The organism is Neobacillus sp. DZ-9, assembly GCF_059587065.1.
Window position 1 is genome coordinate 166,810 of record NZ_JCAIOL010000001.1, and the last position, 57,671, is coordinate 224,480.

At 39.3% G+C, this 57,671-nt stretch carries 49 protein-coding genes, 1 tRNA gene, 1 riboswitch and 1 other annotated feature (1 of these 52 running past the window's edge); of the genes, 46 read left to right on the plus strand and 4 right to left on the minus strand.

The features are described from left to right. Positions 1–157: 157 nt before the first annotated feature. Positions 158–364, minus strand: a complete 207-nt coding sequence (gene sspI / locus AC59HZ_RS00840) for a small acid-soluble spore protein SspI (protein ID WP_496544032.1) — start codon at positions 362–364, stop codon at positions 158–160. A 116-nt stretch (positions 365–480) separates the two neighbouring features. On the opposite strand from sspI, the gene AC59HZ_RS00845 reads away from it, so the two are divergent. The 3 genes from AC59HZ_RS00845 to pheT all read left to right on the plus strand — a co-directional run bounded on the left by AC59HZ_RS00845 (position 481) and on the right by pheT (position 5,262). Beyond that, positions 481–1,230, plus strand: a complete 750-nt coding sequence (locus AC59HZ_RS00845; RefSeq protein ID WP_496544033.1) for a TrmH family RNA methyltransferase — start codon at positions 481–483, stop codon at positions 1,228–1,230. Between the two features lie 60 nt (positions 1,231–1,290). After that, positions 1,291–1,536, plus strand: a binding site (T-box leader). A 258-nt stretch (positions 1,537–1,794) separates the two neighbouring features. Then, on the plus strand, positions 1,795–2,832 hold the full coding sequence (gene pheS / locus AC59HZ_RS00850; RefSeq protein ID WP_496544034.1) for a phenylalanine--tRNA ligase subunit alpha: 1,038 nt from the start codon (positions 1,795–1,797) through the stop codon (positions 2,830–2,832). A 15-nt stretch (positions 2,833–2,847) separates the two neighbouring features. Continuing rightward, positions 2,848–5,262, plus strand: a complete 2,415-nt coding sequence (gene pheT / locus AC59HZ_RS00855) for a phenylalanine--tRNA ligase subunit beta (protein ID WP_496544035.1) — start codon at positions 2,848–2,850, stop codon at positions 5,260–5,262. A gap of 260 nt (positions 5,263–5,522) precedes the next feature. On the opposite strand, the gene AC59HZ_RS00860 is transcribed toward pheT, so the two are convergent. Next, a complete protein-coding gene (locus AC59HZ_RS00860) occupies positions 5,523–5,813 on the minus strand; it encodes a 4a-hydroxytetrahydrobiopterin dehydratase (protein WP_430066730.1) in 291 nt (96 codons plus the stop codon). A gap of 53 nt (positions 5,814–5,866) precedes the next feature. After that, positions 5,867–6,799, minus strand: coding sequence for a ribonuclease HIII (gene rnhC / locus AC59HZ_RS00865; RefSeq protein ID WP_496544036.1), 933 nt, complete (start codon positions 6,797–6,799; stop codon positions 5,867–5,869). A gap of 114 nt (positions 6,800–6,913) precedes the next feature. Between rnhC and zapA the strand changes: the two genes are divergently transcribed. The 27 genes from zapA (at position 6,914) to AC59HZ_RS01000 (ending at position 42,614) form a co-directional block, all read left to right on the plus strand. Next, complete coding sequence (gene zapA / locus AC59HZ_RS00870) at positions 6,914–7,174, plus strand: cell division protein ZapA (RefSeq protein ID WP_496544037.1); 261 nt, start codon at positions 6,914–6,916, stop codon at positions 7,172–7,174. A 5-nt stretch (positions 7,175–7,179) separates the two neighbouring features. Continuing rightward, positions 7,180–7,701, plus strand: a complete 522-nt coding sequence (locus AC59HZ_RS00875) for a CvpA family protein (protein WP_496544038.1) — start codon at positions 7,180–7,182, stop codon at positions 7,699–7,701. A gap of 94 nt (positions 7,702–7,795) precedes the next feature. Continuing rightward, entirely contained in the window at positions 7,796–9,511 is a 1,716-nt protein-coding gene (gene polX / locus AC59HZ_RS00880) for a DNA polymerase/3'-5' exonuclease PolX (protein ID WP_496544039.1), read from the plus strand. A 17-nt stretch (positions 9,512–9,528) separates the two neighbouring features. Then, entirely contained in the window at positions 9,529–11,886 is a 2,358-nt protein-coding gene (locus AC59HZ_RS00885; RefSeq protein ID WP_496544040.1) for an endonuclease MutS2, read from the plus strand. Positions 11,887–11,904: 18 nt separating this feature from the next. Continuing rightward, a complete protein-coding gene (locus tag AC59HZ_RS00890; RefSeq protein ID WP_430066724.1) occupies positions 11,905–12,312 on the plus strand; it encodes a DUF350 domain-containing protein in 408 nt (135 codons plus the stop codon). A gap of 421 nt (positions 12,313–12,733) precedes the next feature. Then, entirely contained in the window at positions 12,734–14,440 is a 1,707-nt protein-coding gene (locus tag AC59HZ_RS00895) for an AMP-binding protein (protein WP_496544630.1), read from the plus strand. Between the two features lie 176 nt (positions 14,441–14,616). Then, on the plus strand, positions 14,617–15,201 hold the full coding sequence (gene fadR / locus AC59HZ_RS00900; protein ID WP_496544041.1) for a fatty acid metabolism transcriptional regulator FadR: 585 nt from the start codon (positions 14,617–14,619) through the stop codon (positions 15,199–15,201). A gap of 21 nt (positions 15,202–15,222) precedes the next feature. Then, on the plus strand, positions 15,223–15,996 hold the full coding sequence (locus AC59HZ_RS00905; protein WP_496544042.1) for an enoyl-CoA hydratase: 774 nt from the start codon (positions 15,223–15,225) through the stop codon (positions 15,994–15,996). A gap of 111 nt (positions 15,997–16,107) precedes the next feature. Beyond that, positions 16,108–16,881, plus strand: a complete 774-nt coding sequence (locus tag AC59HZ_RS00910; protein WP_496544043.1) for an electron transfer flavoprotein subunit beta/FixA family protein — start codon at positions 16,108–16,110, stop codon at positions 16,879–16,881. Between the two features lie 39 nt (positions 16,882–16,920). Next, positions 16,921–17,898: an electron transfer flavoprotein subunit alpha/FixB family protein gene (locus tag AC59HZ_RS00915; RefSeq protein ID WP_496544044.1), complete on the plus strand. Its 978-nt coding sequence runs from the start codon at positions 16,921–16,923 to the stop codon at positions 17,896–17,898. A gap of 121 nt (positions 17,899–18,019) precedes the next feature. Beyond that, positions 18,020–18,334: a thioredoxin gene (gene trxA / locus AC59HZ_RS00920; protein WP_496544045.1), complete on the plus strand. Its 315-nt coding sequence runs from the start codon at positions 18,020–18,022 to the stop codon at positions 18,332–18,334. Between the two features lie 240 nt (positions 18,335–18,574). Beyond that, positions 18,575–19,519 carry a carbohydrate ABC transporter permease gene (locus tag AC59HZ_RS00925; protein WP_496544046.1) on the plus strand — a complete coding sequence of 315 codons (945 nt, stop codon included), beginning with the start codon at positions 18,575–18,577 and terminating at the stop codon, positions 19,517–19,519. 60 nt (positions 19,520–19,579) lie between these two features. Further along, a complete protein-coding gene (locus AC59HZ_RS00930) occupies positions 19,580–20,368 on the plus strand; it encodes a carbohydrate ABC transporter permease (protein WP_496544631.1) in 789 nt (262 codons plus the stop codon). Positions 20,369–20,492: 124 nt separating this feature from the next. Then, positions 20,493–21,836 (plus strand): ABC transporter substrate-binding protein, encoded by a 1,344-nt coding sequence (locus tag AC59HZ_RS00935; protein ID WP_496544047.1) that lies wholly within the window; start codon positions 20,493–20,495, stop codon positions 21,834–21,836. Between the two features lie 167 nt (positions 21,837–22,003). Further along, positions 22,004–23,728 carry a sensor histidine kinase gene (locus tag AC59HZ_RS00940; protein WP_496544048.1) on the plus strand — a complete coding sequence of 575 codons (1,725 nt, stop codon included), beginning with the start codon at positions 22,004–22,006 and terminating at the stop codon, positions 23,726–23,728. Continuing rightward, the gene (locus AC59HZ_RS00945) at positions 23,725–25,311 is read left to right on the plus strand and encodes a response regulator transcription factor (RefSeq protein ID WP_496544049.1); all 1,587 of its coding nucleotides are present in this window, start codon (positions 23,725–23,727) and stop codon (positions 25,309–25,311) included. The genes AC59HZ_RS00940 and AC59HZ_RS00945 overlap by 4 nt, the downstream gene beginning before the upstream one ends. Positions 25,312–25,455: 144 nt before the next feature. Continuing rightward, positions 25,456–29,106 carry a polysaccharide lyase family 8 super-sandwich domain-containing protein gene (locus AC59HZ_RS00950; RefSeq protein ID WP_496544050.1) on the plus strand — a complete coding sequence of 1,217 codons (3,651 nt, stop codon included), beginning with the start codon at positions 25,456–25,458 and terminating at the stop codon, positions 29,104–29,106. A 195-nt stretch (positions 29,107–29,301) separates the two neighbouring features. Continuing rightward, positions 29,302–30,423 (plus strand): glycoside hydrolase family 88 protein, encoded by a 1,122-nt coding sequence (locus tag AC59HZ_RS00955; RefSeq protein WP_496544051.1) that lies wholly within the window; start codon positions 29,302–29,304, stop codon positions 30,421–30,423. Continuing rightward, complete coding sequence (locus AC59HZ_RS00960; protein WP_496544052.1) at positions 30,416–32,437, plus strand: alginate lyase family protein; 2,022 nt, start codon at positions 30,416–30,418, stop codon at positions 32,435–32,437. The genes AC59HZ_RS00955 and AC59HZ_RS00960 overlap by 8 nt, the downstream gene beginning before the upstream one ends. Before the next feature lie 45 nt (positions 32,438–32,482). Next, positions 32,483–33,145 (plus strand): YesL family protein, encoded by a 663-nt coding sequence (locus tag AC59HZ_RS00965; protein WP_496544053.1) that lies wholly within the window; start codon positions 32,483–32,485, stop codon positions 33,143–33,145. After that, positions 33,126–35,708, plus strand: coding sequence for a beta-galactosidase (locus AC59HZ_RS00970; protein ID WP_496544054.1), 2,583 nt, complete (start codon positions 33,126–33,128; stop codon positions 35,706–35,708). Before AC59HZ_RS00965 ends, AC59HZ_RS00970 begins: the two co-directional genes overlap by 20 nt. An 86-nt stretch (positions 35,709–35,794) precedes the next feature. Further along, entirely contained in the window at positions 35,795–36,448 is a 654-nt protein-coding gene (locus AC59HZ_RS00975) for a bifunctional 4-hydroxy-2-oxoglutarate aldolase/2-dehydro-3-deoxy-phosphogluconate aldolase (protein WP_496544055.1), read from the plus strand. Then, positions 36,445–37,458: a PfkB family carbohydrate kinase gene (locus AC59HZ_RS00980; RefSeq protein ID WP_496544056.1), complete on the plus strand. Its 1,014-nt coding sequence runs from the start codon at positions 36,445–36,447 to the stop codon at positions 37,456–37,458. The genes AC59HZ_RS00975 and AC59HZ_RS00980 overlap by 4 nt, the downstream gene beginning before the upstream one ends. Before the next feature lie 42 nt (positions 37,459–37,500). After that, a complete protein-coding gene (kduI, locus tag AC59HZ_RS00985; RefSeq protein WP_496544057.1) occupies positions 37,501–38,331 on the plus strand; it encodes a 5-dehydro-4-deoxy-D-glucuronate isomerase in 831 nt (276 codons plus the stop codon). A 13-nt stretch (positions 38,332–38,344) separates the two neighbouring features. Further along, positions 38,345–39,127, plus strand: a complete 783-nt coding sequence (gene kduD / locus AC59HZ_RS00990) for a 2-dehydro-3-deoxy-D-gluconate 5-dehydrogenase KduD (RefSeq protein ID WP_496544058.1) — start codon at positions 38,345–38,347, stop codon at positions 39,125–39,127. 135 nt (positions 39,128–39,262) lie between these two features. Continuing rightward, entirely contained in the window at positions 39,263–41,035 is a 1,773-nt protein-coding gene (gene uvrC / locus AC59HZ_RS00995; RefSeq protein ID WP_496544059.1) for an excinuclease ABC subunit UvrC, read from the plus strand. Between the two features lie 70 nt (positions 41,036–41,105). Beyond that, positions 41,106–41,283, plus strand: a riboswitch (Lysine riboswitch). A 113-nt stretch (positions 41,284–41,396) separates the two neighbouring features. Further along, positions 41,397–42,614, plus strand: coding sequence for an aspartate kinase (locus tag AC59HZ_RS01000; protein WP_496544060.1), 1,218 nt, complete (start codon positions 41,397–41,399; stop codon positions 42,612–42,614). A 38-nt stretch (positions 42,615–42,652) separates the two neighbouring features. On the opposite strand, the gene AC59HZ_RS01005 is transcribed toward AC59HZ_RS01000, so the two are convergent. Continuing rightward, a complete protein-coding gene (locus AC59HZ_RS01005; protein ID WP_496544061.1) occupies positions 42,653–43,105 on the minus strand; it encodes a YslB family protein in 453 nt (150 codons plus the stop codon). 448 nt (positions 43,106–43,553) lie between these two features. Here AC59HZ_RS01005 and AC59HZ_RS01010 point away from each other — a divergent pair, with 448 nt between their 5' ends. The 16 genes from AC59HZ_RS01010 to clpX form a co-directional block, all read left to right on the plus strand. Beyond that, a complete protein-coding gene (locus AC59HZ_RS01010; RefSeq protein ID WP_496544062.1) occupies positions 43,554–44,162 on the plus strand; it encodes a succinate dehydrogenase cytochrome b558 subunit in 609 nt (202 codons plus the stop codon). Positions 44,163–44,224: 62 nt separating this feature from the next. Then, entirely contained in the window at positions 44,225–45,976 is a 1,752-nt protein-coding gene (gene sdhA / locus AC59HZ_RS01015; protein ID WP_496544063.1) for a succinate dehydrogenase flavoprotein subunit, read from the plus strand. Positions 45,977–45,996: 20 nt separating this feature from the next. Further along, positions 45,997–46,758 (plus strand): succinate dehydrogenase iron-sulfur subunit, encoded by a 762-nt coding sequence (gene sdhB / locus AC59HZ_RS01020; RefSeq protein ID WP_430066713.1) that lies wholly within the window; start codon positions 45,997–45,999, stop codon positions 46,756–46,758. A 120-nt stretch (positions 46,759–46,878) separates the two neighbouring features. Next, positions 46,879–47,457, plus strand: a complete 579-nt coding sequence (srtD, locus tag AC59HZ_RS01025; protein ID WP_496544064.1) for a class D sortase, LPxTATN-specific — start codon at positions 46,879–46,881, stop codon at positions 47,455–47,457. Positions 47,458–47,553: 96 nt separating this feature from the next. Continuing rightward, complete coding sequence (locus AC59HZ_RS01030) at positions 47,554–48,018, plus strand: acyl-CoA thioesterase (RefSeq protein WP_496544065.1); 465 nt, start codon at positions 47,554–47,556, stop codon at positions 48,016–48,018. A gap of 119 nt (positions 48,019–48,137) precedes the next feature. Continuing rightward, a complete protein-coding gene (gene gerE / locus AC59HZ_RS01035) occupies positions 48,138–48,362 on the plus strand; it encodes a spore germination transcription factor GerE (RefSeq protein ID WP_026572264.1) in 225 nt (74 codons plus the stop codon). A 185-nt stretch (positions 48,363–48,547) separates the two neighbouring features. Further along, entirely contained in the window at positions 48,548–48,997 is a 450-nt protein-coding gene (locus AC59HZ_RS01040) for a MarR family winged helix-turn-helix transcriptional regulator (RefSeq protein WP_496544066.1), read from the plus strand. 14 nt (positions 48,998–49,011) lie between these two features. After that, entirely contained in the window at positions 49,012–49,806 is a 795-nt protein-coding gene (gene racE / locus AC59HZ_RS01045; protein WP_430066709.1) for a glutamate racemase, read from the plus strand. A 133-nt stretch (positions 49,807–49,939) separates the two neighbouring features. Continuing rightward, entirely contained in the window at positions 49,940–50,995 is a 1,056-nt protein-coding gene (locus tag AC59HZ_RS01050; RefSeq protein WP_496544067.1) for a GerMN domain-containing protein, read from the plus strand. A 102-nt stretch (positions 50,996–51,097) separates the two neighbouring features. Then, positions 51,098–51,853: a ribonuclease PH gene (rph, locus tag AC59HZ_RS01055; RefSeq protein WP_496544068.1), complete on the plus strand. Its 756-nt coding sequence runs from the start codon at positions 51,098–51,100 to the stop codon at positions 51,851–51,853. Positions 51,854–51,942: 89 nt separating this feature from the next. After that, positions 51,943–52,554 carry an XTP/dITP diphosphatase gene (locus AC59HZ_RS01060; protein ID WP_496544069.1) on the plus strand — a complete coding sequence of 204 codons (612 nt, stop codon included), beginning with the start codon at positions 51,943–51,945 and terminating at the stop codon, positions 52,552–52,554. Continuing rightward, a complete protein-coding gene (locus AC59HZ_RS01065) occupies positions 52,551–53,072 on the plus strand; it encodes a metallophosphoesterase family protein (RefSeq protein ID WP_496544070.1) in 522 nt (173 codons plus the stop codon). Before AC59HZ_RS01060 ends, AC59HZ_RS01065 begins: the two co-directional genes overlap by 4 nt. 641 nt (positions 53,073–53,713) lie before the next feature. After that, positions 53,714–53,790 (plus strand) — tRNA-Arg (locus AC59HZ_RS01070). Positions 53,791–53,889: 99 nt separating this feature from the next. Further along, positions 53,890–54,915, plus strand: a complete 1,026-nt coding sequence (locus AC59HZ_RS01075) for a tetratricopeptide repeat protein (protein ID WP_496544071.1) — start codon at positions 53,890–53,892, stop codon at positions 54,913–54,915. Between the two features lie 169 nt (positions 54,916–55,084). Further along, positions 55,085–56,362 (plus strand): trigger factor, encoded by a 1,278-nt coding sequence (gene tig / locus AC59HZ_RS01080; protein ID WP_496544072.1) that lies wholly within the window; start codon positions 55,085–55,087, stop codon positions 56,360–56,362. Between the two features lie 376 nt (positions 56,363–56,738). Next, positions 56,739–57,671 carry the 5' portion of an ATP-dependent protease ATP-binding subunit ClpX gene (clpX, locus tag AC59HZ_RS01085; protein WP_496544073.1) on the plus strand. It continues 327 nt past the right edge of the window, so only the first 933 of its 1,260 coding nucleotides appear in the window; the start codon lies at positions 56,739–56,741; its stop codon lies off the right edge, out of view.

The window sequence follows — 57,671 nt, forward strand, 5'->3', positions numbered from 1 at the left end:
TTGAGTAAAAATTGCTGTTGCTCCCCGGCTGGGTTTGCCGGGGATTTTTAGATTCGCAAATAAAACTAGATTTTCCGCAAATAAACAGGTAGGTGGCTCAAAAATACCGAAAAAAAGCCGCCGACCGCACTCGATCAACAGCTCTAACAAAAAACTATCAGTTCAACCCGCTTTCCAGGGTAGCGAGCATCTCTTTTTTCTCTTCTTCTGATGAATTTTTCCAAATAACTTCAAACAAAACTCCTAATCCTGGCAGCATTTTTTCTTCGCCATTTTGAATTGCATCTACTATTGTATCTTCTAACTCTGCTTGTGAATTACCAGAAACATTGTGAATAACAGCATTTCGTAAATTTAAGTTCATAACTGCACACTCCTTTTTAATCCTGAATTACTTTCTTATCATTTCTATAATTTGGTTTTATTATGTATCTTAATTAGGCTATAATGAGAAAATCAATAAAGTAAGGAGAACCAGTTTTGAAACACATTGAATCTGTCAATAATCCTAAGGTAAAACAATGGAAAAAGCTATTAACAAAAAAAGAACGGGATAAGTCTGGGACATTTATAGTTGAAGGCTTTCATTTGGTAGAGGAAGCTTTGAAGAAAGGTGAACAGGTTTTAGAATTAATTATCTCTGATAAAATAGACCTGCCGCCGCGCTGGGACACCGGCAGTACACCAGTCACGCTCGTTACCGATGAAATCTCAAATTCGCTATCGGAGACGGAAGCACCCCAGGGGATATATGCAGTCTGCCGCCAGCTTAATCAAGAAGCTTTAGATGCAAAAACTTACCTGCTCATTGATGCCGTTCAAGATCCGGGCAATCTCGGCACCATGATTCGTACCGCCGATGCGGCGGGAATTGATGCGGTAATCGTTGGCCGTGGCAGTGTCGATATGTTTAATTCAAAAGTCTTAAGGTCGGCACAGGGGAGCCATTTTCACTTGCCAATCATTAGAGGGGAACTGCATGAATGGACCAATAAGCTAAAAGAAAAAAATATTCCTGTTTATGGGACAGCACTTGAAGGTGCTTCTGCATATACTGATACTTCAACTGGAGAATCCTTTGCCCTGATAGTTGGGAATGAAGGCAGTGGTGTAAACAAAGAGCTGCTCGAAAAAACCACAGCGAACCTTTATATTCCGATTTTCGGAAAAAGCGAATCACTAAACGTGGCCGTTGCCACCGGTATTCTTTTATACTATTTAAAAAAATAACCGGAAACTTGTTTGAAATGGTTGAATTTTAGTATATAATATTTAACAATGTTGATAATTTTAAAGACAATGACGGAGAAAAGTATCTTGCCTGTTGTCCATTTAGGAAGAAAGTGCCGCGACTGAAAGCACTTTTATGGAAAAGACAAGAGAAGTTCACCTCCCGAGTCGGCATCGGGACCATTTCAGTAACGAAATGTAAAGATGCATCGGCATATGCCGTTATCCGAATGAAGCGAACACTAGTGTGTTTTACATATGGTGTTTACAAGGGTGGTACCGCGAATTCTAAACCTCGTCCCTTTCCAGGGATGGGGTTTTTTTATTTGGTTTGTGTTAAAGGCCATTGTTGATTTTTAACACTGTTGATTGGAGTGGAAGGCACGAAGACTCATGCGGGAGTACGGGGCAGGGGAGACCCCGAAGGCGCTATAGCGCCGTGGAGGCTCCCCGGCACGCCCGAAGGTGCGCGAAGTGCCTGGAGCGCAAATCAACAACCAAGTTTAACAGAGTCAAAAAAGCTCATTCGACCCATTATCATAAAGAATTTAAGGAGGAATCTACATGCAAGAACGTTTAAAGGAATTGCAGGAAGAGGCTATTCAGAAAATTGAACAGTCTGCAAGCTTAAAAGAATTGAATGACATCCGCGTTGCGTATTTAGGCAAAAAAGGGCCAATTACTGAAGTGCTGCGCGGCATGGGCAAACTTTCAGCAGAGGAGCGCCCGGTTATGGGAGCACTAGCTAATGAAGTTCGCGAAGCAATCGCTGTTAAAATCGAAGCAAAACAAAAAGGCTTAGAAGAAGCGGCTGTCTTAGAAAAATTAGCATCTGAAAGCATTGATGTAACCCTGCCAGGACGTCCAGTGAGGGTTGGGAACCACCACCCGCTCACTAGAATTATTGAAGAAATTGAAGATTTATTTATAGGAATGGGCTATCAGGTAGCGGAAGGTCCTGAAGTTGAGCAGGATTATTATAACTTCGAAGCTTTGAATTTACCGAAAGGCCACCCAGCCCGCGATATGCAGGATTCCTTCTATATTACTGAAGAAATCTTACTTCGCACCCATACATCACCGGTTCAAGCACGGACAATGGAAAAACATCATGGCAAAGGGCCAATCAAAATCATTTGTCCTGGTAAAGTGTATCGCCGTGATAATGATGATGCGACACACTCCCACCAATTCATGCAAATTGAAGGTCTAGTTGTTGGTGAGAACATTCGCATGAGTGACCTTAAAGGAACGTTAGAAGTGTTCGCGAAAAAAATGTTCGGTGAAGACCGCGAAATCCGCCTACGACCAAGCTTCTTCCCATTCACAGAGCCATCTGTTGAAATGGATATTTCTTGTAAAATTTGCGGCGGCAGCGGCTGTAATGTTTGTAAGCGAACAGGTTGGATTGAAATTCTTGGTGCAGGAATGGTTCATCCTAACGTTCTTGAAATGGCCGGCTATGACTCTAAAAAATACACTGGCTTTGCTTTCGGGATGGGACCAGAGCGGATTGCGATGCTGAAATACGGTGTCGATGATATTAGACATTTCTACACTAACGACGTACGATTCTTAAAGCAATTTTCTAAACACGAGTAGAAGGAGGATGACGACATGTTCGTTTCATATAAATGGCTTCAGGATTATGTAGATTTAACTGGAGTTTCGGCAGATGAATTAGCTGAAAAGATTACTAAAAGCGGGATTGAAGTTGAAGGCGTAGAAGTCCTTAACGACGGAATTAAAGGTGTTGTTGTTGGTCACGTTGTAGAGCGTGAACAGCACCCCAATGCCGACAAATTAAGCAAATGTCTTGTGGATGTTGGTGACGGTGAACCTGTCCAAATTATTTGCGGAGCACCAAATGTTGCCCAAGGACAAAAAGTTGCAGTGGCAAAAGTGGGTGCAGTTTTACCGGGCAATTTTAAAATTAAAAAGGCGAAGCTTCGCGGCGAAGAATCAAATGGGATGATTTGCTCTCTTACAGAACTTGGCATGGAAGGAAAGGTTGTACCAAAGGAATATTCTGAAGGAATCTTTGTTTTTCCAGCAGATGCTGAGGTTGGTACAGATGCCCTTGCTCTATTAAACCGAGACGATGAAGTACTTGAGCTAAGCTTGACGCCAAACCGTGCTGATGCGTTAAGTATGCTTGGGGTTGCCTATGAAGTGGCTGCAATTTTAGGTAGAGATGTAAAGCTTCCAGAAACTGATCTGCTGGCTTCAACTGAAAAAGCATCTGATTATGTCAAGGTTGTTGTTGATGCTAAAGAAGACAATCCTTTATATGTTGCTAAAATGATTAAAAATGTAAAAATCGGCCCATCACCGCTGTGGCTGCAAACTCGATTAATGTCAGCAGGAATCCGTCCGCACAACAACGTGGTCGATATTACCAACTATATTTTATTAGAATACGGTCAGCCGTTACATGCGTTTGATTATGACCGTTTAGAATCGAAAGAAATTCTCGTGCGCCGTGCTGTTGATGGCGAAAAATTTGTCACTCTTGACGATGTTGAACGGACTTTAACAACTGACCATTTGGTGATTACAAATGGCGCGGAGCCGGTTGCTCTTGCTGGTGTAATGGGTGGAGCCAATTCAGAGGTTACTTCTGACACAACAACAGTGTTATTAGAAGCAGCCTACTTCAACGGGGCTGCAGTAAGAAAAGCATCAAAAGACCATGGTTTAAGAAGTGAAGCAAGCGCTCGTTTTGAAAAAGGTGTTGATCCTAACCGCGTGCGTGCAGCAGGCGACCGTGCTGCGTATTTAATGGCAAAGTATGCTGGCGGTGAAGTTTTAGAAGGAACTTCCGAAGTCGATACACTTACAGTAGAACCAGCAGTTGTATCAATTACGCTTGAAAAAATCAACCGTGTTCTTGGAACAGAACTTGTAATGAAGGATATAGAGGAAATCTTCGGCCGTCTGCAATTCTCTGTAAGCGTTGAGGGAGATACGATTACCGTTACAGCACCTACACGCCGCGGTGATATTAAAATTGAGGAAGACCTTGTTGAAGAAGTTGCTCGTTTATATGGTTACGACAACATTCCTAAAACGTTGCCAATCGGCTCTTCCACCCCTGGCCGCTTGTCTGTTTACCAGATGAAACGCCGTGTCGTACGCCAATATCTTGAAGGATCAGGCTTATATCAGGCGGTTACGTATTCTTTAACTAGCGAGGAAAAAGCTACACAATTTGCGATGGAAAAGCGTGACACGATTCGCTTAGCGATGCCAATGAGTGAGGAACGCAGCATCCTTCGTCTAAGCATCTTGCCTCAATTATTGGAAGTAGTAAAATACAATAGCGCTCGTCAAAACGACAGCTTAGCAGTATATGAAACTGGCGCAGTATTCTTATCGAATGGTGCTGACGTACTTCCAGTTGAGCAGGAACATTTAGCAGGAGCAATTACAGGGCTTTGGCATTCGCACTCTTGGCAGGGAGAGAAGAAGGCAGTTGACTTCTTCGTTGTAAAGGGAATTTTAGAAGGTATGTTTGCGAAACTTGGTCTACCTGAAAGCGTTGAGTACGTTCAAGCTCAGGTGGAGGGCATGCATCCAGGCCGGACAGCAGAGATTTTGTTGAATGGCGAGAAAATCGGTTTTGTCGGCCAGGTTCATCCAAGCGTGCAAAAAGAGCTTGATTTGAAAGATACCTATGTTTTTGAGCTTTCATTAAAAGCAGTCCTTGAAGCAGATGCGCCAATTTTACAATATGAATCTATCCCACGCTTCCCATCGATCACAAGAGATATTGCCCTTGTGGTAAACAGAGAAACGGTGTCAGGCACCTTAAAGGAAATCATCCTGACGGCAGGTGCGCCATTATTGAAAGAGGTTCAGGTATTTGACTTATATGAAGGCGATAAGATGGAAGCAGGTAAGAAATCTATTGCGTTCTCGATGAAATATGTTGACCCTGAGCGTACGCTGACAGATGAAGAAGTAACAAAGGTACATGAAAGAGTGCTTGGAGCTTTAGAAGAAAAGGCAGGCGCGGTATTAAGAGGTTAATTTAAGTCGTCCAGCTCGAGATTTCGGGCTGGCTTTTTCTTTTTAGGGGAGGGAAATTCCGATTCGCTGATAAATCGTGAAATTCGCCGATAAAATAAAAAAGTGATATTTTAATATGTTTTTTTGCGCCATTTTTGTCTTTTTTAACACCCAAAACTCAATTTAGAAGAATCTTATTGCGAAAAATTATAAAAAAACCTCAAAAAAGACTGCCCCTATCACCAAAATTTCGGGGCAGCCTTCCAGATTAATGGATTCGATTAAATTTTTCCATAAATCTCATCATAATTCTGAGCTAATGCCACATCCAAGTCCGTCAATCCCCCTGCATTCCAGGAAGTTAACCTTAATGTCACCAATTTATAGTCAATCGCAATAAAAGGGTGATGGTTTTTATCTTCAGAAAGCTGGGCGATTTCATTCACGAATGTCACACCTTTTAAAAATTCCTGAAAGCGGTACTTTTTGACAATGAATTTTCCGTCTAATTTCCAGCCAGGTAATGCAGCTACAGATTCATTAATTTCAGTTTCGTCTAGTCTTCTAACCACCTAGATCCCCCCAATTGATTTTTACCTCATATTTTATTCTCCAAAGAAGAAGATTAACGCTTTTTATTAACAATTGCCAACGCTTTCTCGGTATTCGCAAAGTGCAGCTTCACAAACGATGGCAGCATATCACGCCCTTTACTCAATATAAGCTTAGCGGCGGCTACATCCACTTGAGCCCCGGCACCCTTCGGAATCTTAAATCCGGCTGCCTCGCTTAGCTTATCAATATATTGAATGAACGCATATCGAGCAAGAATGCTCGCCGCCGCAACCGCCAAATGAATGCCTTCCGCCTTGGTGCTAAAATAAACGTTTTCCTTCGCCACAGCTTTTTGACCTTTAACATGCTGAAAATAGGTACTACCCTGTACAAATTGGTCGATTAGAATAGCCTCTGGTTTTTCCGGAGAAATCTTAGCCAACACATTTAAAATGGCCTGATTATGTAGAATTGCCTTCATTTTCCCCTGCGACATCCCCTTTTGCTGCACCTGATTATATTTTTCATTTTTCAGCGTCATCAAGCTGAAGGGAACAACATCTTTGATTACCTTTGCAATCTCAATGATTTTTTCGTCGTTTAAATCCTTGGAATCCCTGACACCCAATTCTTTTAATAAAGGAATATGTTCTTTTTTAACATAAGCGGCAACAACGGTAATCGGTCCGAAAAAGTCACCAGTACCTACTTCATCAGAGCCGATGACAGACATCCCCCCAATACCTGCCGGAAGATCTCCTTTTGCAACTGATTTTCCTTTCGTAGAAACCGGAGCCGGATTGACTCCCCATCTACCAGCCTCTTGTTCACTAGCATTCCCTTGGAATAATACTTTTCCAGATTTATAAGCGGTGATCATGCAGGAAGGGGTTTTCGCCGCAAACACACTACCAGGAGGAAGTTTATCAACTAGATGCATGCTATAATAGCTTTTCATTTCCAAAATCTCTTTCATTCCAACATTAATGACTACATTACCCAAATAAAAGCACCACATTTCTATTAAATATATCATTTGCCAATTGGTTTAACTTTTCCACTTATATCTGTTCATGTTATGATATAGTGTAGGATTCTTTGAATGGAGGCATTTGCGTTGTCAAATACAGAAAAAAATCGAACAACCGTAGATATTTACGGACAGCGATACGTTATAGTAGGTACGGAAAGCTCGGGCCACGTAAGATATGTTACATCATTGGTTGATGACAAAATGCGGGAAATCAGCTCCAAGAATCCTTTATTAGATGCAGGCAAGCTTGCTGTTTTAACTGCCGTCAATGCAGTGAATGATTATATTAAAATTAAAGACGAGTTAGAAAGGCTGCAAGCAGAACTACAAAAAGAAAAGGACTAAGAATCATGTTGGATTTAGCTATTTTATTATTTCTTATTATCGGATTTTTTGTTGGCCTAAAAAGAGGCTTTATCATGCAGTTTGTCCATATAGCAGGATTTATTATTGCATACATCGTCGCATATTTATACTATGGTGAGCTAGCACCAAAGCTAACACTTTGGGTTCCGTATCCGAACTTTGGAGAAGGGACGACTTTAAAACTCTTAACCGACTCGAGTAGTGCGGAAACAGCATTTTATCGAGCAATTGCATTTGTGATTATCTTTTTCGCTGTAAAAATACTGATGCAAATCATAGGTTCGATGCTCGACTTTATTGCCCATCTTCCTATTTTAAGGCAGTTAAATATTTGGGCAGGGGGCATATTAGGCTTTTTGGAAATCTATTTAATTATCTTCATTGTATTATATATCGCAGCCTTAATTCCAATGGAACTTTTCCAAAACCCTCTAGACAATTCATTTTTAGCAAACGCGATTGTGAATCACACACCGATTCTTTCACAGCAGATTAAAGGCTTGTAGATTGAATAGACTGCAGCATGAACTTCTCTGTAGCAGAGAAGTTTTTCTTTATGCTGGAAAAAAGGTTAAAATGTACTCAAGGCAGGTGGATTTTATGGAAGTAAACAAAAAAGAAATCATTCGTCTATTAGAATTGATTGCGATTTATATGGAATTAAAAGGCGAAAACACGTTTAAAGTTTCGGCCTTTCGAAAAGCAGCAAATGCCTTAGAAACCGATGAACGCAGCTTAACAGAGATTGAGGACTTTACATCGATATCTGGAATCGGCAAAGGTACAGCGGCTGTGATTGATGAATACATAAAAGAGGGTTCCTCATCTGTTTTAAAAGAGCTTAAAGAAGAAGTTCCAGCCGGACTGATTCCTCTGCTACAGCTTCCGGGTCTTGGCGGGAAAAAGATCGCTAAACTCTATCAAGAGCTTGGAATCGAGGATGTCACAACTCTAAAAGAGGCCTGCGAGGCAGGCAAGGTTCAAGGTCTCGCCGGGTTTGGCAAAAAAACGGAAGAAAAAATCTTAAGTGCCATTGCTAATGTTGGCTCAAGGCCGGAACGGCTTCCACTTGCCTATATGCTCCCTGTGGCCGAGCAAATTGAAGCTAGACTTTCTCAAATGCCAGACATAGATCGATTCTCAAGGGCCGGCAGCCTACGTCGGATGCGAGAAACGATAAAGGACCTTGATTTTATAATCGGAACCCAAAACCCTGAGTCAGTTAGACAACAGTTACTAGAATTGCCTTATATAAAAGAGGTAATTGGCGCAGGGGACACGAAAGTATCAGTAGTATTTGAACTAGAATATGATGTTTCCGCTGATTTTCGTTTGGTGAAACCGGAGGAATTTATCACTACCCTGCACCACTTTACAGGCTCAAAAGACCATAATGTCCGGATGAGGCAGCTCGCAAAAGAGCGTGGCGAAAAAATAAGTGAATACGGTGTGGAAAACGTAGAAACAGGAGAAATCCGCACTTTCTCATCCGAGGAAGAGTTCTTCAAGCATTTTGATCTTCCGTTTATTCCGCCGGAGGTTAGAGAGGATGGCAAGGAAGTCGATACTTTTTCACACAATCAAGAGTTAATCGAGCTTGAAGATATTAAAGGCGATCTTCATATGCATTCCACCTGGAGCGATGGTGCCCATACGATTGAAGAAATGGCAGAAGCCTGTCGGGCCAGAGGCTATCAATATATGGCGATCACGGACCACTCGCAATATTTAAAAGTAGCGAATGGGCTGACGACTGAAAGATTATTAAAGCAAAAAGAAGAAATTAAGAAATTAAATGAAAAGTATGATGATTTTATCATTCTCTCAGGTGTCGAGATGGATATTTTACCTGATGGAACCCTGGACTATGACGATGAACTTCTAGCTGAGATGGATTTTGTCATCGCGTCCATCCATTCAGCTTTTTCCCAGCCGAGGGAAAAAATTATGGAACGACTGAAAACAGCCTTAACCAATGCCCATGTTGATTTGATTGCTCATCCGACTGGCAGAAAAATTGGCCGCCGCGAAGGCTACGATGTTGATATCGATATGCTGATTGAGCTGGCAAAAGAAACAAACACAGCGTTAGAATTAAATGCGAACCCTAACCGGCTTGACCTGGCAGCAGAATACCTAAGAAAAGCCCAGGATGCAGGCGTTAAAATTCTCATCAATACTGATGCCCATATGGTCGATACTTTAAAACATATGGCAATCGGCGTTTCAGCGGCTAAAAAGGGCTGGATAAAAAAATCATCGGTGATCAACGCCCTTGATAAAAATGACCTGCTAGAATTTTTGCATAATAGATAAAAAGGAGGCTCGACCTCATGCAAGATAGAGTTTTAAAAGTATTAGAATTCACCAAGGTGAGGGAGCAGCTGTTAGAACATGCTGCATCTTCACTTGGAAAAGAAAAAATAAAGCATTTAGTACCGTCGACTGATTTTGAAGAAGTAGTTAAGCTTCAGGCGGAAACGGATGAAGCAGCCACTGTATTTCGGATTAAAGGGAATGTTCCGTTATCCGGGATTCATGATATTCGTGCTCATATCAAACGCTCCGTCATTGGCGGCGTTTTAAGCCCGCATGAATTGGTGCAAATCGCCAGCACGATTCACGCCAGTCGGCAAATGAAGCGATTCATCGAGGAAATCGCAGAAGAAAGAACGGAAGTTCCGATTTTACTAGAGCAAGTGGACAGAATCATCCCACTAACGAATCTTGAACAAGCGATTAAATATTCCATCGATGAAAGCGGCGAAGTGCTGGATGGGGCCAGTGAGCTGTTACGGTCTTTACGACATCAACTTCGTTCCAACGAAGCGAGGGTGCGCGAAAAATTAGAAAGCATGATTCGCTCCTCAAGTGCTCAAAAAATGCTGTCCGATGCGATTATCACGATCCGTAATGACCGTTTTGTTATCCCTGTAAAACAGGAATACCGCGGTCACTATGGCGGAATTATCCATGACCAAAGCTCATCAGGACAAACACTGTTTATCGAACCGCAGGTGATTGTTCAGTTAAACAATCAGTTGCAAGACATCCGCGTCAAGGAACAGCTTGAAATTGAACGAATCCTGACAGAGTTATCTGCGAAAACGGCTGAACATGAAAGTGATCTTCAGGTAATCGTAAAGGTTCTAGCTAATTTAGATTTTATATTTGCAAAAGCTAGATACGGGAAAAAAATAAAAGCCACTATGCCCAACATAAATCATGAGGGAAGAATCACATTATTTAAAGCGAGGCATCCGTTAATTCCAATTGACGAAGTAGTGGCGAATGACATCATGCTCGGGAAAGATTTTACGACCATAGTCATTACGGGTCCGAACACCGGTGGTAAAACGGTTACCTTAAAAACACTTGGCTTGTGTTCCTTAATGGCGCAGGCAGGACTGCAGGTCCCCGCGCAGGACGGGTCTGAACTTGCCGTTTTTGACGCTGTTTATGCCGATATTGGCGACGAACAGTCCATAGAGCAGAGTTTAAGTACGTTTTCTTCCCATATGGTGAACATTGTCGATATCTTAAATAAAGTGGATTTTAATAGTCTTGTTTTGTTTGACGAGCTTGGAGCAGGAACTGACCCTCAGGAAGGGGCAGCACTTGCCATCTCCATTCTGGATGAGGTCCATAGAAGAGGGGCAAGGGTCATTGCCACCACCCATTACCCGGAATTAAAAGCCTACGGCTATAACCGTGAAGGTGTTCTCAATGCCAGCGTCGAATTTAATGTCGAGACATTAAGCCCAACCTATAAACTCTTGTTAGGTGTACCGGGAAGAAGTAATGCATTTGAAATTTCTAAGAGACTTGGCCTTAACGACCGGGTAATCCAGGCCGCACGCTCGCATGTCAGTGAGGATACGAACCAAATTGATAAAATGATCGCTTCCTTGGAAGAGAGCAAGCGGAGGGCAGAAATCGAGCAGCAGGAAGCACGCGATTATTTAAAACAGGCGGAAAAGCTTCATCAGGATTTACAAAAGCAAATGATGGAGTTTTATGAGAAAAAAGACTCGATGCTGGAAAAAGCGGCTGAAAAAGCCGAAGAGATTGTGGAAGAAGCCAAAAGTGAAGCAGACAAGGTTATCCGCGACCTTCGAAAAATGAGAACAGAAAAGCATGCCGAAATAAAAGAGCATGAATTAATTGATGCCAAACGCCGTCTCGAAGGAGCGGCACCGGAAATAAAGAAATCTGAAAAACTCATCAATAAGAAAACGAAAAAGGTTTCCTACATGCCTGGGGATGAAGTAAAGGTTCTGACCTTTGATCAAAAGGGCATCCTGGTCGAAAAAGTGACGGACAACGAATGGCAGGTCCAAATTGGCATTTTAAAGATGAAAGTGAAAGAAAAGGACATGGAATATTTGGGGACTCCGAAACAAGTGGAAACACGTCCGATGGCTATTGTTAAAGGCAGGGACTCTCAGGTTAAACTAGAATTGGACCTGCGTGGTGAAAGATATGAGGATGCCCTTCTGAAGGTAGAGAAATACATTGATGATGCCCTCCTGGCAAGTTACCCCCGCGTATCCATTATCCATGGGAAGGGAACGGGAGCATTAAGGCAGGGTGTTCAAGAATACTTAAGGAACCATCGTTCTGTTAAGAAAATCCGCTTTGGAGAAGCCGGAGAAGGCGGGTCAGGAGTCACCGTCGTTGAATTTAAATAATGTCCGGGGAGAATGGCAATGGACCAGTTTTGGGAAAACGAGTATATTCAAATAGCTGCTTATTATAGTGTAGTCATTTTGTGTATGATTGTCTTTTTAGCCATTTTTGAGGCTGTAACGAAATACAAAAATTGGGAAGAAATCAAAAAGGGGAATATCGCGGTGGCTATGGCTACGGGAGGGAAAATATTTGGCGTTGCCAATATTTTTCGCCACTCGATAGAACACCAATCTTCCGTTCTGACAATGGTTGGCTGGGGGATTTATGGCTTTGTTTTGCTATTAGCCGGGTATTTTATCTTTGAATTTTTAACACCCAAATTTAAAATTGACGACGAAATCCAAAATGATAACCGGGCGGTTGGTTTGATTTCCATGATCATTTCAATTGGATTGTCATATGTGATTGGTGCAGGAATTTCGTAAGGGGAGAATGAACAGTGGAGACATTAGCTAAGGTACTTCTCGGATTATGCGGCTTGTTTTTGCTAATCGGTGTTATCTATCTTGTTTTCTTTTAGGAAAAACTTTTTAAACTTGGTTGTTGATTTGCGCTCCAGGCGCTTCGCGCACCTTAGGGCGTGCCGGGGAGCCTCCTCGGCGCTTTAGCGCCTGCGGGGTCTCCCCTGCCCCGTACTCCCGCAGGAGTCTTCGCGCCTTCCGCTCCAATCAACAATGGTAAAATATCAACAAAAGCATTAACACAGACTTAGAAAAAATCATCGCTGAACAAGCTTCAGCGATGATTTTTTTGGCCTGCCTTCAATTGTTAATTGTGAAATACTGTATTATAATAGAATAAGAAATGAGAATATTTTTAATTATTTTATCAATAAGGAGGGTTATTATTGTGGAGTCCAAACCATGGCTGGCTCTTTATCCAAAGGAAATTCCTGCCACTATTGAATACTCCTCAGAATCCGTACAAACATATTTAGTCAATGCTGCCGAGCACTATCCGGACAAGATTGCCGTTCATTTTATGGGGAAAGATTTGACCTATAAACAGCTGTATGAGGATGCGTTGAAATTTGCCGGTTACCTCCAGGAGAAACTTGGCATTACAAAAAGTGACCGCGTTGCTATCATGCTGCCCAATACTCCACAGGCAGTCATTTGTTATTTTGGTATATTAATGGCTGGCGGAATCGTCGTTCAAACCAACCCGCTATACACCGAACGAGAACTTGAATATCAAATGAAAGATTCCGGTGCTAAAGCCATCATCACACTAGACATCCTCTATCCTCGTGTTTCTAAAGTAATGCCGCAAACGGATTTGCAGCATATTATTGTAACCGCCATCAAAGATTATCTCCCATTTCCAAAAAATCTCGTCTATCCGTACATCCAGAAAAAACAATATGGAATTGTCGTCATTGTAAAGCATGAAGGAAGCAGCCATTTGCTTACGGAAATTTTAAGAATGAAGCCTAAAAAACTAATCAGTTATGAGGTCAAAGTAGAAGAGGACTTGGCTTTACTGCAATATACAGGCGGGACCACTGGTTCCCCGAAAGGAGTCATGCTGACCCACAAAAATTTAATTACAAATACAAGCATGAGCGAGAAGTGGATTTACAAGTGCAAACCTGGGGAAGAAAGTGTGCTCGCCATCGTACCGTTTTTCCATGTCTATGGAATGACCGTATGTATGCTATTATCCATCAAAATGGGTTGTAAATTGATCTTACTTCCTAAATTTGATGCACTGACAACGTTAAAAACGATTCAAAAACAGCGGCCAACTCTTTTTCCGGGAGCTCCAACCATTTACATTGGTTTATTAAACCATCCTGATTTAAAAAAATATGATTTATCATCTATTACAGCTTGCATCAGCGGCTCAGCTCCACTTCCGCTTGAAGTGCAGGAAAACTTCGAAAAGGTTTCAGGAGGAAAGCTGGTTGAAGGCTATGGTTTGTCAGAGGCATCCCCGGTTACCCACTCCAACTTCTTGTGGGACGTTGAGAGAGTAAAAGGCAGCATAGGTGTCCCTTATCCTGATACGGAGGCAAAAATTCTTTCCACGGATACCGGAGAACCGGTGCAAGTAAGGGAAATTGGCGAAATCGTCATTAGAGGGCCGCAAATCATGAAAGGCTACTGGAATCGTCCTGAGGAAACAGCCGAAGTCTTGAAAGATGGCTGGCTCTATACAGGCGACCTTGGCTATATGGATGAACAAGGCTATTTTTATGTTGTAGACCGCAAAAAAGATATGATTATTGCAGGCGGTTATAATATTTATCCGCGTGAGATCGAAGAAGTGTTGTATGAGCACCCTGATGTACTAGAAGCGGTTGCTGCGGGGATTTCTGACCCATATCGCGGGGAAACCGTTAAGGCTTATATTGTTTTAAAAGAAGGTTCAAAGGTTACCCAGGAGGAAATGAACCAATTCGCCAGGAAATTTTTAGCAGCCTATAAAGCACCTCGCGTGTATGAATTTAGAAAAGAATTGCCAAAATCGGCTGTTGGAAAAATTTTAAGAAGAATGCTGGTAGAGGAAGAGAAACAAAAAATAGAAGAAGAAAGTAAAAAACAAGCTTAGTAGTATTTTTTTTTGAAAGTTAAGGCTTGTCTAAAAAATAATATCAAGAAGTCTATTCAGTAGTTCTTGACAGAAGTACATATAAAAATTATTATTAAAATATGAATGATGATTCATTCATATTTTTCTTTTTACATACTTAGAGTATATCAGTTTTCTTCAAAGGGGGGATAGCATTGAATAAAAGCAAGCCAAAGTATATGCAAATCATTGATGCAGCAGTCATCGCCATTGCTGAAAATGGCTACCACCAAACGCAGGTATCAAAAATTGCGAAACAGGCAGGAGTGGCTGACGGCACCATTTATCTCTATTTCAAAAACAAGGAAGACATCCTTATCTCTCTCTTTGAAGAAAAAATGGGTTATTTCGTTGAAAAAATAGAAGAAAAAATAGCAGGAAAAAAATCTGCGGCAGAGAAATTATTAATGATGGTTGAAACTCATTTCCAAGCATTATCTGAGGATCATCACTGGGCAATCGTAACCCAATTGGAATTACGTCAATCCAATAAAGAACTCCGTTTACGAATAAATGATGTTCTTAAAGGCTATTTGCAGGTGATCGATAAAATCCTTATTGAAGGAAAAGAAACTGGAGAGTTTTCAAGTGATCTCGATTTTCGACTTGCCCGGCAAATGATTTTCGGTACGATTGATGAAACCGTTACATCCTGGGTGATGAATGAGGAAAGGTATGATTTGAAGGAATTAGCAGCCCCAGTCCATCGTCTTTTGATTAATGGCTGCGGAGTTCGATAGTATAAGTTTGGAGGGGAATTGATGGAATATTTAAAATGGTCTCATGAGGACAGCATTGCTACTATTACTTTGGAGCGTCCACCGGCAAATGCCCTTTCATCAGGTCTATTAAGGGAACTATCTGCCGTACTGGATGAAATCGAACCAAACCGTGAAATTAGAGTTGTGGTCATTCATGGGGAAGGACGCTTCTTCTCAGCAGGTGCTGATATTAAAGAATTTACCACAGTAACTTCTTCCGAGGACTTTTCTAAACTGGGACAGTTTGGACAAGATTTGTTTGATCGGATGGAAAAATTCCCAAAACCGATTATTGCGGCGATTCACGGTGCAGCCCTTGGCGGAGGTTTAGAACTTGCAATGGCTTGCCATATTCGTTACGTCAGTGAAACGGCTAAACTTGGTCTTCCTGAACTGCAATTAGGATTAATTCCAGGGTTCGCAGGCACACAACGTCTGCCCAAATATGTAGGTGTGGCAAGAGCAGCCGAAATGCTGTTCACTTCTGAGCCTATCACTGGATTAGAAGCAGTCCAATATGGCTTAGCAAACCGTGCCTTTCCAGAGAATGAGGTTTTGGAGCAGGCGAATAAATTGGCTGAAAAAATTGCCAAGAAGAGCCCAGGTTCCATTAAAGCAAGTATCGAGCTTTTAAACTATGCTAAAACAGAAGAATTCTATCAAGGAACAAAAAGAGAAGCTGAACTTTTTGGCAAAGTGTTTGTCTCCAATGACGCTAAAGAAGGCATTCAAGCCTTCATTGAAAAAAGAGAACCTCATTTTAAGGGTGAATAGGCTTCCATTAACTGGGCTTGACCAATTACGAAGCTTTTAATAAAATTTTTTTGAAGACAATTTTCTCAATCTTTCAAACTGAGCGAATGCTCGAAATTTAGGAGGGTAACCATGAATATTTATGTATTAATGAAAAGAACCTTTGATACTGAAGAAAAAATTACAATCTCCGGCGGAAAAATCAACGAGGATGGCGCTGAATTTATCATCAACCCTTATGATGAATACGCGATTGAAGAAGCAATCCAAGTTCGCGATGCGAATGGCGGAGAAGTAACGGTTATCTCTGTAGGCACTGAAGAAACAGAAAAGCAATTGCGCACTGCACTTGCAATGGGTGCTGATAAAGCCGTCCTTATTAATACAGAAGACGATGTTGAAAACGGCGATCAATATACTACGGCAAAAATTCTTGCTGAATACTTAAAAGATAAAAATGCTGATTTAATCCTAGGAGGAAATGTGGCAATTGACGGCGGTTCTGGTCAAGTAGGTCCTCGAGTTGCTGAACTTTTAAACATTCCTTACGTAACAACGATTACAAAGCTTGAAATCGATGGCACAGATGTAACCGTTACCCGTGACGTTGAAGGGGATTCAGAAGTTATCGAAACAAGTCTTCCGCTATTAGTTACAGCTCAGCAAGGTCTTAATGAGCCTCGCTATCCTTCTTTACCAGGAATCATGAAAGCAAAGAAAAAGCCGCTTGATGAATTAGAATTGGATGACCTTGATCTTGAAGAAGATGATGTGGAAGCAAAAACAAAAACAATCGAAATCTACCTGCCAGCGAAAAAAGAAGCAGGAAAGGTTTTATCCGGCGATTTGAATGATCAGGTTAAAGAACTGGTTCACCTACTTCATACTGAAGCAAAAGTAATTTAATCGAAATTTCATAAAAATTGTTTGCAGGAGGGAAATGGAATGTCTAGAAAAGTATTGGTATTAGGGGAAGCTCGTGACGGTTCATTACGTAACGTATCTTTCGAAGCTATTGCTGCCGCAAAAACGGTTGCAGAGGGCGGAGAAGTTGTTGGAGTTTTAGTTGGCGAAGCTGTAAGCGCTTTAGGGGCGGAATTAGTACAATATGGTGCTGACCGTGTCGTGGTTGTCGAAGACGCAAAATTAAAGCAATATACTTCTGATGGTTATGCACAAGCCCTATTAGCGGTTATTGACCAAGAAAAGCCAGAAGGGTTGGTTTTCGGTCATACAGCACTTGGAAAAGACCTTTCTCCAAGAATCGCTGGAAAACTTCAATCTGGACTTATCTCGGATGCTACAGCTATTGAAGTGGCTGGAGGCAATGTTGTATTTACAAGACCAATTTATTCAGGTAAAGCATTTGAAAAGAAAATTGTAACCGACGGCTTAATTTTTGCAACCGTTCGTCCAAATAACATCGCACCTTTAGCAAAGGATGAGAGCAGAAATGGTGAAGTTGCTTCCCTATCTGTTGAAATTAAAGACCTTCGTGCGATTATCAAAGAAGTGGTACGAAAAGCTAGCGAGGGTGTTGACCTAAGTGAAGCTAAAGTCGTTATTTCAGGTGGACGCGGTGTTAAGAGTGAAGAAGGCTTTGCTCCGCTTAAAGAATTAGCGCAAGTTTTAGGAGGAGCAGTAGGAGCTTCCCGCGGTGCATGTGATGCCGAATATTGCGATTACTCCTTACAAATCGGCCAAACTGGTAAGGTTGTAACTCCTGACCTTTACATCGCTTGCGGAATTTCTGGTGCGATTCAGCACTTAGCTGGTATGTCTAACTCTAAAGTAATCGTAGCGATCAACAAAGATCCTGAAGCAAATATCTTTAAGGTAGCTGATTACGGAATCGTTGGCGACTTATTCGAAGTAGTTCCATTATTAACAGAAGAGTTTAAAAAGCTTAAAGTTCATTCATAATAATAAGGCGAGCGGAATGTTCCGCTCGTTTTTATTAGCGAGTCAGATTATTAGCTAGAGTAAACAAACGATGTTATACTTTCGGTAGTGTTTCATTATTCATTAGGAGGGCAATATAAAAATGGCTATTTCACATTTAACAGATCAAAATTTCACGTCTGAAACAGGTTCAGGTCTTGTACTTGTAGATTTCTGGGCACCATGGTGCGGACCTTGCAAAATGATCGCCCCAGTATTGGAAGAACTTGATTTAGATATGGGCGATAAAGTAAAAATCACAAAGCTTGATGTAGATGAGAATCCACAAACAGCTGCTAATTTTGGCGTAATGAGTATTCCAACCTTATTAGTATTCAAAGATGGTGAAGTTGTCGATAAAGTAGTCGGCTTCCAGCCAAAAGATGCATTAGCAAGCGTATTAGGAAAGCACGTTTAAGATTGAATGGAATCGTTCAAGTACAATAGACCCAGATATCAGACATTCAAAAATGTCTGATATCTGGGTTTTTTTATGTCCATTTTTGAAGGAACTACTAGTTAGAGGAATGTATGGGTTCAATAACATTTCATCTTAAATGAAAGTAAAAATATTGCACATTATAGTCAGAATCGTTAATTAATCAAAAAACACAATCCTATATAGTGGATTTATAAATAAAAAAAGGAGGTATCGTTCGTGGAAAATAAAGTCATCAAAACGAGTGTTCCGGTGAATTATGTACACAAAAAGGCATTTTGGACAAACAGGAGAAAAGAAGGTTTATTTGGATGGTTATTTCTATTGCCAGAAGTCATTGGAATCTTGTTACTTTATTTATTTCCTCTTATATTTTCGCTTGTCCTTAGCTTTTCTGAATGGAATTTGGTCGGGGGCTTAAAAGCTATCCATTTTGCCGGGTTTGATAATTTTCTTAAATTAATTGAAGATGAAAAAGTTATTACAGCTTTAAAAAATAATTTCATATTTACTATTTTCACTGTGCCGATTGGAATGTTCCTTGCCATTATACTTGCTGTCATTATTCATACGAAAGTTTACATGTCAAGTTATTTTAAAATCGCGTTTTTTATTCCTTATATTTCATCCATTATTGCTATTGGTGCTGTATGGAGTGCACTATTCCACCCATCCCTCGGCCCGATTAATCAATTTTTAACTGGTATAGGAATTGAAAATCCGCCAATGTGGTTAGCAAGTCCAAAGACTTCTTTAATTTCAATTATTATTATTACGATTTGGGCGGGAATCGGTTATCAAATTATCATTTATCTTTCTTCATTATCAAGTATCCCTGAAGAATTATATGAAGCAGCAAGTATTGATGGTGCATCACAACTTCAGCAATTCTTTAAAATTACGCTTCCATTGCTTGGACCAACAAATGTCTTTTTATTTATCACATTATTGATCGGTTCATTTAAGGTGTTTGATTTAATTGCCTTTTTAACGCAAGGTGGGCCAAATAACTCTTCAACCGTTATTGTATTCCGTATTTATGAAGAAGGTTTTCAACAATTCAATATGGGATATGCATCTGCAATTTCATGGTTATTGTTTATCATTGTAGGGGTAATTACATTAATTAGCTGGAAACTGCAAAAACGGTTTGTACATTCTTGATGGAGGTGAATTCAATTGAAAAAAAAGCCTGAGATTAGTAAGATCTTATTCACAATTGGTATGTTTGTATTATCAATCTTTTTCCTCATTCCATTAATATGGATGATGTCGGCTGCATTTAAATTTGAAAAAGATGTAATGGTATTTCCTATTCAGTGGATTCCTAAAGATTGGAATATTGTTGAAAACTTTAAAGCAGTTTGGATGGCAGATATTCCTTTTTATAAGTTTTATTTTAACTCTATAAAACTAGCTACCATCCAAACTTTATCGACCTTAATTTTTTCTTCCATGGCCGCTTTCGCCTTTAGTAAACTTCAGTTTAAAGGTAGAGACTTCGTTTTTGCACTTGTTCTTAGTTTCATGATTATACCTGAACAAGCTACATTGGTACCTAGGTTTATTTTAATTAAATGGCTTGGATTATATAATACGCATGAAGGACTAATCTTGATGGGGTTATTCTCCATTTACTTTACTTTTTTAATGAGACAATACATGCTTGGGATATCCAATGAATATATTGAGGCCGCAAAATTAGACGGAGCAGGCTACTTTAAAATTTATTGGAGTATTATTTTACCATTATGTAAGCCGATTTTGGCAACTGCAGGGATTATCAAGTTTATCTGGATTTGGAATGATTATCAGGGGCCACTCATTTTTTTACTGAACAAAGATCTTTATCCAATAACACTTGGTCTGCAATTATTTAAAGACGACTACGCGGATAACTTTGCGGTCTTAATGATGGCTTCAATGTCAGCAGTTATTCCACTTGTCATTGTCTTTATTATTTTGCAAAAGCAAGTTATAAAAGGAATTGCACTGGGCGGTGTAAAAGGCTGATTATATAGACTTGTTAAACTAGTAAAAAATGTGCACAAATAGTATCAAATTGTGCACAACTAGTAAAATGATTAAGAAGTATAATTTGAAATGTAAGCGGTTAATAAAAAAGAGGGGGATTCATATGAGTTTAAAGAAAAAAGCAGCTTTAGCAGTTAGTACAGTTTTTCTCGCAACGTCAATATTGTCTGCATGTTCGAGCAGCACTGAATCTAACGTTGATTCGAAGTCTAAGGGTCAAGAGGAAAAAGTAACAATTAAGTATTATAACTGGGACAACGAGGTGATGCAGGCTTCTACTGACAAATATATAGCGCAGTTTGAAAAGGAAAATCCGAATATAAAAGTTGAACATGTATCACTTGTTCCAGGAAACTCTCTTGAAACTTTAAAGAAGCTTGACGTATTAATGGCATCCGGTGAACCAATTGATTTATTTATGACCCCACACATTGATGCAATTTATCAACGAGCTGCACAAGACGTAGTTGAGCCGCTTGATGACTTATATAAAGAAAATAAATTAAATCCTGAGGAAGAATATTTTGTTAATCCTAAGTACAAAGGAAAATATTATGGGATTTTAACAAATGTCTCAACAAATTTTGTTCTTCTAAATAAAGATGCATTAGATAAGGCAGGTCTTGAAGTCCCGAAGGCTGGTTGGACATGGGATGAATTTGCTGAATATGCTAAAAAATTAACTAAGGGTGAAGGTACTGAAAAACAATATGGTGCATACTTCCATAACTGGGGATTATATGCGAATCCAATTGCCCAGGTACAATTTAAGCATCCATTTATGACTGAGGATGGGAAAACGAATTTTACTGATCCTTCCTATGGGTATTTCTTTAACCTCAGACGTCAGATGGAGAAACAAGATAAATCGATTAAGCCATATGCTGATGTTATTGGAGCAAAACTCAATTACCGGACAGAGTTCTTTAATGGCGATGCTGCCATGTTATTATCAGGCTCTTGGATGATTCCTGATACAGGTAACATCCAACAGTTCCCACACGAGTTTAAAACGGCTTTTGCACCAGTACCAGTATACAAAAAAGGTGACAAGCAAGATGTTTATATGGGTGGTAACTATTTAGCTATCGGTAAAAATTCAAAACATAAAGAAGCAGCCTTTAAATTTGCTCGTTTTATTTCAACAAACTTAACTGATGCAAGAACTGAGCTGTCTGGTTGGAAAAAGGGAGACGCAAAGCCACTTGTTGAAAAATGGATTTCCGGTAAAGAAAAATATTACGATGTAGATTCTCTAATGTACACATTATATGGCAGTGAAACTAAGGCATTGCCAGCTTCAAAAGTATCAATCACATATGCTGCACAATTGGATAAAATTTTAGGTGATGGATTTAGTCAGTTCATTCTTGAAGGCAAATCGGCTAAAGATGTTCAAAAGTGGATGGCTGAAGAAGCAAATAAAGTAATAGATGAAAATAAATAATAAGAATTTTACCAAAAGGCACACCAATGGGAGTGCCTTTTGTTTTCAATTTACCGGTAAATAATTTAATAGGTTAATAGCCGGTCCTGCCAAATCAAAAAATATTTTGTAGTATAATTAAAAATGAAAGCGATTAAATCTTAGTTTATAAAAAGGCGGCAAGATATATGAGAAAATTAAGTTATTATCAAAAAATACAGGCCTCATTTATTATATTAATCTTGCTTCCACTAATGGTAATTTCCATGTTGTCATACAAAAGCACGAAAGATATGGTTAAAGAAAAAATCGCACTCTCAAATCGTTCAGTATTAAATTTGCTTTCGAAAGACATTTCAAAAACAGTAGATGATTTAAATTATGTTACTCATTTTTACGTAGAAAACGATGATACTATTCAAACTCTTAACGATGTTAAAGATACCACTCAAATAAAAAGTTATCGAGATTATGAAAACTATCAAAGGGTGATCGCATCTTTTGATTTTATTTCAATTAAAATGTTAAGCACCGAGATTCATATGTTTTTAGTCAATAACCAAGGTTTTATCATCCCTTACTCAGATAGTATATCAGGTAAAACAACGTCTATTAATGTTTTAAATCGTCATTGGAAATTGTTGCAGCCTCAAATTGATCGTAATCAAACGAATCATTTACAATCGTTGGGAATAGTTAGTGATCCGAAAGATGGAAACTCCTATTACTATTTTAGTCGTGTTATTAAGCACCCTAAAACGGGAGAACCTTTGGCTGTATTAAATATTGGCATTTCCAAAAAATACTTTGAAACATTATTTGAATCTGCCAAGACAGGCAAACTTGCTCTATATGATGAGAATGGGAGGATAATAGCCGGGGATTCTACAGTTGCATTTGAGGGTGAAAAAAAAATAAACGGAGAAATACGCGATGAAGTTATCATCCCCATTTCAAAATGGAAACTTATTCATAAAACAACGAAAGAGGAAATCACTGGACAGATCTCAAAAACATTTTTAGTCAGTGCCATTATAGTTATCGTTTTCTTTTTCATCTTTTTGTTTATTTCTCTTTTAATAGCTAAAAGACTACATCGTCCGATACAAAGGCTTTCCTTTGTTGCAACTAAGTTTGGTAAAGGAGAGCGCGACGTACGCTTCTTACCTGTAGGCCGAGATGAGATAAATGAATTGGGTAGAACCATTAATAACATGTTAGATGAAATAAATAATTTAATTGAAAAAATTGAAAGGGAACAAGAGGAAAAACGAGAAATTGAACTGCGTGCATTATTTGCACAAATTAGACCTCATTTTTTGCTCAACACATTGAATTCAATAAAATGTAGTTTATTTATTAATAATGATTTAGCACATGCTGAAAAAATAAATTCTCTTATGAGTTTACTAAGATCTTATATGAAAATAAATGAACTTTCCACAATTGATAGTGAATGTAAACTATTAATTCATTATATTGAAATCATGAAAATGAGGACAGATGTAAATGTAGAACTTAAGCTTGAAATTGAGGAAAGGGTAAATAATATTGCATTACCAAAATTATTACTTCAACCCTTTATAGAAAATGCCATTGTTCATGGATTTTCTGAAAAAACAACTGGAGAAATAACCATCCGTGCTAATAAAATGGATCAATGGGTCTTTATAATGATAAGTGATAATGGAAAAGGGATGAGTGAAAATCAACTGTTGGAGTTAAACCGAATGTTAAAGATTGACTTTGAAGAAACATCCTATAATCGAGTTGGTTTAATGAATATTGCTAAGAGATTAAAGCTTTATTATGGTTCCAATACAGATATTGAACTTCAACAAAATGAAAATGGAGGCATAACGATAGTTATTCAAATTCCGTTTGATACAATAAGGAAGGTGAAAAATAGTTGATTAACATAATGCTGGTTGATGATGATGTACCAATGATTAAATATCTGCGCCAATTAATCAATTGGGAAGAGCATGGATTAAATGTTGTAGGCACATCCTATTCAAGTATAAAAGCCTTAGAGCTGTTTAAACAATATAAACCTGATTTGGTTATTTCAGATATTGGATTACCACAAATGAATGGCCTTGAACTAGCTTCGGAATTCAAACAAATCAAACCAGATGTAAGAATGATTTTTTTAACCTGTCATGAGGATTTCCATTATGCACAAAAAGCCATTCAGCTAAATGCCGAAAGTTATTTGATTAAGGATGAATTAACGAAAGAGCAGCTCGAAGAAAGTTTAAAAAATTCGATTAAAAAAATTACAGAAACTTCTGTTAGCTTAGAAGGTTTATCCTATAAGGAAATACTCAACCGGAATATTGAAATACTGAAACATTCGTTATTCGACCGTCTAATTAAAAGAGATAAGCCAGATATGATAATCCAGTTTGCAAAAAAACTTGATATTGGCTGGCAGTATCCTTCATTTATTTTAGGAACGGGTCACTTGTCCTTATCTACATTTATGGAAAAATATTCCTATCAAGATCTATCCATAATTAAATACGGATTTTATAATATTGCTTGTGATATTGCTAAAAAATATCATGGAATTACATTTTTTAATGAGGAAGAATCTATTGTTTTTGTTTACAACTATCGTCAAAATATAAAATTTGATCATCATCAGTACATTCAATCTTTATTAATGGAAATACAAGAGAAGATTTTTAAATTTTTAGGTCTGGAGATTTCTTTTATCTTTGCCCGTCAATCCTGTGATATAAAGAATGTTGGCTTTGTTTTCCAACACATGATTTACAATCGATATCGTTTTTTTTATAATACTGTACCGATTTTGAATTGGGATATGCAATCCAACCAAAGCGCTTTTTGTCCAATCAGCCGGCTTCTTGACAAAGAGATGAATGAACTAGTTATCGCTGTAAAAGAAAAAGATAGTAACAGAGTAAAAGAGATTCTATCATTTATCACTCTAACCGCAGTTGAAATGAAACTTGACCCTGAAGAATTGAAAAAGGTTATTGCACGTAGAATCCGTTTAATTGAATTACAGTATATTGAAACGGGAAATGAAGAGTTTTATTCGTTTCTTGAGGAATGCACTAGACTAAGTGATGCAGTAAAACTTGTAGAAAACAAGCTTAACCAGCTTATTCAATGGAATGGAAAAATGGACGGAGCAAGCATTAGAGAGCCCAAGTTACAAGAGATTGATCAGTACATCGTTCAGAATCTTTCTGAAAATGTAACATCTACAGATGTAGCCACTCATTTATTTATGAATCCAAGTTACTTCTCCCGTTATTTTAAGCGGTTGACGGGGGAAAATTTTACCGATTATGTTCATCGTTTTAAAATCGGTGTCGCTGCAAAAATCCTAGAGCAAACGGGAGAATCAGTTGAAGAGGTTGCAATAAAATGCGGCTATTCAGATCGAACCTATTTTTCGAAAGTATTTAAAAAATATACGAAAATGACACCGAGAGAGTACCGATCCAAGGTGGGTTATTAGTTGGGATGATTATTTAAATTTCGAATGGAAAAGGATAATAGATTAAAAAGTAAAAATATTCCCTAAAATTCAAAGAATATTACACCTTCCCCTTTGTTATTTAATAGTAAACTATTCTTAATTTTGAACTGAGGGGGAAAAAAGGTGCAAAAAGCAATGAGTATTTGTTTTACAATTTTCTTTATTCTAAGTTCAGTTCTTCCTGTAAATAAAGTTGCAGCTGAAGAAAGACAAATAATAAATTTAATACAAAATGGCAGGTTTGAGATAACAACTAGTAATAGTAACTGGACAAATAAGATGGGCCCTGAAAATTGGAGTGTTTGGATTCCGAGTGGTAATCCAGTTTTATCGATTGATTCTGACGTATATCATGAGGGGGGAAAGTCTATCTCTATCAATGCTTCTGAGACAAGCAGAGCGGATGTTCTACAAGATGTTGCTGTCAAATCTGGCCAAAACTATCAATTATCATTTTGGGTCAAAACAGAAAATATTGAAGCCTCTTGGGGAGGACTGTTTGTCCGAACACAGTACATGGATAGTAATGGTAAAAAAGTTAGTGATGGACCATCCACTGAAAAAACAATAGGATCACATGACTGGAGCTTAAAAGAATTAAATTTAGCTATCCCAGAAAGTGCAAGTAAATTACGAATCGAGCTATTTTTTGAAACAGCAAAAGGTAAAGCCTGGTTTGATGATGTAACATTAAAGGAATCTGTGAAAACGGTTACTGATTTTAAGTTGCAGGAAAATGCCATAACGTTAGGAATAGGGGAAACGATGACCTTGACTCCGATATTTACACCTGCCGATGTGACGGACAAAACCGTTTTTTTGACATCTTCAAACCCTGATATTGCAGTGATTAACGAAACTGGACTTGTTACAGGAGTAACCCCAGGAGTTACAACTATTAAGGCAACATCAAAAGATGGTGGATTTACAGCAGAGTGTCTAGTAAGCGTAGATTCGGCTGAGGCTGTTGAATCCTATGAAGAACTCCGAGTCAATTGGTTCAATAAACTAACGGGCAACGAACTATATAATCCTAACAATCAGGATGAGGCCACCTATATTGGTAGTTTAGTAGAAAAAATTACAAACGATGATAGAACAGGTTTATGGGATTCGATGAATAAGTCAGAGAATCGCACGTCTTTGTGGAATGATATCGCAAGTACAACTGATTCAGCTAAAATTACTACTTCCTACCAACGATTAAAAGATATGGCTCTTGCGTATTCTATCGAAGGTTCAACATTGTATGGTAATCAAACGTTAAAGGCAGACATTGTTAGTGGATTAGATTGGTTGTATACCTATCGTTACAATGAAAATAAAAATGAGTATGGAAATTGGTGGGATTGGGAAATTGGAACTCCTCAAGCGTTGAACGATATAGTTGTGTTAATGTTTGACGAAATATCTTCCACTCAAATTAATAAGTATATAAGAGCAATTGATAGGTTTGTTCCGGATCCTACGAAACGAGTTTCTCTTAGTGATCCAAACTTCCGTGAAACAGGTGCTAACCTTTTGGATAAGGCTCTTGTTGTTTCACTCCGTGGCGTAATTGAAAAAAATAGTGCGAAAGTATTGCAGGGGCGTGATTCAATTAGTAAAGAATATCTTTACGTTAATAGTGGGGATGGTGTCTTCAAGGACGGATCTCTTATTCAACACTTTAATATTGCCTATACAGGGGGATATGGAGCAACCTGGCTCGGCCGTACAGCTGATATGTTGTATTTGTTAAAAGATTCTCCATGGGAGGTCAAAGACACGACCGTTAATAATGTGTTTAACTGGGTAACCGATTCATTTGAACCAGTTATTTATAAAGGTGCGATGATGGACATGGTGACGGGCAGAGGTATTTCTCGGCAGAGCACGAATGAGCATGTAACTGGCAGGGCAACCATTTTAAGTTTACTTCGTTTGGCTGACGCAGCTCCTCCAGACAGGGCAATAGCTATCAAGCGAATGATCAAAGAATGGATTCAATCAGATACCACATTTACAAATTATGCGAATGGTTTATCAATTTATCAAATCAATCTTGTGAATTCTTTAATGAGTGACCCTACGATTGAGCCTATGGGAGAGTTAGTAAAGAATCAAGTCTTTGCAAGCATGGATCGGGTCGTTCATCTTCGGCCTGGATTTGGTTTTGGAATCAGTATGTTTTCTGATAGAATTTCAGGTTTTGAGTATGGTAATGGAGAAAATAAAAAAGGATGGTACACAGGAGCTGGGGCTACTTATTTATATAACAATGACCTAAAGCAATTTAGCAATGATTTTTGGCCAACCGTAGACAGTTATCGTTTACCGGGTACAACAACCGATCAATCAAAAGGAACGTTGAAGGATTGGGCAAGTTACTATAACCCAAGAACATGGGTTGGGGGTTCTAATCTTAATGGAATTTATGGTACTGCTGGAATGGATTTCTCCCTTGAAAAACTGACTGGTAGTTCACTGCATGGGAAAAAATCCTGGTTTATGTTCGATGATGAGATTGTTGCCTTAGGTGCTGATATTTCGAGCTCAGATGAGTCAAAAGTAGAAACGATTATTGAAAATCGACAATTGAATGATAATGGTGACAATAAGCTGATTATTAACGGGGAAGAAAAGCTAAATCAACTTGGTGATTCCGAAACATTAAACAATGTTAAATGGGCTCACTTAGAGGGAAATGTTCAAAGCTCAGATATAGGCTATTATTTTCCTGAATCAACTAGTCTGAATGGATTACGTGAAGCGAGAACAGGGACTTGGAACGAGATTAATAATGGTGGATCCTCTCAGTCTATTACAAGAAACTATTTAAGTTTAGCGTTTGATCATGGGAAAATGCCTATAAATGCTTCTTATTCGTATGTTCTTCTCCCGAATAAAGATGTCACCCAGACAGAAAGATATAGTAGTAATCCCAATATAAGTGTCCTTGCAAATACATCAGCGGTTCAGGCAGTAAGAGAAAAGACACTTGGGATCACAGCGGCAAACTTTTTTAAAGCAGAAACCGTAGACTTTATTACCGTGCAAAGCCCTGCATCTGTTATGGTTCAAGAGGATAGTAAAGGATTGACTCTATCAGTATCTGATCCAACACAAAAACAGGATAAAGTGATCCTGGAATTAAACAAAACAGGCCTAGATATTGATAAAAAGGATGAAACCATTACAGTTCTACAAACATCTCCAACACTAAAGATTGAAGTTAATGTTGCCGGTTCGATAGGGAAAACACATTCTATCAAATTCATAGATAAGACATCCCCTACCGTTATAGCACCAGAATTATTAGAATTATATCGTACGGATTCTATCAATCCGGAATTTGAGATTTCTGATTCCTTTAGCGGTGTCTTAAGTAAAGAATTCAAGTTAGATGGAGTGGTGATAAGTAATCCAATAAAAATACAGCCTTTTTCACTATCTATAGGAGATCATACTATTGAGGTTACCGCAACCGATATGGCTGGAAACTTTACAAACAAAACCTATAATCTTAAGGTTAAAATGGACATTGATCATTTAGATGAGGCTATTAACTATGGAAGGGAAATGGAATGGATTACTGATGAAGGAATAGCTGCTAGTCTGCTCTCAATGATTTACAAAATCCAGAATGGAAAGATTGAAGACAAACAAACACGGAATGGTTTAAATGCATTAGAAAATCTAGTTCAAGCACAATCCGGAAAAAAGATTAATACACCCTTTGCAAAATTGTTGCTTGAAGATTTAACTAATTTACTATTAGAACATCACAATTAATAATAACTGTAGGAGGGAGATCCGAAATTTTTATTTTGGTCTCTCTCCTTCTTTTTTTGCAAAAAACTACTTAAATATTTTTATAGGTAAAAAAAGTGCACATTTTTCTGTAAATATCACATATTCCACAGCTTTGTTTCCCATTACACTTAATACAAAAAGTTAGATTTAACTAATTGTTAGGAGAATGTATTCATGTGGAAATTTGCGATTGAAGACGCAGTGGAAAAAACTAGGGATAATATAGGTCGTTTCGGTAAGTTATTCCCACATGTCAGCATGAATGGTAAATATGAATTGAACGATAATGACGACTGGACCGATGGTTTTTGGTCAGGCTTGTTATGGCTGTGTTATGAATATTCTAATGATCCTATTTTTAAAAAAAAGGCTAAACAAACGGTTGATAGTTTTCAAAACCGCCTAAATAAAAATATAGTTCTCGATCATCACGACATTGGATTTTTGTATTCGCTTTCTTCTAAAGCCCAGTGGGTCATCGAAAAAAACGAGGCTGCAAGAGAACTAACACTGCAGGCTGCGGATAAGTTGCTTGGACGCTGGCGTGAGAAAGGTCAGTATCTACAAGCGTGGGGCCAAAAAGATCATGAACAAGAAGGCGGAAGAATTATTATTGATTGTCTGCTTAATCTTCCGATTTTATATTGGGCAACTGAACAAACGGGTGATCCCAAGTATCGGAATATTGCGATTGCTCAGGCTGATAAAAGCAGGCGCTATCTTGTTCGCGGGGATGATAGCTCTTATCATACATTTTTCTTTAACCAAGAAACAGGTGAACCTATTGGCGGGGCAACCCATCAAGGATATACAAATGGGTCGACATGGACTCGAGGTCAAGCGTGGGGAATCTATGGATTTGCCCTTTCCTATCACTATACAAAAAAATCGGCATATTTAGAAACTGCAAAAAGAATGGCGAAATATTTTATTAAACATTTACCAGATGACTATGTCTCCTATTGGGACTTTAATGCACCAGTAGATGTAAATACGCCACGTGACAGCTCAGCAACTGCAATTGCGGCTTGTGGAATACTTGAAATAATCAGCCAGTTAAATGAAGACGACTGGGAACGAACATATTTTGAAGATATAGTCCAAAAAATGATGCAATCACTTGTAGAAAATTATTCAACAAACAATGAAAACAATGAGGAAGGGCTCCTAAAGCATGGGTCCTATCATGTACTTGGTAATCTGGCAATCGATGATTATATGATTTGGGGAGATTACTATTATCTTGAGGCTTTAATGCGTTTAGAGAAAAATCATAAAGGATACTGGTATGAATAATCATAGATTCAAGCCTACTTTATATTTTCCCGATCATGAAAAGGAACTTATTGTAAAGTTGGCAAAAAGGCATTATCGCGAAGACGTCGAACGGGTGTGGGCTGTAGCTGAACAAGTAGTCAATCAAGTATTTGTATTCCAAGAAGCATGGGATATGGAACGGACAAATATACCTGTTTCATTCCAAGGGAAAATCGATTGGTCATATATTCCATTAGAAGACCCAGAGTGGACGTATATGCTAAACAGACATCGTTTTTTTATCCCACTTGGCCAGGCATACATGTTAACAGGGGATGAACGGTATGCTGAAAGCTTTTGCGAACAGCTTTCGGACTGGATTGATTCCAATCCTAAACAATCAAATACGGCATTGCTGACATGGCGAACAATAGATGCCGGTATACGAAGCAGCAACTGGATCAAAGCCTATGATTATTTTAAAAATAGTCCCCATTTTACAACGGAGATTTTTGAAAAAATGCTGTGTTCTTTATATGAACATGCCCAATTATTAGCCAGTGATTTTTCGAATTGGAAAGCGATTAGTAACTGGGGGGTTATTGAGAACAAAGCTTTATTTGAATTATCCATTTTTTTACACAAAATTAACCAGGCCAGCGTTTGGCAAACTTTGAGTTTAGAGCGATTATTGAAAACTGCCCGCCTTCAAATAATGAACGATGGAATGCATTGGGAACAGTCACCGATGTATCATAACGAAGTTCTTTTATGTTATTTAAGAACGGTTCAACTAAGTCAAAACTATGGGATTGAAATCGATCCATTAATAATAGAAGCAACAAGAAAAATGGCCTATGCCGATGTATTTATGGCGAAACCTAATCATCATCAGCCAATGAAGGGGGATAGTGACAGCTTCGACCTGAGGGATATCATTACTCAGGCGGCTATCCTTTTAAGGGATCCCATCTTAAAGTTTAGAGGTTACTCAACAATCGATTTTGAGAACTTATGGGAAGTTGGTTTAGAGGGTTTTGACATTTACCATAAGCTTCCTGCAGAGAAACCAAAGGAGCTGTCCGTTGGGTTTGAGGATTCAGGGAACTATTTTATGCGTTCAGGATGGGAAAATGAAGCTCTTTATCTATATTTTCATTGTGGCCAGTTAGGTGGCGGCCATGGACACGCGGATCTTTTTCATATCGATGTTCATGCCTATGGAAAAGAATTTTTAACAGACCTCGGCAGATATAATTATAGCGATAGTTATCCGTTAAGAAGGGAATTAAAAAGCGCAAAGGCTCATAATACCTCCCTCGTGGATGGAGTAGAATTTACGGAATGTATAGATACATGGGGCTTTGGCAGGATTGCTGCCCCGCTAATGACGAAGTGGACCAGCCATGAACAGTTTGATTATGTTGAAGGCAGTCATGACGGTTACCTGCATTTAGACGACCCGGTTTATACCCGCAGAAGAATTATCTTTGTAAAGCCGTATTACTGGCTGCTTGTGGATGAGTTTGACTGTAAAGGTGAACATATCTTTTCGCAGAGCTTTCATTTTTCACCTGGTGAAATTGAGTTAAATGAATCCACTAAAAGCTGCTTTACAAAAAATGAGAATGAAGCAAATCTCTATCTCATTCCTATTAACTCAACTATTTTTACTGCTGTCATCAAGGAGGGGAATATCTCCTATGAATACAATCGGTTTGAAAAAAACATAAGTGTTCACTATAAAGCCAAATCAACTGGCCCAACAGCTTTGATGCAGGTAATATATCCACAGAAACCAGCCGAAAAAGATATCCCAACTGTGGAAGCAGTTGCAGTTTATGATTTATTCGGCGAGATAGTTGATCAAAAAGATGCACAAGCAATTAAAATTTATTTGCCTCTTCTGAAAGAGGAACATATAATCATCGTTTGTCATAAAAAGCCTTCCCTGCACCGAATGTCTTATTGTATTGATGGGACTCAGATTTTTGGAGAGATTGTTATCATCAAAAGAAAAGGTACAGAAGAAGAAGTGATTGTTATTAAATAGTACTAGCATGAGAGACTGATTTAACGGAAAAGGATAGGAATGGTGATGATGGAAACAAAGGGAATGCTTTCGGGGATTTATCGAATTTCAGAGAAAGTCATGCTGATTGCTTATACAAACATTTTATGGATCATGTTTTCACTTCTCGGCTTAGTTTTAGTGGGTCTCATGCCGGCAACGGTGGCCATGTTTGCGGTCATGCGTAAACTTGTGATCGAGGAGGAACAGGTACCAATCTTTCGTTTGTTTTGGAAGAAGTATAAGGAAGAATTTAGGAAAGCTAATCTATACGGTTACTTGTTATTATTTGTTGGCGCAGTTTTTGGACTGGATGTCATGTTATTTCAATCTTTAGATGGTTTGCCATATATGCTATTGTCAATCCTATCTGCCGGACTATTGCTTGTTTTTTTGGTCGTTGTCCTTTATTTCCTTCCCTTGTATGTCCATTATGATTTAACATTTTTTTTATATATTAAAACAGCATTCTTATTGGCCGTTACACATCCCATTCAAACGGTCATAATGATCGCTTCCGGTATCGGAATACTTTTCATCTTATTGCTGCTTCCTGGCTCTTTATTTTTCTTTAGTGGAAGCATGTATTGTTTTATTGTAATGAAAACAGTTTTCAAAGTATTTGGTCATGTAGAGGGACAAAAAGAACTATTAGAAGGGGAGAGCCGGTATGGCGAGTATTCAATTTGATAAAAATAGCTGGATTATTGATGGAAATCGAGTTTTCATCAAGTCGGCAGCCGTTCATTATTTCCGCCTGCCACGAGCTGAGTGGGATGAACTGCTAGATAAAATAGAAAATGCAGGCTGTAATTGTATTGAAACCTATATCCCTTGGAATTGGCATGAAGAGGCTGAAGGAGTATGGGACTTTGCAAACGATAAAGATTTAGAAGCTTTCTTAAAGAATTGTGCAGAAAGAAACTTATATGTAATTCTCCGGCCAGGACCATATATTTGTGCGGAATGGGATTTCGGTGGTTTTCCTTGGTGGCTAAGTACCAAGGAAAACATGAAATACCGCTGTTATCATGAACCATTTTTACACTATGTGGATCGGTATTTTGACGAATTAGTGCCTCGGGTTCTACCTTATTTAATAACGAATTCGGGTACAGTCATCATGGTGCAGGTTGAAAATGAATTTCAAGCACTTGGAAAACCGGATAAAAAGTATATGGAATATTTACGAGACGGACTCATTACAAGAGGAATTAATGTTCCATTAGTAACTTGTTATGGCGGTGTTGAAGGAGCAGTTGAGTTCCGGAACTTTTGGTCTCATGCAGAGGAACATGCAAAAATACTAGATGAAAGGTTCGAAGGACAGCCAAAAGGAGTTCTTGAATTTTGGGTTGGATGGTTTGAACAATGGGGCGGACCAAAAGCTAATCAAAAAACAGCCGGGATGTTAGAAAAAGCGTTATATGAATTGTTGCGGGAAGGTTTCACAGCCATTAATTATTATATGTTTTTTGGCGGAACGAATTTTGACCATTGGGGCGGACGTACGATTGGGGAACATACATTTATGATTACCTCGTATGATTATGATGCACCTCTAACGGAGTACTTGCAAGAGACGCCAAAGTATCATGCAATAAAACGAGTTCACAGCTTTATTGATTGGGTTGAACCGATATTAACTAATCCAGTGGCAATCGAAAAGTGTTACGTACTGCCTGAAGGCTTGCAAGGCAAAACATTGCAGAGTAAAGCTGGAAGTATTACGTTTCTTACCAATTCGAAATCGGAGCGTGTTATTCACAAACTTTATAACCCAGTGGGCCAATATCAACTCATTATTACAATTGAGGCAGATGGAATTTTACCTGTCGTAAAGAATATGAAAGCAGGAAAATTAGCGGGTAAAACAGTGAAGATTTTAGCACTAACTGCGTATTCCACTGGTTTTTCAAAAAATATCGGTACTGTCTACCATGAAACTGGGCAGCAATCCTCACTAGTTTTACAAGTAAAAGATGTTGATGAAATAACCATTTCCTGCCCATACCCGCAGCGTTATGAAAAACTTACCAATGGAGAATTGCAATTTACTCTCTTCCACGGATCAAAGCCTCAGGTTATTTCAATTAAGGATCGTAAAGATGAGTGTTTTGAAATTATCGTGAATGATCGAATGACGGTGGAGAAAAATAGCGAAATAATTGAGGCTAAAGCACAGGTTACATTTTCCTTAGCTGATTGGTATCGAGCGCCCGAAAAAATGGATGATTCAATCGGCAGGGAATCGGTTAAACCGCTGGATTTTAGTTCATTTGGACAATGGAGCGGGTATTTATCGTATACAGCACAATTTGAATCGAAGGAAACTTGCCATAAAACATTAATCCTACCGAGAATTGAAGATCCGGCACGAGTGTTCCTTAATAATCAATACATCGGTCTAGTGAATGATTTAGGGGCAGCTTCTATCGAGCTTCCTGTTGAAAAAGGCAATAATAGCATCCACTTCTTGGTTCAAAATATGGGCCGCTACAATTTCACACAAGCTTTAGGGGAAGCGAAGGGAATAAGTGAGTCTCCTAGTCTTGATGGACTTGTTGTTGACTTATTAGATGGCTGGAAAGTGGAAGGTATCGGTAAAACACATTCCTTAAGAAAGATTCCGGAAATTGAGGGAAGAATTTCGTTTTTGAAAGAAATTGTCAATGATCAAGGCTTCGATAAAGCCGTCCTTATTGGAGAAGGACTTCAAAGATTGCGCTTGAATGAAGGGGTGCCGGTCATGCTCATGACGAACGAAACCGCTTGGAATCGTTTTGATGCACCATATGGAGTGGCAGATGTAAGTCATCTCTTAAATGATGGCTTTAATGAATTTGAATTTGATGGGCAGGGGCTCAAAGGAATTTCGAAAATTAAGCTTTATTTATATAAGGAAGCAAATCAGATAAATCATTGGAAAATGCATAGTGCTGCTCTTTTAACCGAACCGAACGAATGGCAAAGGATTGATCATCTATTAATTAAGGACAAGGTCGAACCATGTTGGTATAAAACCACCTTTACAACATCATTACTATCTACTGATGATGTAAAAGTGAAGATACGTTTAGATGGGTTATCGAAAGGAACTTTCTGGGTGAATGGTTTTTGTTTAGGACGATACTGGCAAATCGGACCTCAAGAAGAATATAAAATCCCTGCAAGTATTTTAAAGCAGGAAAACGAACTAATTATTTTTGATGAGGAAGGCTGTTTACCGCAAGTAAAAATAGAAACTCTTTAATTGATTTTTTTCCTTTTATTTAAATGATTTAAAGGATTATAGATTTTAAGATGTTGTTGAAGTATCTAAAAGTAAGGGGGGTTTTTATGAAAAAACTAGAAGTGTTAAATAGGATTATTGGGTGTGGAGTGGTAGCCGTTGTCAGGGCAGATTCCACTGATGAGGCCTTACATATCTCTGAAGCATGTGTGAAGGGTGGAGTTACTGGGATTGAGATCACCTTTACCATCCAAAATGCAGAAGAGGTTATCAAGGCATTGGCTTTAAACTATGCTGACCACCAAGAGGCAGTCATTGGAGCAGGGACGGTTCTAGATGCAGCTACTGCAAGGATTGCCATTTTAGCTGGTGCGCAATTTATCGTAAGTCCATGCTTTGATGAAGATACAGCGAGACTTTGCAATTTGTATCAGGTTCCATATATTCCTGGTTGTATGACCATAACTGAAATGAAAAATGCGTTACAACTTGGGGTCGATATTATTAAATTATTCCCTGGTAATGCCTTTGGACCTGAGTTTATCAAGGCGGTAAAAGCTCCGCTCCCACAGGTAAATATTATTCCTACCGGTGGTGTCAGTCTTGATAACGTTGATCAATGGATCAAGAATGGCTGCGTCGCTGTTGGAGTAGGAGGAAACCTTGTCGCACCTGCAAAAACAGGGGATTATGGGAAAATTACCAATTATGCCAGCGAATATGTTAAAAAAGTCCAGGAAGCAAGAGAGGCTCTAAAATGAAAAAGGTAGTTACAATGGGAGAAATCATGCTGCGCTTTTCTACACAAACTGGAACACGGTTAAACCAAGCCGACCTTTTTACCGTTCATTACGGCGGTGCAGAGGCCAATGTTGCTGTTTCACTAGCTCATTTTGGCTATGAGACTTATTTTATTAGCAAAGTTCCGAATAATCCATTGGGAGAGGCTGTGAAGAAGCATTTACGATCCCATGGTGTTCATACTGATTTTTTACAAAAAGGTGGAGAGCGTTTAGGAACGTATTATTTGGAGACAGGTGTTGGTGAAAGAGGTCCGCAAGTAATTTACGACCGTAAATACTCCAGTTTTTCACAGTTAACAATGGAAGATATTCAAATAGAAGAAATGTTAAAAGGGGCGGCACTGTTTCATGTGTCTGGAATAACCCTTGCACTATCACATAATTTAAGAGAACTCACTTATTTTGCGATAAAAAAGGCTAAGGAAATGGGTGTGAAAATCAGCTTTGATTTTAATTATCGTGCCAAACTCTGGGGTCAACAAGAGGCTTCGGAGGCAATCAAACCATTGCTGCCGTATGTCGATTTTTGTTTCTGCGGGGAATTGGACGCGATTCACATCCTTGGATTTGATAAGGTTAACGATTCCATTCCAGCGGATGAAAGATTGAAATACTATTATCAAAGAATACGAGAAAAATACCCGAATATCGAATATTTCTGTTCAACATTCCGGACATCCATCTCGGCTTCAAGCAATAACCTGCAAGGGAATTTGTTTGCAGCCGGTGAGCTTTACCAATCCAAAATTCACCATATTGAGCCAATTGTTGATCGCGTCGGAGGTGGTGATGCATTTGCTGCTGGAGTTTTGTATTGCTTCTTCGAAGACCTCACGCCACAGGAAATTATTTCTTTTGCAACAGCAGCATCAGCCTTAAAGCACACTGTTCATGGAGATTGCAATTGCTTTACGAAAGAAGAAGTATACCAGTTTCTTGGAAGTGAACAAGGTAAAATCGCTAGATAATCATTTTATTATTATAATTTCAACAAAAAGGAGATAAGAATTATGGAAACTCGTTATGCTATTCACCCCGAAGATATGAAGAAATATACAACGGATGATCTGAGAAGGGAATTTCTAGTTGAAACACTTTTTGAAATTGGCCAAGTACACTTGACCTATACCCATAATGATCGAATGATTTTTGGCGGTGTCACCCCTGCTGATAAAGAATTAACAATAAAGTTAGATAAAGAATTAGGGGTTGAATATTTCCTAGAACGTCGTGAATTAGGAATCATTAACATCGGTGGAGAAGGTTCTGTAATTCTTGATGGGACCGAATATGATATGCAGATGCGTGACGGTTTATATGTAGGAAAAGGAACAAAGGAAGTGCTTTTTCGTTCCAAGAATGCTAGTAATCCAGCAAAATTTTATATTAATTCAACACCGGCACACCACACCTTTCCAACGGTAAAAATTGATATTAACAAAATTGATCCTTTACAAATGGGTGATCCTTCTACATTAAATGAGCGGAAAATCTATCAATATGTTCACCCGAACGTTTGTCAGAGTTGTCAACTGCAAATGGGGTTAACAATGCTTGCAGCGGGGAGTGTCTGGAACACAATGCCTTGTCATACCCACGAACGCCGGATGGAAGTATATTTGTACTTTGATATGGAGCCAGAAACACGTGTATTCCATTTTATGGGGAGACCAGAGGAAACAAGACATTTAGTGATGAAAAATGAACAAGCAGCAATTTCACCAAGCTGGTCAATCCACACAGGAACAGCCACAAGCAATTATACTTTCATTTGGGGGATGTGTGGTGAAAACATCACCTATTCAGACATGGATCACATCAAAATGGATGAATTAAGGTAGGGGGGCTAATAGGATGACAACAGATATCAGTTCTTTTTCACTTGATTTTTTTAGCTTGGCTGGAAAAGTGGCCATTGTTACAGGTGGCAATAAAGGATTGGGGCAAGGGTATGCAGTGGCCCTTGCCAAAGCAGGTGCAGACATATTTGTTGTATCTCGCAGTGATGATTGGGAACAAACCAGGGAATTAATTGAAGAAACAGGCCAGAGAGCAGAGTTTTTCATGGCTGATTTAAGTAACAGAGATGCTGTTAAACAAGTCACAAATCGATGTTTAGAAATGTTTGGTAAGATTGATATTTTAGTAAACAATGCTGGTACAATTCGGCGTGCCCCATTACTGGAGTATAAGGAAGAAGACTGGGATGATGTAATGGAAATCAATTTAAATTCCCTTTACTTTTTGAGCCAGGAAGTAGCAAAGCTGATGATCGAACAAAAAAGCGGAAAAATCATTAATATCGCTTCCATGCTATCTTTTCAAGGAGGAAAATTTGTGCCTCCCTATACTGCCAGTAAACATGCTGTTGCTGGTCTTACCAAAGCGTTTGCGAACGAATTGGCAGAATACAATATTCAAATCAACGCTATTGCACCTGGATATGTTAAAACCGCCAATACAGAACCTATTCGTGCAGATAAAAAACGGAATATGGAAATTTTATCACGGATTCCAGCCGGCCGCTGGGCGAATCCCACAGACCTTATGGGGGTTGTTGTGTTCCTGGCAAGTAAAGCCTCCGATTATATGAATGGTCATATTTTAGCGGTTGACGGCGGTTGGCTGGCAAGATAATCCTATGAATTTCATTATTAAAAAACCGGGCTTTCTCCGGTTTTTCTTTTTTTTCCAGATACATATGCTTTTCATTATGGATTGTTTGTTTTAAAATTTATAGATAGACAAAAAAGACGGATGGGAGTGGCCGGAATGAATGAAACCATTAAGCAAAAACTGACACTGCTGCCTGATCAGCCTGGCTGCTACTTAATGAAAGACCGTCAGGGAACGATCATTTATGTGGGGAAAGCCAAAATATTAAAGAACCGGGTTCGGTCTTATTTTACCGGTTCACATGACGGAAAAACGCTAAGGCTTGTTCAGGAGATCGAAGACTTCGAATACATTGTCACCTCCTCTAATATAGAAGCACTCATTTTGGAATTAAACCTAATTAAGAAATACGATCCAAAATATAATGTCATGCTTAAGGATGACAAAACCTATCCATTTATCAAGCTGACAGCCGAAAGACATCCGAAGCTGATTATCACCAGAAAAGTAAAAAAGGATAAAGGCAAATATTTCGGTCCCTATCCGAATGTTATGGCTGCTAATGAAACGAAGAAGCTGCTAGACCGGATTTATCCGCTTCGCAAATGTTCGACTCTTCCTGACCGGGTCTGCTTGTATTATCATCTTGGACAGTGCCTGGCACCATGTGTCAATGAAGTGACGGAACAACAGTATAAAGAAATGATTGATGAAATTACCCGCTTTTTAAATGGAGGTTATAAGGAAATTAAAAAAGATTTAACTGAAAAAATGACCTCAGCGGCAGAAGAACTGGATTTTGAAAGAGCGAAGGATTTCCGTGATAAAATCATCCATATTGAAACGATAATGGAAAAGCAAAAAATCACGATGACCGACTTTACTGACCGCGATGTATTCGGCTATGCAGTTGATAAAGGCTGGATGTGCGTTCAGGTCTTTTTTGTGCGCCAAGGGAAGTTAATCGAACGAGATGTATCGATGTTTCCAATCTATAATGAACCAGAGGAAGAAATCCTCACATTTTTAGGACAATTTTACCAGAAGACAAACCATTTTAAACCGAAGGAAATTCTTATTCAGGATGAAGTCGACTTAAATATGGCGGAACAGCTTCTTGAGGTAAAAGTGTTACAGCCGCAGCGGGGGCAAAAAAAGGATCTCATCAAAATGGCGATTAAAAATGCGAAAATTGCCTTAAATGAAAAGTTCTCGCTGATTGAAAAGGATGAGGAACGAACCATTAAGGCAGTGGAAAACCTGGGGGAACTTCTCGGAATTTATACGCCGCACCGCATCGAGGCCTTTGATAACTCTAATATCCAAGGAACCGATCCCGTTTCGGCCATGGTTGTGTTTACGGACGGTAAAGCAAACAAAAGGGAATACCGCAAATATAAGATTAAGTCAGTAAAAGGTCCCGATGATTATGAATCAATGCGGGAAGTCACTCGAAGAAGGTATTCAAGAGCCTTAAAGGAAGAACTGCCACTTCCTGATTTAATTATTATTGATGGCGGCAAGGGGCACGTGGAGGCCGTCAGGGATGTTTTGGAGAACGAGTTAGGGCTCGATATTCCCCTTTCAGGTTTGGTGAAGGATGAAAAGCACCGCACCTCCCAGCTTTTATACGGCAATCCATTAGAAATTGTCCCGTTGCAACGGAACAGCCAAGAATTTTATCTGCTTCAAAGAATCCAAGATGAGGTTCACCGCTTTGCAATTACCTTCCATCGCCAAATTCGCGGCAAGAGTGCTTTCCAATCATTGCTTGATGATATTCCTGGAATTGGCGAGAAGCGGAAGAAATTATTGCTTAAGCAGTTTGGATCTGTGAAAAAAATGAAGGAAGCTGGACTCGAAGAGTTTAGGGCGATTGGAATCCCTAAAGATGTGGCGGAAGAATTAATGAAAAAACTTCAATCATAAGGATTGTCAGAGTAATATTATCATGCTATAATGAGTGAAAATTTAATTTACTGTCACTTTTACGTACTAAAGTGAAGGTAGAGGTGCGAGCTTCAAGAGTAAAGGTTCTGAGAAGGATGAGCTTCCAGGACGAGCCTTGAAAGGGGATGTTCGCCGAAGTGAAGAAAGTCTCATTTCTTTCTTTGCTGGTCCTGTATTGAATAAATGCCGGATTGTCAAGGCTGTTGCCTTGGAGAGCTATCTTACCTTGTAGGCGCAAGATTTTTTTGTGTTTATAAAGCAATGAGATACTCTCTCATTGCTTTTTTTATTTTTTCCAGGGAAAACTATAGCAATCACTTGAAAGTAGGGGAAAACGAACATGGGGCTTATTGTACAAAAATTCGGGGGGACTTCCGTTGGAAGCGTCGAGAGAATTTTAAATGTAGCAGAATGTGTTAGAGAAGAAACTGAGCGGGGAAATAAGGTAGTTGTCGTCGTTTCGGCAATGGGAAAGTCAACGGATAAGCTCGTTAACTTGGCAAAGGAAATCTCCGCTCAGCCTAATAAGCGGGAAATGGATATGCTTCTTTCTACCGGCGAGCAGGTGACCATCGCGTTATTGAGTATGGCCTTAAACCAAAACGGCTTGGAGGCTGTTTCCAACACTGGCTGGCAAGCGGGAATCGTGACAGAACCTGTTCATGGAAATGCAAGGATTTCAAAAATCAATACCCAGGCGATTGAAGCCCAGCTTAATGATGGGAAGGTCGTCATTGTTGCCGGCTTCCAAGGAATTACCGAAGATGGTGAAATTACCACTCTCGGACGCGGAGGTTCTGACACGACCGCAGTGGCTTTAGCAGCTGCTTTAAAAGCAGATAAGTGTGATATTTATACAGATGTTACCGGAGTATTCACAACGGATCCTAGATATGTGAAAAACGCTCGTAAATTACTATCGGTCTCTTATGATGAAATGCTCGAGCTTGCTAATTTAGGTGCAGGCGTTTTGCACCCTCGAGCGGTGGAATTTGCCAAAAACTATAATGTCCGATTAGAAGTCCGTTCTAGTATGGAGAAAATTGAAGGAACTGTAATTGAGGGGGAAGCTACAATGGAACAAAACTTAGTCGTCCGCGGAGTCGCATTTGAAGATGAAATTACACGGGTAACCGTATTAGGACTTAAAAATTCATTAACAAGTCTTTCAACTATTTTTACAACACTTGCACAGAATCACATAAATGTCGATATTATCATTCAAAGTACAACCGAAACTGGTACAGCTAATCTGTCTTTCTCTATTCACACAAATGATTGGGTTGACACGTTAAAGGTTTTGGAAAACAATAAAACTGGCTTAGGCTATGAGCAGCTTGATGCAGAGAATAAATTGGCGAAGGTATCAATTGTAGGTTCTGGTATGATCTCCAATCCAGGAGTTGCCGCAAAAATGTTTGCCGTTCTAGCTGAGAACAATATTGCTGTAAAGATGGTCAGCACTTCTGAGATAAAAGTTTCCGCTGTTGTAGAAGAAAAAAATATGCTGAAAGCGGTAGAAGTATTGCACGACGCATTTGAACTTGGAAACAACTAAAAAATAGTGAAAGGCACCTCGATGGTGCCTTTCACTATTTAAATTGGATCTTTCTTATCCCATTTGACAGTGAAGCGGACGGTGTTAGATTTTTTGACTGGATGTTCAAAGGTTTCGGCTATGGCTTCCTTTTGCAGCTCGATTTGCTGTGCAAGGAATCCGGCTTCCAGCTGAAAAAAGTTTTCTGCCTTTGATTTGACTCGTGATACCAGAAGTGGACTTGATAGTTCAAATTCTATCTCATTTTTATTTTCATGATTGATGGTTAACTGTCCCCAGGAAGCATTGGCAAAAAATTCAACCATTTGAGCATAATCGGATAAAGGAAATTTACGTGCTAGCCGTTTGCCGGCCCAATATAAAATTTCTGGCGTATCTTTTCCTAAAATCTCAGGCAAAAGAACTTCTCGGATCAGTTCATAACCGAAGGTGGATATGGTTCTTGGTTCTTCTATAGGTTGCTTGAGTTCAACGACTGTACTATCTTTCACTTGTTTCCCCTCTTTCTATCATTCTATTATATACAAACTATGTTACAATTCAGTACCGTTTTTATAAAATAGGGCTTACATTTTGAAGGGATTTTTTGTTATTTTGCTATATCATCACTCGTTTACTATCATAATTATTATTTCCTAAAAATTTTATATTCCAACCGTAAGATGTTGGTAATTTGAATGTAAAAATCTAGATTATTTTTCAAAAAAAACCACCACAAAATGAATGCGCTTTCATTCTATTATAATATCAATATATTTTAAAAACTTTATTTTTTACCAAAGATTTGTGTATCCGGTTTCTTGACGCTCTATGATGATGGGAGTAAAATGGACATGTCACATTATTGTCACAATGGTGCTAGGTTACATATTCTTTAAAAAGGAATGAAAAAAGGAAAGAACTTAACATCATTTTTACAAATTAAAAGGGGGTAAATGTATGGCGAGTAATCGAGAGTTTTTTAATCGGAGATTGCATTCATTGCTGGGAGTTATTCCTATCGGGATCTTTCTCATGCAGCACCTAGTAGTTAACCATTATGCAACAGTGGGAGTCGAGTCTTTCAATAAGGCTGCGAACTTTATGGGGGGTCTTCCTTTTCGCTATGTCTTAGAGACAGTAATTATTTATTTACCATTGTTATTTCATGCAATTTATGGGCTTTATATTGCTTTTACTGCCAAAAATAATACTAGCAGATTCGGATTCTTCAGAAACTGGATGTTCTTGCTGCAACGTATCACAGGCGTCATTACGCTGATCTTTATTGCTTGGCATGTATGGGAGACCCGTGTTGCTGCCGCTTTTGGACATGAAGTTAATTTTCAAATGATGCAGGATATTCTTTCATCACCATTCATGTTTGGATTTTATGTTGTTGGGATTATTTCAGCAATTTTCCACTTTGCCAATGGATTATGGTCATTCATGGTTAGCTGGGGCATCACTGTATCGCCACGTTCACAAGTCATTGCTACATATGTGACACTCGTGATTTTCTTAGCACTTTCTTATGTTGGAATTTCGACTTTGTTAGCATTTGTATAATAGTTCACAATTACGATTGATCGGAAAAAATAATTGGATTTTGGATTAAGGGAGTGAGTCAAATGAGTAAAGGTAAGGTAGCCATAGTCGGCGGCGGTTTAGCAGGCTTAATGGCAGCAATTAAGGTAGCGGAATCCGGAACACCAGTAGAATTGTTTTCGCTTGTTCCTGTGAAACGCTCTCACTCTGTTTGTGCCCAAGGCGGTATTAATGGAGCAGTAAATACTAAAGGTGAAGGTGACTCCCCGTGGATTCACTTTGACGATACCATTTATGGCGGAGATTTCTTAGCAAACCAACCGCCTGTTAAGGCAATGTGCGATGCTGCACCTGGAATCATCAATTTATTTGACCGGATGGGAGTTATGTTTAACCGTACTCCTGAAGGACTTTTAGACTTCCGTCGTTTCGGCGGTACTCAGCACCACCGTACAGCGTTTGCCGGTGCAACAACTGGTCAGCAGCTTCTTTACGCATTGGACGAGCAGGTTCGTCGTCATGAAGTAGATGGATTAGTAACAAAGTACGAGGGCTGGGAATTCTTGGGAACAGTGATCGATGACGAAGGCACTTGCCGCGGGATTGTTGCTCAAGACCTAAAAACAATGGAAATCCGTTCATTTGCCGCTGATGCAGTCATTATGGCATCAGGTGGACCTGGGATTATTTTTGGAAAGTCTACTAACTCTGTCATTAACACTGGTTCTGCTGCATCTATCGTGTATCAGCAAGGTGTTTATTATGCGAACGGTGAAATGATCCAAATTCATCCTACTGCTATTCCTGGCGATGACAAGCTTCGCCTCATGAGTGAATCTGCACGTGGTGAAGGTGGACGGGTTTGGACTTATAAAGATGGTAAGCCATGGTACTTCCTAGAGGAAAAATATCCTGCTTACGGAAACCTTGTACCACGTGATATCGCAACACGTGAAATTTTTGACGTGTGTGTAAATCAAAAATTGGGAGTTAACGGCGAAAATACAGTTTTCCTTGATCTTTCCCACAAGGATCCACACGAATTGGATATTAAACTAGGTGGAATCATCGAGATTTATGAAAAATTCATGGGTGATAATCCACGTAAAGTACCGATGAAAATTTTCCCTGCGGTTCACTATTCAATGGGCGGACTATGGGTTGATTATGACCAAATGACTAATATCAAAGGTCTGTTTGCAGCAGGTGAGTGTGATTATTCACAGCACGGCGCTAACCGTCTTGGAGCAAACTCCCTTCTTTCAGCCGTTTACGGCGGAATGGTTGCAGGACCAAATGCTGTTAAATATATCAATGGACTAGAAAAGAGTTCCGATGCTGTTTCTTCTTCTGTCTTCGATCGTCATGTGAAAGAACAGGAAGAAAAGTGGAATTCGATCATGTCTTTAAATGGAACGGAAAATGCTTACGTTCTTCATAAAGAGCTTGGTGAATGGATGACTGATAATGTAACCGTTGTTCGTTACAATGACAAGCTGTTAAAAACAGATGAAAAGATTCAAGAGCTCATGGAGCGCTACCAAAATATTAACATTAATGATACATCTAAATGGAGCAACCAAGGTGCAGCCTTCACACGTCAATTACAAAACATGCTGCAAATGGCTCGTGTTATCACCCTTGGTGCTTACAATCGTAATGAAAGCCGTGGTGCTCATTACAAGCCGGATTTCCCAGAGCGTAATGATGAGGAATTCATGAAAACAACAATGGCTAAATTTGTTGATTCTAAATCTGCTCCTGCTTTCCATTATGAGGACATCGATGTATCCTTGATTAAGCCACGGAAGCGCGATTACACTACAAAGCATTAATGAAAGGGGAGTAGGAATAAATGTCTGAAAAGAAAATGGTAAAATTTATTATCCAACGTCAGGATAGCGAAAATGCCGCTCCGTATGAGGAGACTTTTGAAGTCCCTTATCGTCCGAATATGAACGTTATTTCTGCGTTAATGGAAATTCGTAAAAATCCTGTTGATGCTAGTGGAAAAGCTACTACCCCAATCACTTGGGATATGAACTGTTTAGAGGAAGTTTGCGGTGCTTGTTCAATGATTATCAATGGCAAGCCGCGCCAATCCTGTTCCGCTCTTGTTGATCAATTGGAACAGCCAATCCGTTTAGCGCCAATGAGAACTTTCCCTGTTGTCCGGGACCTTCAGGTTGACCGCAGCAGAATGTTTGATGCCTTAAAGAAAGTAAAAGCGTGGATTCCGATCGATGGAACGTACGACTTAGGTCCTGGACCACGTATGCCAGAAAATAAGCGTCAGTGGGCCTATGAGCTTTCAAAATGTATGACATGCGGTGTATGTTTAGAGGCCTGCCCGAATGTTAACAGTAAATCCGACTTTATCGGTGCACAGCCATTATCACAGGTTCGTCTCTTCAACGCCCATCCAACAGGCGCAATGAATAAGGCTGAGCGTTTGGAAGCGATTATGGGTGATGGTGGACTTGTAAACTGTGGTAACTCGCAAAACTGCGTTCAATCCTGCCCGAAAGGTATTCCATTGACTACTTCAATTGCAGCGTTGAACCGTGATACAACGATTCAATCATTCAGAAGATTCTTCGGAAGCGACCATCAATAAATTTGCTTTATTAACCTTCTTTTCAATTTTGGAAAGAAGGTTTTTCTGTTTTTAAGATTGAAATCTTTGTTATACTTGTAAATATGAAAATACCTTTTAAAATAGGCAGGTATCCCTAACGTGAAAGCAAAATTTCCGTTGTTCATCATTTTTATCGGTCTCGTTCTTTTAGGCATCGGTGCCTGGCAATATATTGATGTCAAACTCCAAACAAAGGCGTCTCTAAAAGAGGCAAAGGAGATGGTGCTCGACCAGCCTGCTAGTGCAGAAGTGCAGCAGCAAAAACATAATGCGCCAAAGATGGGGGAAACGGCCGGTCTTTTAGTCATTCCCAAAATTAAAGCAGAGTTAGCGATCGTGGAGGGCACAGACCCGGATGATCTTGAAAAAGGTGTCGGCCATTATAAAGGCTCATTTTTTCCCGGAGATAAGGGGCAAATTGTTTTATCTGGACACAGGGACACGGTTTTCCGCCGGTTAGGTGAATTGAAAATTGGCGACTCCCTGAAAATGCAAATGCCATTTGGAAACTATACCTATGAAATTACCCATACCAAAATTGTTAAATCCGATGATACCAGCATAATTACCTTGCAGCACGAGAAGGAAGAATTAATACTCACGACCTGTTACCCATTTCGATATGTAGGGAATGCCCCGAAAAGGTATATTATTTATGCGAAGCTGAAAAACTCCTAATTATTAAGGGGTTTTTATTTTGCAGTTTCAAATTCTAATAAAAGAATCTATAATAAAATGAATAGTCATTCATTCGTACAAAAGGGGACCAACTAAATGGGAAAAGCAATATACATAGATGATTTTGATAAATGGGAGCAGGAATTTGAATTTTATTTACCCGTCAAGGTTCGATTTTCCGAAACAGATATGTTTGGACACCTCAACAACACCGTACCATTCATCTATTTTGAGGAAGCGCGAGTTGAATTTTTAAAATCGATCGGATTTATGCAAAGCTGGACACGGCCGGAAAGTAAGACAATTCCCGTGGTAGCGGACCTCCAATGTGATTTTTTAAAACAGATCTACTTTGATGAACAATTAAAGATCTATGTTAAAGCAGAATCCGTAGGAAATTCATCTGCCGATATCCACTACTTGGGGAAAAGGGAAGACGGTTCGATTGGCTTTGTCGGCAGGAGCACAATTGTTCAAATCTCCAAAAAGACAGGCAAAGGATTTCCATGGACAGAGCAACAGAAAAATATACTCATAAATAATGAAAAAATTGGCATATAATTTTATTTTCCTTTAAAGAAATATAGTCACTCCATTTGCCCTATTCACATAAGATATGGTGACTAAATTTATACCCACCCCCGGTGCATAACTGGCGAAGGCAAGGAGGGTCACAATACTTGAAGGAGAATGATTATACTCACAAGCCATTACTCACCAAACGCGAAAGAGAAGTATTCGAACTGTTAGTACAGGACAAAACAACTAAGGAAATCGCTGGTGAACTTTTTATAAGCGAAAAAACGGTTCGAAACCATATTTCGAATGCCATGCAAAAGCTTGGTGTAAAGGGGCGTTCTCAAGCTGTTGTAGAGCTCCTTCGTATGGGAGAGCTCGAACTATAACAATGACCGGCATCCATTTTGGAGGCCGGTTCATTATTTTTGTTTAAAAACTCTTCGATTATTTCAACTTGAAATTTTAGCGAAAAAAGTAGAAAATAAGGACAAGCATTAAGACTATTTAAAAAAAATCATTAAATAGATACTCTTGTCTTGAGGGAGAAGCTTTTTTATAGGAGTGTATGATCATGAAACTCGAAAATACTGAAAAAATTAACGGGGAAATTGTTGCCAATATTGAAAAAGACTTACGCTATATATCTGGAATCATCAAGCAAAAAGGAAGAGAAATGTTAAGCAATTATAAAATTACCCCTCCGCAATTTGTTGCCTTGCAATGGCTATTTGAAGATGGCGATATGACAATCGGTGATCTTTCAAATAAAATGTATTTGGCCTGCAGCACAACGACGGATCTTGTAGACCGCATGGAGAAAAATCTTCTAGTTGAACGTGTAAAGGATCCAAGCGACCGCCGGGTGGTCAGGATCCATCTGCTGGAAGAGGGCAAAAGAATTATTGATGAAGTCATTAAAAAACGTCAAGTGTATTTAGAGGAAGTATTAGACGATTTCTCAGTGGAAGAAATTCGATTCCTTCAAAAAAGCTTGATGAAACTTCATCAGGAAATGCGTTAAAAGAGGCGAGAAATTTGAAGCAACCAATTGGTGTAATCGATTCTGGTGTGGGTGGATTAACCGTTGCCAAAGAGGTCATGAGGCAGCTTCCTAATGAGAAAATCATCTATTTGGGTGATACTGCCCGATGCCCGTATGGTCCCCGGACACCCAGAGAAGTAAAAAAATTCACATGGGAATTGACCACCTTTTTACTAGAAAAAAACATAAAAATGCTTGTAATTGCTTGTAACACGGCAACGGCGGCAGCTCTTGATGAGATTCGAAAAGAATTATCGATTCCCGTTCTTGGTGTTATTAACCCAGGAGCAAGGGCAGCCATCAAGCGGACTAAAAACTACCGGGTTGGGATTATCGGTACAGAAGGGACGGTCAAAAGTGGTGCTTATGAAAGGGCACTCAAATCACTAAATAGCCGGCTTTTTGTGACCAGCCAGGCCTGCCCAAAATTCGTTCCTCTCGTAGAGAGCAGTGAGTTTGACGGCCCTATTGCTGAGAAAATCGTTGACGAGGCATTAAAGCCGCTCCAAAATCAAAATTTGGACACATTAATTTTAGGCTGTACTCATTATCCGTTGTTGGAACCATTAATAAAAAATGTAATGGGTGACAATTGTAGTGTCATCAGTTCCGGTGATGAAACAGCAAGGGAGATCAGTGCCATCCTGCAGTATAATGGCTTGTTGGAAACATGTGAGGAAGAATCTTTGCATGAATTTTACACGACCGGTTCAAGGAGGATTTTTTCAAAAATTGCTTCGCAATGGCTGGGAATCCCTATAAATGAAGTGAAAAAAATCAAACTGTAGAGTTCTCAATTTGGGAGCTCTTTTTGTATGAAAAAAATTTTAAAAAGATGTTCTTTTTTCTGTCCTAAGGCGGTCTAATTTTTTCCTAGGCTCGTATACATATTAGTACAAACAGTCTTAGGGGGGAATTAATTTGTTTAAAAATAAAGCAAAAATCCTTGGTTTAACGGTGCTGACTTCATCAGTGCTGCTTTCTGGCTGCGGCTTGTTTGGCGGTGAAACACAAAAGAAAATTGACCCGCCAAAAACAACACAGGTAGTCGATAAAAAAGAAAATAAAGAAACAGCGGCTGCGAAGAAGGCCAATGCTGAAAACACTGTTCAAACAGAACTATACTTAATTGATAAAAATGGCTATGTCGTTCCTCAAACACTGGCACTTCCTAAGACCGCTTCAGTGGCGAAGCAGGCACTTGAATACTTAGTGGTGAATGGCCCTGTTACTGACATGCTTCCAAATGATTTCCGGGCTGTCCTGCCAGAGGATACAGACATTTCTGTAAACATTGATAAAGACGGGCTCGCTTCAGTTAATTTTTCAAAAGAATTTAAGAATTACAAGCCGGAAGATGAGAAAAGAATTCTTCAATCTGTCACATGGACTTTAACCCAATTTGATAATGTTAACGCGGTGGCTATTAAAATGAATGGAACGGCGCTTACGAAAATGCCTGTGAAAGGAACTCCAATCAGCGAGCGTCTTTCAAGAGCATCGGGTATTAACATTGATACAACGGATGTAATGGATATTACGAATACCAAGCCTGTTACCGTCTATTACATAGGTGGAGAGGAAGAGGGCTCCTATTACTATGTTCCGGTAACCCGCCGTGTCCCTGCCAGCGAAAAGGATAACATTACTGCTGTTGTGAATGAATTGATTCAAGGGCCTAGTGAAAATTCAAACCTAGTCTCTGAGTTTATGTCTGATGTAAAGCTTTTAGAAGCGCCTAAGATGGCCAATGGTCAGGTGACTTTGAACTTTGATGAAAATATTTATGGCAGCTTTGAAGAAAAAGAAATCTCTCAATCATTACTTAATGCGCTCGTGCTTTCATTAACGGAGCAAAAGGACGTTAAAAAAGTGGCCATCCAAGTTAAAGGCAAGGCAGAGCTGAAAAATGATCAAGGCAAAAAATTGACTGAGCCGGTAACTCGTCCAGAAAAAGTCAATACAGGTAGTTTCTAAAAAATAATTTTTGTTATACTATATAGTGACCATGAAAGAGGTTGGCTTTTAAGGCCGCCTCTTCTTTATTTGGCATTGTCGTAAATGAAGGGGGCGTATGTTATGCGTGTTGATGGCAGGGAGCCATTACAGCTAAGGCCAATACATATTGAAACAAACTATTTAATGCATCCCGAAGGATCTGTCCTCATTTCAGTAGGGAATACGAAGGTAATTTGTACGGCGAGCATCGAAGATCGAGTACCGCCGTTTATGAGAGGCGAAGGAAAAGGCTGGATTACAGCCGAATATTCGATGCTTCCGCGGGCAACGGAATCGAGAAATATAAGGGAATCCTCAAAAGGAAAGGTCACTGGCCGGACGATGGAGATTCAGCGTTTAATTGGTAGAGCACTTCGAGCTGTAGTCGACCTTAGTGCTCTTGGCGAGAAAACGGTCTGGATTGATTGCGACGTCATTCAAGCAGACGGCGGCACAAGAACTGCTTCGATAACAGGGGCTTTTGTCGCGATGACGATCGCAATAAATCGCTTATCCGAGAAAAAGTCAATGTCAAAGTTTCCAATTATCGATTATTTAGCGGCTACAAGCGTTGGAATTTTACAAAAAGGTGAAACGGTTCTCGACTTGAATTATGCGGAAGATTCCAAGGCCCACGTCGATATGAATGTCGTAATGACAGGCAGCGGCGAGTTCGTCGAATTACAGGGGACTGGCGAGGAATCTACTTTTTCTTATGAACAGCTGCAAGGATTACTTCATGCTGCACAGGAAGGGCTGATGGAGCTGCTTGAACATCAAAAAACCGCACTTGGCGAAGAGATTGCGAAGAAAATTGAGGGCCGGCGAAAGAAGTAAACTCATTTTTGGTAAAGGTTGATATTACTGTCTTCTTGATTGGTGGTCTAACCGTAGAATTAAGATTTATAACATGAGAGGCGAATGATATGAAGGAAGTTATTATTGCTACTAAAAACCCTGGTAAAGCAAGAGAATTTGAGCATATTTTTGCCCCTAGAGGATATTCGGTCAAAACCCTGCTAGATTTTCCGGAAATCCCAGAGGTCGAAGAAACAGGTTCAACCTTCGAAGAAAATGCCATTTTAAAGGCAGAGGCTGTTTCACAGGCGCTAAATAAGATGGTGATTGGTGACGATTCAGGCCTGATCGTGGATGCCTTAGAAGGCAGACCAGGAATCTACTCCGCCCGTTATGCGGGAGAGCCAAAGAACGATCAAAATAATACAGAAAAAGTTCTGTCTGAATTAAAAGGCGTTCCCGAGGGGGAGCGAACAGCCCGTTTCTATTGTGCATTAGCAGTGGCAGTTCCAGGGCAAGAAACCTTCACGGTGTCAGGCACTTGTGAAGGGCGTATTTTAGAAGAGCAACGTGGTACTAATGGTTTTGGCTATGATCCCGTTTTTTATGTCCCTGATAAAGACCGTGCAATGGCTGAGCTTTCTTCAGATGAAAAAAATAAAATCAGCCACCGGGCAAATGCTCTGAAGAAGCTGGATGATGTGCTGGATGGTATTTTAGAAAAGGCTAATGAGGCATGAGCAAGGTTTTAGTTGTTAGCGATAGTCATGGATTGACAAAGGAACTCGAGATTTTACGTGAAAGACATTTGAATGAAGTCGATTTGATGATTCATTGCGGCGATTCACAATTGATGCCTGATGATCAATCCATGTCTGGCTATTTAACCGTAATGGGTAACTGTGATTTCGGTGGAGGGTACCCATTAGATACAACCACGGAGGTTGCCGGCAGAAAGTTATTCATTACCCATGGTCATCGATATTCTGTAAAAACTTCTTTGATGAATTTAAAGTATAAAGCACAAGAGGTTAATGCTGATATCGTCTGCTTTGGACACTCGCACGTCTTAGGTGCAGAAGTGATTAAAGAGACGTTGTTCTTAAATCCAGGAAGCATCCGTCTTCCCCGTGAGCGACTAGAAAAAACTTATGTTATTTTGGATTTATTGGATGATAAAATAAAAATGTCCGTGTTTGAAATGAATGGGCGGGAGATCTTAGAGCTTTCTCGGGAATTTATATTACCTCAAAAATGATTTGAAACCTAGTAGTGACCGTGCAGGGGGAAAATAGCTTTGCACGGGCACTAAGAAGGGTTCATAATGCCTGTGAAACAAGAATAATAAGTTTCACGGTCGTTAAGAGGGGTTCATAATGCCCGTGAACCAAGAAAACGATGCTCGACGGTCGTTAAGAAGGGTTCATAATGCCCGTGAACCAAGAAAAAGATGTTCGACGGTCGTTAAGAAGGGTTCCTAATGCCCGTGAACCAAGAAAAAGATGTTCGACGGTCGTTAAGAAGGGTTCCTAATGCCCGTGAACCAAGAAAAAGATGTTCGACGGTCGTTAAGAAGGGTTCCTAATGCCCGTGAACCAAGAAAAAGATGTTCGACGGTCGTTAAGAAGGGTTCCTAATGCCCGTGAACTAAGAAAAGGTTGTCCCATGGTCGTTAAGAAGGGCTCATAATACCCGTAAAACAAGAAAAGGTTGTCCCACGGTCACTAAGAGAGGTTTATAATGCTCGCGAAACGAGAAAAACGAGTTCCCGGTCATTAAGAACGATTAAAATTTTCATATCGAAAACTTAAATTAAAATAAAAATAAAAAATGTAAAAAACCCGTTGACTTTTAGATATTAGGATAATATAATAAATCTTGTCGCTGATAATTAAATACGTCCCAGTAGCTCAGCAGGATAGAGCAACGGCCTTCTAAGCCGTCGGTCGGGAGTTCGAATCTCTCCTGGGACGCCATACTACATACCAGACATTAACTCACTTTTGATAGTGAGTTTTTTTTGTGCCTCATTTATGCTACACTATTTTCCAAGACACGCAAAAGGACGGATTTTTATGAAAAAACGGGAAAAAGCGAAACGAATCGATAATGTAATTTTCTTTCCCGGAATTGAAAAAAGATTAACAGATAAAGGCTTAGAGAGCCTGCGTAATAAAAAATATCAAGAAGCCATTACCCTTTTAGAAGAAGCAAAAGAACTAGATCCAGAAAATGCCGACATCCTAATCGGACTTGCTCTTGCCTATTTCGAGGCAGGATCCTTTAAAAAAGCAAGAAAGCTCGCCAACGAAATGCTCCTAAAAGGAATTGGAGATTATTTTCAAATGGTAGACCTCTACTTAACAATCCTTATCCAACTCCATGAATACCAAGAAATCGTCTCGACCATTGAAGCCTTGTTAGATGAAAAAGAGATTCCACTAGACAAACATGATCATTTTTTAACCATCCTCCAATTCAGCCGGAGAATGGCGGAGAATCGCAAACTGGACATAAATGAACCCGAGATGGAGGAAAACCATCCACAGCAGCTAAATCTTTTATCATCAAACAATCTCAATGAACAAATGCTGCTAATTTCGAACCTGGCAGAAAAAAATATCCGCCCCTATGTTCCTGAGATTGAAGAATACCTCACATCAGAAGAAGGGCATCCGTTTCTTAAAACGATTCTGTTAACGCTGCTCAAAGAGCAAGAAATCGATCGAGAATTAAAAATCACAAAATTCTCACAAGAAAACGCAGTCATCCCCACTCAATTGCCAGACGTTAGACAGCAGCCCAGAATGATCCAAATTAAAGCTCTATTAGAAAATCAACTTGAAAGCAGTGACCCTGTTCTCTTTGAAAATATCATCGCCTTGGTAGAACGAATTTTTTTTATGAGCTTTCCGTTTGAGCTGCAACCTGAGAACAGTTCTGCTTGGGCCGCAACCTTCTACATTCTTGCACAAGAATACATGGGAATGGAGCCTAAATTACCTCAAACAGCGATGGAATATGGAGTCACATTGCAAGAAATAGAGCAAGCTAGAGGCCAAATTGAACAAATTGAGAAAATTTCTTATCCTAATATATAACCTACGGTGTTGAAACACAGCAATCCTGTGTTATAATGTAGGGGTTGCATTGTGTAAAAAATTATATTTTACATTAAAAAAGTGGAAATATGACTTATTGGACAAGACATATTTCGATTCTTAATTCGTTACGAATGAAATGAGAATAGATGTTGGAGGGAAAATAGGTATGACAGCAAAATGGGAAAAATTAGAAGGAAACCGCGGCGTCCTTACAATTGAAGTAAGTGCTGAACAAGTAAGCAAAGGGTTAGACGAAGCATTCCAAAAAGTTGTTAAGCAAGTAAACGTTCCAGGATTCCGTAAAGGAAAAATGCCTCGTGGTATGTTTGAAAAGCGTTTCGGTGTAGAATCACTTTACCAAGACGCATTAGATATTCTTCTTCCAGAAGCATACGGCAATGCAATCGACGAAGCAGGAATCGAGCCAATCGACCGTCCTGATATCGACATCGAACAAATGGAAAAAGGCAAAGACCTTATTTTCAAAGCAACAGTTCAAGTTAAGCCTGAAGTAACATTAGGCGAATACAAAGGCCTTGAAGTAGAAGCGTTAGATACAAACGTGACTGACGAAGACGTTCAAAAAGAATTAGAAACACTTCAAAACCGTCACGCTGAGCTTGTTGTAAAAGAAGACACTGCTGCTGAAAACGGTGATACAGTTGTTATCGACTTTGAAGGATTCGTTGATGGCGAAGCTTTCGAAGGCGGCAAAGCTGAAAACCACTCTTTAGAACTTGGAACAGGATCTTTCATTCCTGGCTTCGAAGAGCAATTAGTTGGTGTTAAAGCTGGCGAATCTAAAGATGTAGAAGTATCATTCCCTGAAGAATACCATGCAGCTGAGCTTGCTGGCAAACCAGCAACTTTCAAAGTAACTGTTCATGAAATCAAAGGCAAAGAGCTTCCTGTATTAGATGACGAGTTTGCAAAAGATGTTGACGATGAAGTAGAAACATTAGATGCATTAAAAGAAAAAATCAAAACTCGTTTAGAAGACAGCAAAAAGCATGAAGCAGAACACCACCTTCGTGACACAGTAGTGGAAAAAGCTGCTGAAAACGCGGAAGTTGAAATTCCAGAAGTTATGGTTTCTAACGAAGTAAACCGCATGCTTCAAGAATTTGAACAACGTCTGCAAATGCAAGGCATGAACCTTGAGCTTTACTTCCAATTCTCTGGTCAAGACGAAGCGGCTCTTCGCGAACAAATGAAGGAAGAAGCACAAACTCGTGTGAAAGTGAACTTAACACTTGAAGCAATTGCAAAAGCTGAAAACCTTGAAGCAAATGACGAAGATGTAAACGCTGAGCTTGAAAAAATGGCTGGTATGTACAACATGTCAGTTGATGCAATCCAACAAGCACTTGGCGGCGTAGAAGGCATCAAAGCTGAGCTTAAATTCAAAAAAGCGATCGACTTTATTGTTGAAAACAAAAAGTAATTTTTATAAGTAATCGCAAGGCACGATTTTGATCGTGCCTTGTTTTATACATTTTTTCAATTACATATTATAATTATGTCAGGGAAACCTTTTTAACAATGGGCAGGAAATTCAACATTACATATCGAATTAATAATTTCCAAAGAGCTTTTAGATTTATTTTTAAAAATTATGGCAAAGATTAATGAGTACATATGTTTTAAACTGGTGTTTCTCCAAACAAACCAAAACATAAAGCATTTTAGTTCCAGTCCATTGGCCTAATATGTTACAATGCAGAATACATACCATTTTAGAAATAGTTTGAACTCGGCTTTTGTTTGGATGATCCACCAGCTTCAAAGAAGGTTATAACACGTTTCAAGGGGTGAAAGAGTTGTTTAAATTTAATGATGAAAAAGGACAATTAAAATGTTCATTCTGTGGAAAAACGCAGGATCAAGTCCGTAAACTAGTGGCAGGGCCGGGAGTTTATATATGTGACGAGTGCATCGAGCTTTGCACAGAAATCGTTGAGGAAGAGCTTGGAACTGAAGAAGAAGTAGAATTTAAAGATGTTCCAAAACCAAAGGAAATTTGTGAAATTCTTGATGAGTATGTAATTGGTCAGGATCAAGCGAAAAAATCGCTTTCCGTAGCCGTTTACAACCACTATAAGCGCATCAATTCCAACAGTAAAATTGATGACGTTGAGCTTTCCAAGAGTAATATTGCTATGATCGGGCCAACAGGAAGCGGGAAAACTCTATTGGCACAAACATTAGCTCGTATCTTGAATGTGCCATTTGCTATCGCTGATGCTACTTCTCTTACTGAGGCAGGCTATGTCGGTGAAGACGTTGAAAATATTTTATTAAAATTAATTCAAGCTGCCGATTATGATGTAGAAAAAGCTGAAAAAGGCATTATCTATATCGATGAAATTGATAAAATTGCCCGCAAATCCGAAAACCCATCGATTACACGCGATGTTTCCGGTGAAGGTGTGCAGCAGGCATTATTAAAGATTCTTGAAGGTACGGTGGCAAGTGTTCCTCCTCAAGGTGGAAGAAAGCACCCGCATCAAGAATTCATTCAAATTGATACCACCAATATTCTATTTATCTGCGGTGGTGCGTTTGACGGAATTGAACCGATTATTAAGCGCCGTTTAGGACAAAAAGTAATTGGTTTTGGTGCAGATCCAAAACAAGCAGAGATTACTTCAAAAGAGCTGCTTTCAAAGGTATTGCCTGAAGACTTGCTGCGATTTGGTTTAATCCCTGAATTTATTGGTCGTCTTCCAGTAATTGCAAGCCTTGAACAATTG

Bases quoted from the DNA above. Each gene is read 5' to 3' on its own strand.
- sspI (WP_496544032.1), bottom strand. From the start codon at position 364: ATGAACTTAAATTTACGAAATGCTGTTATTCACAATGTTTCTGGTAAT.
- pheS (WP_496544034.1), top strand. From the start codon at position 1,795: ATGCAAGAACGTTTAAAGGAATTGCAGGAAGAGGCTATTCAGAAAATT.
- pheT (WP_496544035.1), top strand. From the start codon at position 2,848: ATGTTCGTTTCATATAAATGGCTTCAGGATTATGTAGATTTAACTGGA.
- AC59HZ_RS00875 (WP_496544038.1), top strand. From the start codon at position 7,180: ATGTTGGATTTAGCTATTTTATTATTTCTTATTATCGGATTTTTTGTT.
- polX (WP_496544039.1), top strand. From the start codon at position 7,796: ATGGAAGTAAACAAAAAAGAAATCATTCGTCTATTAGAATTGATTGCG.
- AC59HZ_RS00885 (WP_496544040.1), top strand. From the start codon at position 9,529: ATGCAAGATAGAGTTTTAAAAGTATTAGAATTCACCAAGGTGAGGGAG.
- AC59HZ_RS00890 (WP_430066724.1), top strand. From the start codon at position 11,905: ATGGACCAGTTTTGGGAAAACGAGTATATTCAAATAGCTGCTTATTAT.
- AC59HZ_RS00905 (WP_496544042.1), top strand. From the start codon at position 15,223: ATGGAATATTTAAAATGGTCTCATGAGGACAGCATTGCTACTATTACT.
- AC59HZ_RS00910 (WP_496544043.1), top strand. From the start codon at position 16,108: ATGAATATTTATGTATTAATGAAAAGAACCTTTGATACTGAAGAAAAA.
- AC59HZ_RS00915 (WP_496544044.1), top strand. From the start codon at position 16,921: ATGTCTAGAAAAGTATTGGTATTAGGGGAAGCTCGTGACGGTTCATTA.
- trxA (WP_496544045.1), top strand. From the start codon at position 18,020: ATGGCTATTTCACATTTAACAGATCAAAATTTCACGTCTGAAACAGGT.
- AC59HZ_RS00930 (WP_496544631.1), top strand. From the start codon at position 19,580: ATGTTTGTATTATCAATCTTTTTCCTCATTCCATTAATATGGATGATG.
- AC59HZ_RS00935 (WP_496544047.1), top strand. From the start codon at position 20,493: ATGAGTTTAAAGAAAAAAGCAGCTTTAGCAGTTAGTACAGTTTTTCTC.
- AC59HZ_RS00940 (WP_496544048.1), top strand. From the start codon at position 22,004: ATGAGAAAATTAAGTTATTATCAAAAAATACAGGCCTCATTTATTATA.
- AC59HZ_RS00955 (WP_496544051.1), top strand. From the start codon at position 29,302: ATGTGGAAATTTGCGATTGAAGACGCAGTGGAAAAAACTAGGGATAAT.
- AC59HZ_RS00960 (WP_496544052.1), top strand. From the start codon at position 30,416: ATGAATAATCATAGATTCAAGCCTACTTTATATTTTCCCGATCATGAA.
- AC59HZ_RS00965 (WP_496544053.1), top strand. From the start codon at position 32,483: ATGATGGAAACAAAGGGAATGCTTTCGGGGATTTATCGAATTTCAGAG.
- AC59HZ_RS00970 (WP_496544054.1), top strand. From the start codon at position 33,126: ATGGCGAGTATTCAATTTGATAAAAATAGCTGGATTATTGATGGAAAT.
- AC59HZ_RS00975 (WP_496544055.1), top strand. From the start codon at position 35,795: ATGAAAAAACTAGAAGTGTTAAATAGGATTATTGGGTGTGGAGTGGTA.
- AC59HZ_RS00980 (WP_496544056.1), top strand. From the start codon at position 36,445: ATGAAAAAGGTAGTTACAATGGGAGAAATCATGCTGCGCTTTTCTACA.
- kduI (WP_496544057.1), top strand. From the start codon at position 37,501: ATGGAAACTCGTTATGCTATTCACCCCGAAGATATGAAGAAATATACA.
- kduD (WP_496544058.1), top strand. From the start codon at position 38,345: ATGACAACAGATATCAGTTCTTTTTCACTTGATTTTTTTAGCTTGGCT.
- uvrC (WP_496544059.1), top strand. From the start codon at position 39,263: ATGAATGAAACCATTAAGCAAAAACTGACACTGCTGCCTGATCAGCCT.
- AC59HZ_RS01000 (WP_496544060.1), top strand. From the start codon at position 41,397: ATGGGGCTTATTGTACAAAAATTCGGGGGGACTTCCGTTGGAAGCGTC.
- AC59HZ_RS01010 (WP_496544062.1), top strand. From the start codon at position 43,554: ATGGCGAGTAATCGAGAGTTTTTTAATCGGAGATTGCATTCATTGCTG.
- sdhA (WP_496544063.1), top strand. From the start codon at position 44,225: ATGAGTAAAGGTAAGGTAGCCATAGTCGGCGGCGGTTTAGCAGGCTTA.
- sdhB (WP_430066713.1), top strand. From the start codon at position 45,997: ATGTCTGAAAAGAAAATGGTAAAATTTATTATCCAACGTCAGGATAGC.
- AC59HZ_RS01030 (WP_496544065.1), top strand. From the start codon at position 47,554: ATGGGAAAAGCAATATACATAGATGATTTTGATAAATGGGAGCAGGAA.
- AC59HZ_RS01040 (WP_496544066.1), top strand. From the start codon at position 48,548: ATGAAACTCGAAAATACTGAAAAAATTAACGGGGAAATTGTTGCCAAT.
- rph (WP_496544068.1), top strand. From the start codon at position 51,098: ATGCGTGTTGATGGCAGGGAGCCATTACAGCTAAGGCCAATACATATT.
- AC59HZ_RS01060 (WP_496544069.1), top strand. From the start codon at position 51,943: ATGAAGGAAGTTATTATTGCTACTAAAAACCCTGGTAAAGCAAGAGAA.
- AC59HZ_RS01065 (WP_496544070.1), top strand. From the start codon at position 52,551: ATGAGCAAGGTTTTAGTTGTTAGCGATAGTCATGGATTGACAAAGGAA.
- AC59HZ_RS01075 (WP_496544071.1), top strand. From the start codon at position 53,890: ATGAAAAAACGGGAAAAAGCGAAACGAATCGATAATGTAATTTTCTTT.
- tig (WP_496544072.1), top strand. From the start codon at position 55,085: ATGACAGCAAAATGGGAAAAATTAGAAGGAAACCGCGGCGTCCTTACA.